General features: G+C 56.5%; 54 protein-coding genes (2 of these 54 only partly in view). 23 read left to right on the plus strand and 31 right to left on the minus strand.

The annotated features are described in order from the left end of the window. The 16 genes from mgsA to rpmH all read right to left on the minus strand — a co-directional run. Positions 1-38, minus strand: partial view of a methylglyoxal synthase gene (gene mgsA / locus WMO26_RS03215; protein WP_349218098.1) — the start only. Its footprint begins 370 nt before the window's first position; 38 of the gene's 408 nt are visible here — the first part of the coding sequence; the start codon lies at positions 36-38; its stop codon lies beyond the left edge, outside the window. 41 nt (positions 39-79) lie between these two features. After that, positions 80-874 carry a nucleotide-binding protein gene (locus WMO26_RS03220; protein ID WP_349218099.1) on the minus strand — a complete coding sequence of 265 codons (795 nt, stop codon included), beginning with the start codon at positions 872-874 and terminating at the stop codon, positions 80-82. Between the two features lie 199 nt (positions 875-1073). Continuing rightward, positions 1074-1391: a hypothetical protein gene (locus WMO26_RS03225; protein WP_349218100.1), complete on the minus strand. Its 318-nt coding sequence runs from the start codon at positions 1389-1391 to the stop codon at positions 1074-1076. 63 nt (positions 1392-1454) lie between these two features. After that, positions 1455-2726 carry a serine--tRNA ligase gene (gene serS / locus WMO26_RS03230; RefSeq protein ID WP_349218101.1) on the minus strand — a complete coding sequence of 424 codons (1272 nt, stop codon included), beginning with the start codon at positions 2724-2726 and terminating at the stop codon, positions 1455-1457. Positions 2727-2751: 25 nt separating this feature from the next. After that, positions 2752-3618: a ParB/RepB/Spo0J family partition protein gene (locus WMO26_RS03235; protein WP_349218102.1), complete on the minus strand. Its 867-nt coding sequence runs from the start codon at positions 3616-3618 to the stop codon at positions 2752-2754. A gap of 4 nt (positions 3619-3622) precedes the next feature. Continuing rightward, positions 3623-4393 carry a ParA family protein gene (locus WMO26_RS03240; protein WP_349218103.1) on the minus strand — a complete coding sequence of 257 codons (771 nt, stop codon included), beginning with the start codon at positions 4391-4393 and terminating at the stop codon, positions 3623-3625. Positions 4394-4771: 378 nt separating this feature from the next. Next, complete coding sequence (locus WMO26_RS03245) at positions 4772-5623, minus strand: ParB/RepB/Spo0J family partition protein (RefSeq protein WP_349218104.1); 852 nt, start codon at positions 5621-5623, stop codon at positions 4772-4774. 394 nt (positions 5624-6017) lie between these two features. Further along, complete coding sequence (rsmG, locus tag WMO26_RS03250) at positions 6018-6731, minus strand: 16S rRNA (guanine(527)-N(7))-methyltransferase RsmG (RefSeq protein WP_349218105.1); 714 nt, start codon at positions 6729-6731, stop codon at positions 6018-6020. After that, complete coding sequence (gene mnmG, locus WMO26_RS03255; RefSeq protein ID WP_349218106.1) at positions 6715-8607, minus strand: tRNA uridine-5-carboxymethylaminomethyl(34) synthesis enzyme MnmG; 1893 nt, start codon at positions 8605-8607, stop codon at positions 6715-6717. The genes rsmG and mnmG overlap by 17 nt, the downstream gene beginning before the upstream one ends. A gap of 400 nt (positions 8608-9007) precedes the next feature. Next, positions 9008-9565: a GNAT family N-acetyltransferase gene (locus WMO26_RS03260; RefSeq protein WP_349218107.1), complete on the minus strand. Its 558-nt coding sequence runs from the start codon at positions 9563-9565 to the stop codon at positions 9008-9010. 44 nt (positions 9566-9609) lie between these two features. Next, positions 9610-10983, minus strand: a complete 1374-nt coding sequence (mnmE, locus tag WMO26_RS03265) for a tRNA uridine-5-carboxymethylaminomethyl(34) synthesis GTPase MnmE (RefSeq protein WP_349218108.1) — start codon at positions 10981-10983, stop codon at positions 9610-9612. Between the two features lie 59 nt (positions 10984-11042). Then, positions 11043-11888: an RNA-binding cell elongation regulator Jag/EloR gene (gene jag, locus WMO26_RS03270; protein WP_349218109.1), complete on the minus strand. Its 846-nt coding sequence runs from the start codon at positions 11886-11888 to the stop codon at positions 11043-11045. Between the two features lie 18 nt (positions 11889-11906). Continuing rightward, the gene (locus WMO26_RS03275; RefSeq protein ID WP_349218110.1) at positions 11907-12806 is read right to left on the minus strand and encodes a YidC/Oxa1 family membrane protein insertase; all 900 of its coding nucleotides are present in this window, start codon (positions 12804-12806) and stop codon (positions 11907-11909) included. 26 nt (positions 12807-12832) lie between these two features. Beyond that, positions 12833-13051 carry a membrane protein insertion efficiency factor YidD gene (yidD, locus tag WMO26_RS03280; protein WP_349218111.1) on the minus strand — a complete coding sequence of 73 codons (219 nt, stop codon included), beginning with the start codon at positions 13049-13051 and terminating at the stop codon, positions 12833-12835. Next, positions 13048-13380, minus strand: a complete 333-nt coding sequence (gene rnpA, locus WMO26_RS03285) for a ribonuclease P protein component (protein ID WP_349218112.1) — start codon at positions 13378-13380, stop codon at positions 13048-13050. The genes yidD and rnpA overlap by 4 nt, the downstream gene beginning before the upstream one ends. Positions 13381-13645: 265 nt before the next feature. Then, the gene (gene rpmH / locus WMO26_RS03290; protein ID WP_349218113.1) at positions 13646-13780 is read right to left on the minus strand and encodes a 50S ribosomal protein L34; all 135 of its coding nucleotides are present in this window, start codon (positions 13778-13780) and stop codon (positions 13646-13648) included. Between the two features lie 304 nt (positions 13781-14084). Between rpmH and dnaA the strand changes: the two genes are divergently transcribed. The 10 genes from dnaA (at position 14085) to gyrA (ending at position 24960) form a co-directional block, all read left to right on the plus strand. After that, positions 14085-15434, plus strand: a complete 1350-nt coding sequence (gene dnaA / locus WMO26_RS03295; protein WP_349218114.1) for a chromosomal replication initiator protein DnaA — start codon at positions 14085-14087, stop codon at positions 15432-15434. A gap of 301 nt (positions 15435-15735) precedes the next feature. Beyond that, the gene (gene dnaN / locus WMO26_RS03300) at positions 15736-16848 is read left to right on the plus strand and encodes a DNA polymerase III subunit beta (protein ID WP_349218115.1); all 1113 of its coding nucleotides are present in this window, start codon (positions 15736-15738) and stop codon (positions 16846-16848) included. After that, positions 16838-17056, plus strand: coding sequence for an RNA-binding S4 domain-containing protein (locus WMO26_RS03305; RefSeq protein WP_349218116.1), 219 nt, complete (start codon positions 16838-16840; stop codon positions 17054-17056). Before dnaN ends, WMO26_RS03305 begins: the two co-directional genes overlap by 11 nt. Then, a complete protein-coding gene (gene recF / locus WMO26_RS03310; protein ID WP_349218117.1) occupies positions 17053-18168 on the plus strand; it encodes a DNA replication/repair protein RecF in 1116 nt (371 codons plus the stop codon). The genes WMO26_RS03305 and recF overlap by 4 nt, the downstream gene beginning before the upstream one ends. Before the next feature lie 18 nt (positions 18169-18186). Then, positions 18187-18456 (plus strand): extracellular matrix regulator RemB, encoded by a 270-nt coding sequence (remB, locus tag WMO26_RS03315; RefSeq protein ID WP_349218118.1) that lies wholly within the window; start codon positions 18187-18189, stop codon positions 18454-18456. A gap of 40 nt (positions 18457-18496) precedes the next feature. Beyond that, positions 18497-20437: a DNA topoisomerase (ATP-hydrolyzing) subunit B gene (gyrB, locus tag WMO26_RS03320; protein ID WP_349218119.1), complete on the plus strand. Its 1941-nt coding sequence runs from the start codon at positions 18497-18499 to the stop codon at positions 20435-20437. A gap of 25 nt (positions 20438-20462) precedes the next feature. Beyond that, positions 20463-21128 (plus strand): hypothetical protein, encoded by a 666-nt coding sequence (locus tag WMO26_RS03325; protein WP_349218120.1) that lies wholly within the window; start codon positions 20463-20465, stop codon positions 21126-21128. Positions 21129-21161: 33 nt separating this feature from the next. After that, positions 21162-21725: a hypothetical protein gene (locus WMO26_RS03330; protein ID WP_349218121.1), complete on the plus strand. Its 564-nt coding sequence runs from the start codon at positions 21162-21164 to the stop codon at positions 21723-21725. 38 nt (positions 21726-21763) lie between these two features. After that, positions 21764-22354, plus strand: coding sequence for a YcxB family protein (locus WMO26_RS03335; protein ID WP_349218122.1), 591 nt, complete (start codon positions 21764-21766; stop codon positions 22352-22354). Between the two features lie 53 nt (positions 22355-22407). Then, a complete protein-coding gene (gene gyrA, locus WMO26_RS03340; protein WP_349218123.1) occupies positions 22408-24960 on the plus strand; it encodes a DNA gyrase subunit A in 2553 nt (850 codons plus the stop codon). A gap of 272 nt (positions 24961-25232) precedes the next feature. On the opposite strand, the gene WMO26_RS03345 is transcribed toward gyrA, so the two are convergent. Next, a complete protein-coding gene (locus WMO26_RS03345; RefSeq protein WP_349218124.1) occupies positions 25233-27641 on the minus strand; it encodes a glycogen/starch/alpha-glucan phosphorylase in 2409 nt (802 codons plus the stop codon). A 340-nt stretch (positions 27642-27981) separates the two neighbouring features. Here WMO26_RS03345 and WMO26_RS03350 point away from each other — a divergent pair, with 340 nt between their 5' ends. The 9 genes from WMO26_RS03350 (at position 27982) to WMO26_RS03390 (ending at position 38132) form a co-directional block, all read left to right on the plus strand. After that, positions 27982-28338 (plus strand): cell division protein ZapA, encoded by a 357-nt coding sequence (locus WMO26_RS03350; protein WP_349218125.1) that lies wholly within the window; start codon positions 27982-27984, stop codon positions 28336-28338. Further along, positions 28335-30437, plus strand: coding sequence for a U32 family peptidase (locus tag WMO26_RS03355; protein WP_349218126.1), 2103 nt, complete (start codon positions 28335-28337; stop codon positions 30435-30437). The genes WMO26_RS03350 and WMO26_RS03355 overlap by 4 nt, the downstream gene beginning before the upstream one ends. A gap of 26 nt (positions 30438-30463) precedes the next feature. Beyond that, positions 30464-30904 (plus strand): dUTP diphosphatase, encoded by a 441-nt coding sequence (gene dut / locus WMO26_RS03360; protein ID WP_349218127.1) that lies wholly within the window; start codon positions 30464-30466, stop codon positions 30902-30904. Between the two features lie 124 nt (positions 30905-31028). Beyond that, a complete protein-coding gene (locus tag WMO26_RS03365; RefSeq protein ID WP_349218128.1) occupies positions 31029-32522 on the plus strand; it encodes a peptidylprolyl isomerase in 1494 nt (497 codons plus the stop codon). A 52-nt stretch (positions 32523-32574) separates the two neighbouring features. Next, entirely contained in the window at positions 32575-33129 is a 555-nt protein-coding gene (locus tag WMO26_RS03370) for a Maf family protein (protein ID WP_349218129.1), read from the plus strand. A 233-nt stretch (positions 33130-33362) separates the two neighbouring features. After that, positions 33363-34370 (plus strand): rod shape-determining protein, encoded by a 1008-nt coding sequence (locus tag WMO26_RS03375; RefSeq protein WP_349218130.1) that lies wholly within the window; start codon positions 33363-33365, stop codon positions 34368-34370. A gap of 222 nt (positions 34371-34592) precedes the next feature. After that, positions 34593-35477 (plus strand): rod shape-determining protein MreC, encoded by an 885-nt coding sequence (mreC, locus tag WMO26_RS03380; protein WP_349218131.1) that lies wholly within the window; start codon positions 34593-34595, stop codon positions 35475-35477. After that, on the plus strand, positions 35474-35995 hold the full coding sequence (mreD, locus tag WMO26_RS03385) for a rod shape-determining protein MreD (protein WP_349218132.1): 522 nt from the start codon (positions 35474-35476) through the stop codon (positions 35993-35995). The genes mreC and mreD overlap by 4 nt, the downstream gene beginning before the upstream one ends. Before the next feature lie 49 nt (positions 35996-36044). Continuing rightward, positions 36045-38132 carry a penicillin-binding transpeptidase domain-containing protein gene (locus tag WMO26_RS03390; RefSeq protein WP_349218133.1) on the plus strand — a complete coding sequence of 696 codons (2088 nt, stop codon included), beginning with the start codon at positions 36045-36047 and terminating at the stop codon, positions 38130-38132. Positions 38133-38277: 145 nt separating this feature from the next. Here the strand turns inward: WMO26_RS03390 and wzy are convergent, their stop codons facing one another. The 6 genes from wzy to WMO26_RS03420 form a co-directional block, all read right to left on the minus strand. Further along, entirely contained in the window at positions 38278-39759 is a 1482-nt protein-coding gene (gene wzy, locus WMO26_RS03395) for an O-antigen polysaccharide polymerase Wzy (RefSeq protein ID WP_349218134.1), read from the minus strand. Then, positions 39743-40915 carry a glycosyltransferase family 1 protein gene (locus WMO26_RS03400; RefSeq protein WP_349218135.1) on the minus strand — a complete coding sequence of 391 codons (1173 nt, stop codon included), beginning with the start codon at positions 40913-40915 and terminating at the stop codon, positions 39743-39745. Before WMO26_RS03400 ends, wzy begins: the two co-directional genes overlap by 17 nt. Next, positions 40908-42113 carry a glycosyltransferase family 4 protein gene (locus WMO26_RS03405; protein ID WP_349218136.1) on the minus strand — a complete coding sequence of 402 codons (1206 nt, stop codon included), beginning with the start codon at positions 42111-42113 and terminating at the stop codon, positions 40908-40910. The genes WMO26_RS03400 and WMO26_RS03405 overlap by 8 nt, the downstream gene beginning before the upstream one ends. Further along, positions 42110-43231, minus strand: a complete 1122-nt coding sequence (locus tag WMO26_RS03410; protein WP_349218137.1) for a glycosyltransferase family 4 protein — start codon at positions 43229-43231, stop codon at positions 42110-42112. The genes WMO26_RS03405 and WMO26_RS03410 overlap by 4 nt, the downstream gene beginning before the upstream one ends. A 30-nt stretch (positions 43232-43261) precedes the next feature. After that, positions 43262-44785 (minus strand): polysaccharide biosynthesis tyrosine autokinase, encoded by a 1524-nt coding sequence (locus WMO26_RS03415; protein ID WP_349218138.1) that lies wholly within the window; start codon positions 44783-44785, stop codon positions 43262-43264. A 408-nt stretch (positions 44786-45193) separates the two neighbouring features. Then, complete coding sequence (locus tag WMO26_RS03420) at positions 45194-45601, minus strand: hypothetical protein (protein WP_349218139.1); 408 nt, start codon at positions 45599-45601, stop codon at positions 45194-45196. 207 nt (positions 45602-45808) lie between these two features. Here WMO26_RS03420 and WMO26_RS03425 point away from each other — a divergent pair, with 207 nt between their 5' ends. Continuing rightward, on the plus strand, positions 45809-46981 hold the full coding sequence (locus WMO26_RS03425; RefSeq protein WP_349218140.1) for a cation diffusion facilitator family transporter: 1173 nt from the start codon (positions 45809-45811) through the stop codon (positions 46979-46981). 56 nt (positions 46982-47037) lie between these two features. On the opposite strand, the gene acpP is transcribed toward WMO26_RS03425, so the two are convergent. Then, positions 47038-47265 (minus strand): acyl carrier protein, encoded by a 228-nt coding sequence (gene acpP / locus WMO26_RS03430; protein ID WP_349218141.1) that lies wholly within the window; start codon positions 47263-47265, stop codon positions 47038-47040. A gap of 324 nt (positions 47266-47589) precedes the next feature. Here acpP and aroE point away from each other — a divergent pair, with 324 nt between their 5' ends. Further along, positions 47590-48435: a shikimate dehydrogenase gene (gene aroE / locus WMO26_RS03435; protein WP_349218142.1), complete on the plus strand. Its 846-nt coding sequence runs from the start codon at positions 47590-47592 to the stop codon at positions 48433-48435. 337 nt (positions 48436-48772) lie between these two features. On the opposite strand, the gene WMO26_RS03440 is transcribed toward aroE, so the two are convergent. From WMO26_RS03440 to aroF, 5 genes are read right to left on the minus strand one after another with little or no spacing between them, the layout of a single operon-like run. Beyond that, a complete protein-coding gene (locus tag WMO26_RS03440; protein ID WP_349218143.1) occupies positions 48773-49930 on the minus strand; it encodes a bifunctional chorismate mutase/prephenate dehydratase in 1158 nt (385 codons plus the stop codon). 12 nt (positions 49931-49942) lie between these two features. After that, positions 49943-51031, minus strand: a complete 1089-nt coding sequence (gene aroC, locus WMO26_RS03445; RefSeq protein WP_349218144.1) for a chorismate synthase — start codon at positions 51029-51031, stop codon at positions 49943-49945. Beyond that, positions 51012-52298, minus strand: a complete 1287-nt coding sequence (gene aroA, locus WMO26_RS03450; RefSeq protein ID WP_349218145.1) for a 3-phosphoshikimate 1-carboxyvinyltransferase — start codon at positions 52296-52298, stop codon at positions 51012-51014. The genes aroC and aroA overlap by 20 nt, the downstream gene beginning before the upstream one ends. A 26-nt stretch (positions 52299-52324) precedes the next feature. Continuing rightward, entirely contained in the window at positions 52325-53374 is a 1050-nt protein-coding gene (gene aroB, locus WMO26_RS03455) for a 3-dehydroquinate synthase (RefSeq protein WP_349218146.1), read from the minus strand. Then, positions 53371-54408 (minus strand): 3-deoxy-7-phosphoheptulonate synthase, encoded by a 1038-nt coding sequence (gene aroF / locus WMO26_RS03460; RefSeq protein WP_349218147.1) that lies wholly within the window; start codon positions 54406-54408, stop codon positions 53371-53373. Before aroF ends, aroB begins: the two co-directional genes overlap by 4 nt. A gap of 70 nt (positions 54409-54478) precedes the next feature. Between aroF and WMO26_RS03465 the strand changes: the two genes are divergently transcribed. After that, positions 54479-54790, plus strand: coding sequence for a hypothetical protein (locus WMO26_RS03465; RefSeq protein WP_349218148.1), 312 nt, complete (start codon positions 54479-54481; stop codon positions 54788-54790). 22 nt (positions 54791-54812) lie between these two features. Here the strand turns inward: WMO26_RS03465 and WMO26_RS03470 are convergent, their stop codons facing one another. Next, positions 54813-55655 (minus strand): alpha/beta hydrolase, encoded by an 843-nt coding sequence (locus WMO26_RS03470; protein ID WP_349218149.1) that lies wholly within the window; start codon positions 55653-55655, stop codon positions 54813-54815. Between the two features lie 157 nt (positions 55656-55812). Here WMO26_RS03470 and WMO26_RS03475 point away from each other — a divergent pair, with 157 nt between their 5' ends. After that, positions 55813-57084 (plus strand): O-acetylhomoserine aminocarboxypropyltransferase/cysteine synthase family protein, encoded by a 1272-nt coding sequence (locus WMO26_RS03475; RefSeq protein WP_349218150.1) that lies wholly within the window; start codon positions 55813-55815, stop codon positions 57082-57084. A gap of 183 nt (positions 57085-57267) precedes the next feature. On the opposite strand, the gene WMO26_RS03480 is transcribed toward WMO26_RS03475, so the two are convergent. Then, positions 57268-57407 carry the 3' portion of a helix-turn-helix domain-containing protein gene (locus WMO26_RS03480; protein WP_349218151.1) on the minus strand. It continues 118 nt past the right edge of the window, so the window shows 140 of its 258 coding nt (coding positions 119-258); its start codon lies off the right edge, out of view — the gene reads right to left on this strand; it ends in the stop codon at positions 57268-57270.

The following is a 57407-nucleotide window of genomic DNA, read 5'->3' on the forward strand; positions in this document are numbered from 1 at the left end:
TCTTTTTTGGAATCGTGTGCAATCAAAGCAATATTCATACTTCTTCTCCCTTCAGATAACTGCTCTTTCCTTCTGCTCCCTACTTTTCGACCACCAGCGGCACCTCTTGGCCCATCAGCCTCCTTGCCAGCCGCTCCATAGCCTTGGCCGCCGGAGATCCGCCTCCCAGCGGCTCCCCGTTCGCCGCATACCGCTGCACCTGCTCGTCCTCCGGGACGACGCCGATCAGCTGTAGCCCAACCGCATCAATCACCGCGTCCAAATCCTCCACCAGGCCCAGTTTCAATGTCCCGGGCCGGTAACGGTTGATGACCAGACGGCGGTCCGCGATCCCTTCTTGCTGCAAAAGGCGCGCCACCCGTTCCCCGCTGCGCATACAAACAGGATCGGGCGTAATCACCACAAGAGCGCGGCCAGCAGCCGCGGCGGCAATCTGAAATCCCTTTCCGATACCGGCCGGCGCGTCGATGAACAGGTAGTCATAATAGTTGGCAAGTCCCCTGCAAAGGCGGCGCATGTCGTCCGGCGCGGCCAGCGCCTGCAGCGATTGGGGCGCCGGCATCAGCGCAAGTCCTTCACAGCGTTCAATCTCCCGGATGGCGCGTACCGGTTCGCAGTTGCCCGCCAGCACGTCCCCCAGGTCGAAAACCGCATCGTTCACGGCGCCTAGCATCAGATCCAAGCTCCGAAGCCCTGCGTCTGCATCCAACAACAGGACTTTGTTCCCGGCTCTCGCCAACGCAGCCGCGCATCCGGCTGAAACTGAGGATTTCCCCGTTCCTCCTTTTCCGGAAGTCACTACAATGACCTCACCCATCCGCGCTCGTTCTCTCCTTTTCTCCTTCCGAAATGGGACGGAAGGATTCCCTCGCATTGGATAAGCTGTACGAAATCTTCTTATTTGAGAAAAAAAGAAAAAATCGTATGCTTTTCCAAATAGACGCCGTTAAAATATAGTATAAGTATACAAAATTCATTGTAACACAGAAGCGATGAGAAGTCAAAATTCAATCCATTTCCATATTACCTAAAATTTTTGACTATATTTGTATACTTTGTCCGAACATGGTGCCTTACGCCGCCGGCCCCTGCACAAGAAACATGATGATTACTACCACCAGCAGGGCCGCCATTACCGACAGAAAGGCCAGCAGCTTATAGATCTTTTGAAGCAACCCGTACAGCTTGGATAGATCGGCGTTTTCCAGGCCGGCCAGTTCCTTCTGCTTTTGCTCCACACGCTTACGGCGGATTTGCGCCTTCTTGATCTCCGAGGGCGTGGTCAGCTCCTCTTCCTTAGGCGCAAGCCCCTGCTTTTCCCGCACGATTTCCTCGTAGCATTCCATACAGACCTCGCCGTGAAGCTCTTCGATCCAGATGGGACCGGGCAATATACCAATCTCTTCTCCGCACCGCACGCATTTCTTTAAAATCAGAATCACCCGCCTTCGGCGTTACTTGATTACGTCCACTCCCATATAGGGACGCAGCACCTCCGGTACGGTCACCGACCCGTCCCCGTTCTGGAAGTTTTCCAGGATGGCAGCCACCGTACGCCCGATAGCCACGCCGGAACCGTTGAGAGTATGCACCAGCTGGGCCTTTTCCTTGGGGCTGTTCTTATACCGGATGGCTGCCCGGCGTGCCTGGAAATCCTCAAAGTTCGAACAGGAGGAAATCTCCACGTACCGGCCGTAGGAAGGCATCCAGACTTCGATGTCATAGGTTTTCGCGGAAGAAAAGCCTACGTCCCCAGTGGAGAGGACCACCACCCGGTAGGGAAGTCCCAGAAGCTGGAGCACCCGCTCGGCGTCGTTGGTCAGGCTTTCCAGCTCCTGATAGCTGTCTTCGGGCTTGACGAATTTCACCAGCTCCACCTTATTGAACTGGTGCTGGCGGATGAGGCCCCGGGTATCCCGACCGGCGGACCCGGCTTCCGCCCGGAAGCACGCGGAATAGGCGCAATACTTCATGGGTAGCTTCGCGCCGTCGAGAATGTCCCCCCGGTACATGTTGGTCACCGGGACTTCGGCAGTGGGAATCATAAAGTAGTCCACATTGGCCAGACGGAAGGCATCCTCTTCAAACTTGGGCAGCTGGCCGGTGCCGGTCATGGACGCCCGGTTGACCATAAAGGGTGGAAACACTTCCTGGTACCCATGGGCGGTGTGGGTGTTGAGAAAGAAATTAATGATAGACCGCTCCAGCCGGGCGCCTAATCCCTTATAGAAATGAAACCGGGCGCCGGTTACCTTTGCGGCGGTTTCCGGGTCGAGAATGTCCAGGTCCGCCCCAATGTCCCAATGGGGCTTTGGCTCATAATCAAACTTGGTGGGTTCGCCCCAGCGGCGCACCTCCACATTTTCGCTGTCGTCCTTGCCAACGGGGACGCTTTCGTGGGGCATGTTGGGAAAGCCCAGCAGCAGGTCGGTCTGTGCCTTTTCCAGCGCAGAAAGCTTCGCGTCGCATTCCTTGACCTGCTCGGACAGGGCCTTCATTTCCGCCATGATAGCGGAAACGTCGCCGCCCTCTTTTTTGATCTTCGGAATCTGCTTGGAGGCGGCGTTCTGCTGGGCCTTCATGCCGTCTGCCTTCGCCAGGATTTCCCGGCGCTCGGCGTCGATTTTCAGAACCTCATCCACCGCCGCGTCCATATCCTTGTTGCGGGTCTTCATAGCCTGCTTGACCCGGTCCGGGTCGCTGCGAATCAAACGAATATCAAACATGACGAATCACTCTCTCCTTATCGTTTTACAGCTCTTTTCCACCGGCGATCGCGTTGGCGAGAGTCTGCAGATCTTCCTTGGAATAAAACTCGATCTCTATTCTTCCCTTCTTGGGGCCCTCATAAACGGTGACCCTTCTGCCCAAATGCTCGGTCAGCGCCAGCTGCGCCTCGTCATACAAAGGGTCGCGGGACCGGGAAGAAGCGCCGCCCGGCGCCTTTTTTGCCTTGCCTGAGGCCTTTGCACGCCGTTCCAGCTCCCGCACCGAGATGCCTTTATGCACCGCCAGCTCCGCCGCCTCCTGTAGCGCTTCCTCATCCTGGAAAGAAAGCAGGGTCCGCGCATGGCCAGGAGACAAGAAGCCCTCCCGCACATACTGACGCACGTTATCAGGAAGCCCCAGCAGCCGCACGGCGTTGGCAATGGCGGGACGGGATTTTCCCACCCGCTTGGCCACTTCCTCCTGTGTCATCTGGTGCTGCTCCATCAGCGCCTTGTACCCCTCCGCCTCTTCCATAGCATTGAGGTCCTCCCGCTGCAGGTTTTCAATCAGCGCAAGCTCCATCATCTCAGCATCGGTCATCTCCCGGATGACCACCGGCACCTCGGTAAGCCCGGCGATTCGGGAAGCACGCCAGCGGCGTTCTCCCGCCACCAGCTGGTACCCGCCGCCCGCCATGGGCCGCACCAGAAGCGGCTGGATTACCCCGTGCTCGGCAATGGAGTCGGCCAGTTCCTGCAAGGCATCCTCGTCAAACTCCTTACGGGGCTGATCCCGGTTGGGTTCGATCTCACTTAAGGGAAGTTTCACCGTTTTCCCCTGCTCTTCGGTGGCGTTGTCCACAAAGAGCGCGTCCAGGCCTTTGCCAAGGCCTCCTTTTCGCGCCGCCATGTTCTCACCCTCTCTTTGCAAACATTTCAAATTCCTGAGCCAGCTCGGCGTAGGCAGTGGCTCCTTTGGAGCCCTTGTCAAAATACTGAATGGGCTGGCCGAAGCTGGGCGCTTCCGACAGCCGCACGTTACGTGGAATGACAGTCGAATAGACCTTGCGGGGGAAAAACCGCTTAACCTCCTCCACTACTTGCTGCGTCAGGTTGAGCCGCCCGTCGTACATGGTCAGCAGCACCCCTTCGATCTCGATATGAGGGTTATAGAGCCTTTTGACCTGCCGGACGGTGGCCATCAGTTGGCTTAACCCCTCCAGCGCATAAAATTCACACTGGATGGGAACCATCAGGCTGTCCGACGCGCATAGGGCGTTGAGGGTAATGATACCCAGCGAGGGAGGGCAGTCGATAAAAATATAGTCATACTCTTCCAGCACCGGGGCTAAGCCGGTTTTCAACCGGGATTCCCGGTGTTCCATGTCCACCAGCTCGATTTCCGCCCCGGCCAGTCCAATGTTGGATGGAAGCACCCAAACCTGGTCGAACTCGGTCTTCAGGATGGTTTCCCTGGCGGTTGCGGAACCGGTGAGCAGGTCGTAGCTGGAAGTTTTGACTCCCCTCTTATTGATCCCTAAGCCGCTGGTGGAGTTTCCCTGGGGATCAATGTCCACAAGCAGCGTCTTTTTGCCGCGAAGGCCCAGCGCTGCCGCCAGATTGACCGCCGTGGTGGTTTTCCCCACACCGCCTTTCTGGTTGACAATGGAAATGATTCGCGCCATTTGGTTTCCCCCTTTGTTGGTTGTGCCTCAAAACCGGTTGAAAAGCGCTGTTTGCTATGCAAACAGCGCGTGTCCATTGCGTTTTCAGCGAAAATTTCCGGCACAAAATCGGCCTGTCTTTCTCATTTTTGCGCCGAACTTATCCGTTTTCTTTGGGTTCGTTTTTATTTTACCACAACTCTCCCATAAAAAAAAGCCATTTTCGTGAATGGCAGGATTTTTCCCGCATTTTTCTTATAAAGTTTGCCGACTTCTATTTTGCTTTGTTTCACATGAAACAAGAAGGGACCACAAAGCTGTGGTCCCTTCTTGTTCTGTGGTGAAACTTTGTATATTAAAGGAACGCAGGGGGGAAGCGCCCTTTAATAACCGAAATGATTAAATGGCCTTTTTTGTTTCATGTGAAACACCAGAAAAACTCCGGGTCGTGGTCATTTTTGGAATCCGTACGGTTACCTCGATGTACTGATCCGTTTCCTGTTTCTTGGTCTGGGCGTTAATCCCGGAACTTCGCATGGTGTCCACCGCATGGGTGATGGTGTTGACGAAAAGACGAATGTCTTTGACAATCGGTGTAAAGGAACGCTTGTCCTCTGCTTTTGGCGAGAGAATCCCGTCAATCAGCCGCTCCGCATCCGCCACCTTGAGCCTTCGATGGATGATTTGGTCGAGCACCTCTTCCCTCTGCCCTACCTCCGGCAGCCGCAAAAGAGCCCGGGCATGACGTTCGGTCAGGCCGGCCTTCAGGATGCGTTCCCGCAGCATCGGCTGAAGCCGCAGCAGACGAAGCTTGTTAGCCAGGGCGGACTGGGATTTTCCCAGACGGGCGGCGGCGGCCTCCTGGGAGATTTCCCATTCTTCAATGAGTGCGGCAATGGCTTCCGCCTCTTCAAAAAAATTCAGGTCCTGGCGCTGCAAATTTTCCAAAAGCGACAGCACGGCTGCCCGCTCGTCGTCCGCATGTACCTCGATGCAGGGAACCTTGGAGAGACCCGCCAGCTTAGCAGCCCGCAGTCTTCGTTCCCCGGCGATCAGCTGATAGCCGCCGCTGCGGGAACGCCGTACGGTCAACGGCTGGATGATTCCGTTTGTACGAATGGATTCCGCCAAGCCCCGCAGTTCTTCTTCGTCAAAGCTGCGGCGGGGCTGCCAGGGGCATGGCTGGATTTTCGAAACCTCCAGCTGCCACACCTTTCCCTGTGCGCCCAATGGTTTGGTCGCGGTAAACATGTTTTTTCACCTCCGGCACAAAGGGTTTTGCTCTTCCTGCCGGAATGAAACAGGTCTGAAAATACGTCCCTCTCAACCGGCAGATTTATTCTACCACAGTTTGGGATTAATTTCCAGACCTTTTTGTAATATATTTTCCAAATTTTTGATTTTTGTTCGACGGGATTCTCTTTTCTTTGCGGTTTTTTCTTTTGCCTCTTTTCAAGCAATAATTTCGATTCTTATGCATATATCGAATTTCTCGGCAGGCAGTCGCGTCGTTTGTGCTATCTGAACCTTCTCACGTCTTGCCTCATAAGGGTGTGGACACCCGGCCATCGGCCACCAGTCAAAGCGATTTGTAAAAGGTGCATTTGCAGAGAGGCGCCAGGCAAACCGCATCCGTCTGTTCCTTTTATAAGGGGGCCTTTTGGATTTTCGCCGCCGTTCTGGGATATTTCTGCGGCGTTTCCCCCTTCTTTCCAATCAAAAGGATGGTCCGCTTGCTGCCGTCAGACAAGGTAAAGTCCCTCTTTCCTTCCAGCACGCCGTTGAGCTCGTGGATGGCCTTGGCTGCACCCACCGCCTCTTCCCCGGCTTCCGGCCCTTTCATTGCGGCAAACCTGCCTCCTGGCTTGCCATAAGGAAGGCACCACTCACACAGCACGTTCAGCGGCGCCACCGCCCGCGCGGTAACTAGATCGAATTGGTCCCGCAGCTGTGGCCTGCGGCCCCCGTCCTCAGCCCGCAGGTGAACCAAATCGGCGTCCAGCCCCAGCCCGGTTTTCAACGCATCCAGGAAAATAAGACGCTTGTTGAGACTGTCCAGCAAGGTCAGTTTCAAGTCCGGGCGGACAATTTTCAGCACCATTCCGGGAAATCCCGCTCCGGTGCCCACGTCGATCACAGAGGCGCTCCTAGGGAGATCCACTGCCGCCAGCAGGGTCAGGCTGTCTGCAAAGTGCCGCACCGCCACGCCTTCCGGCTCCTTTATGGCGGTCAGGTTCATACGGGTGTTCCAGTCCAGCAATATCGACGCGTATTCCTCCAGCTGATCGAGCATGGGAGCGGTCAATGTCAGCTTCCAGGCTGCCGCATCCCGTTCTACTATTTCACGAATGATTCCCATGATTCTCTCCTCCCTTCCCGGCCAGCCAAATCAGCAGCACCGACACATCCGCCGGGCTGACTCCCGAAATCCGGGAGGCCTGTCCCACCGAACGGGGCCTGATCTTGTTGAGTTTCTCCTGAGCCTCCAACCGCAAGCCGGTAATGGTGCGGTAATCCAAATCCGGCGGCAGTTTTTTTCCTTCCAGCCGGCGCATCTCTTCGATCTGCGCTTTTTGTCGTTTGATATACCCCTCGTATTTCACCTCGACCTCACAAATTTCAAAAATTTCGCCGGGCAGGTTCGGCCGCTCTCGATCCACCGGCTCCAACACCGTATAGTTCAACTGAGGGCGGCGAAGCAGATCGGACAGACGGGTGCCGGTAACCACCGGCGATGTTTCATGTGAAACAAGCAGGGCGTTGAGCTCTTCGCTGGGCGGAAGAATGGTGTTCGTTATTCGTTTGAGCTCCTGCGCCTTTTTCTCCTGTTTATCCAAGAATTTGGCCCATCGCCGGTCGGAAATCAGTCCGATTTCTCGCCCTAGCGGCGTTAATCGCTCATCCGCATTGTCCTGCCGCAGCACCAGACGGTATTCCGACCGGGAGGTCATCATCCGGTAGGGATCGGAGCAGCCCTTGGTGACCAAATCGTCAATGAGGGTGCCGATATAAGAGGAGGCCCGGTCCAGCAGAAACGGCGGTTTTCCCTGCACCCGCCGGGCGGCGTTGACGCCGGCGATCAGCCCTTGGGCCGCCGCTTCCTCATAGCCGGAAGATCCGTTGAACTGCCCGGCTCCAAAGAGGCCCGGCCATTTCTTGCATTCCAGGGTGGCGTCCAGCTGCTGGGGATCGCAGCAATCGTATTCAATGGCATAGGCGGTGCGCATGATCTGCACCTGTTCCAGCCCCGGAATGGTACGCAAAAATTGCAGCTGTACCTCCTCCGGCAGGGACGAGGACATCCCCTGCAAATAAAGCTCCTCTGTTTCCAGCCCGCAGGGCTCAATAAACAGCTGATGCCGCTCCTTGTCCGCAAACCGGACGATTTTATCCTCGATGGAGGGACAGTAGCGAGGCCCCACCCCCTCAATTTTCCCGGAATAGAGGGGAGAACGGTGCAGATTTTCCAGGATCACCTGCTTGGTCCTCTCATTGGTCCAGCTGATGTGGCAAACTGCCCGGTTGGGTCCCGGCCGTTGGGTCTCAAACGAGAAGGGGGTTACCGGGTCATCCCCTTCCTGAACTTCCAATTTATTCAAGTCCACACTGCCCCGGTGAACCCGGGCAGGCGTCCCGGTCTTGAACCGGCGCATGGAAAGGCCCAACCGGCGCATGGCGTCGCTCAGCCTGGTGGCGGCAAACATGCCGTCCGGTCCGCCCTCGTAGCTGACCTCGCCCACATAGATCCGGCCGCCCAGAAACGTGCCGGTGGCCAGAATCACCGTCTTGGCGGAATAGACCGCGCCTAAGCGGGTGACTACTTCCCAGCCTCCTTCTTTAGGGCGCAGGTCCACCAGCTCTGCCTGGCGCAAATCCAAATTTTCCTGCTGTTCCAGGGTCTTCTTCATCCGGCCCGCGTAAGCGCGCCGGTCAATCTGGGCACGCAGGCTGTGAACCGCCGGACCCTTTCCCCGGTTGAGCATCCGGCTTTGAATGAAGCACTCGTCCGCCGCCTTCCCCATCTCGCCGCCCAGCGCGTCGATTTCCCTTACCAGATGGCCCTTTGCCGTTCCCCCGATGGAGGGATTGCAGGGAAGGTTCCCCACCCAGTCCAGATTGATGGTGAAAACAGCAGTCTTCACGCCCAAGCGCGCAGCCGCCAGCCCCGCTTCAATTCCCGCATGGCCAGCGCCCACCACCACTACATCATAGCTCTCTGCACGATATTCCTGCATGGATTTTCTTCTCCGTTCCGCCGCAGGGCCCCCCGCGGCCGTCGTCCTGATCAAAAAGGAGGGAATTTGTCCCATCCCATTTCCTAACGTTATATTTTAGCACATCTGCCTGCCCGCCCGCAACTATGCCAAACGGTCTTCCTGCGTCCCTTTCTTTTCCCTAGGCAAAGAGTTCCTCCTGAAGGCAATAACGCGGCGATTCCCAGGCGGGGCCGTTGCCGGATCCTCGTATTTCCTTCCGACCGAAATGGCCCGGTTTCCCTTATAAGCGCAGAGACAGAGATGCTGCTCAATTATCGGCGGCGCCTGTTTTCCACCGTTTCGGTCGTTGCGGTGGAAAACTCTTCCGAAAACAAAACAGGAGCAGGGCTCACTGTCCCGCTCCTGTTTTGCTCCTGAATCATTCCTTCACGCAGAAAAACCGCCGGCGCAGCGGGGCCTTCTCGGGAACGCTGTAGGCCTCCCATACAACCTTTTGTATATTCTCAGGCGGTTGCTCCCCGCAGTACATCAAGTGCATCGGCTGGCCCACCAGCCAATACTTTACCGGCAGGCGTTGATATCCCGCCCGTTCATAAAAGCGGATACGCCGCTCCCGGATTTCCCGGTCCTCCTCGGTTTTGGCCGCCGCCGGATCCTCTACCTCTATAATCAGGCCCTTGGTATCCCCGTAGCGTTCCTTGAGCTGTTGCAGCATCTGCGTCCCGGTCCCTTTTCCTCGGCCGGCGGCGTCCACCGCTAAATACAACAGAAAGGAATATGCACTTGGCAGGTTTACCGAAAGGACCGCGTATGCCATCAGCGTTTTCTCTTCAAAGAGGCCCACACATTCCCATTTTCCCGCGTAAAGCCGCCTGCGGAAGGTCCCCCGGCCGGGGCGCTCGTTACGGGGAAAGTCCTTGGTGATCCGCTCAAAAATGGGGTTAAAGTCCGCTGTGTCAATGATCCGTAATTCCATATAATCGCTCCTTTTCCACGAAGATCGTTCTTGTTGTGGAAAACTTATTTTCCCACGCAAAACCGGGCGAATACCTGATCGAGAACCGCGTCGGTCACCCGTTCGCCCGTCAGCTCCAGCAAAGCGGCGGCCGCGTCGTCTAAGGCAACCGACACCGCGTCCAGCGTCATGCCCATCTCCAAGGCTTCCCGCGCTTCCAAAACCGCGTCTTTCGCCCGCAGGGCGCACTGCTTTTGCCGTTCGGTGGCGAGCATTCCCGCCGCTGGGTCGATTTGGGCGGTGCCAAGCGCCGCTTCCACCGCCTCTGCAAGAGCCTCATACCCTTGCCCCGAAGCAGCGGAGAGTTCCACCACCTGGGGGATGGCCGCCTGGATTTCGTTTCTTTCAACGCGGACGGGCAGGTCGGTTTTGTTGATAACCGCCACTGCCCGGCTTTTCTTTAATTCCTTGAGAAGGCTGCGGTCCTCCTCGTTAAGAGACTCGGACGCGTCGAATACCGCCAGCACCAGCCCGGCTGTTTTCAGCCGCTCCCGGGTGCGGGCCACGCCTGCTGCCTCCACCGGGTTCTCCGTATCCCGCAGCCCGGCCGTATCCGCCAGCCGGAGCACTACGTCTCTCAGCCGCACGGTTTCCTCCACCACGTCCCGGGTGGTTCCCGGAATGTCGGTGACGATGGAGCGTTCACAGCCGGAAAGCAGGTTCATCAGGGTGGACTTGCCCACATTGGGCCTCCCTGCCAGCACCGTTTCCACCCCTTCCCGGATGACCTTTCCCCGGTCGAACCCGGAAAGAAGCCCTTCCAGTTCCTGCTGGGCGTCCGCCAAGTCCTGCTGGAATGCTTTTGGCTCCAGAGCGGGAATGTCATCCTCCGGGTAATCCACCCAGGCGGCCAAGTGCGCCGAAAGGGCCAGGATGGTTTCCTTCACGCCGTTGATCCGCTTTCCCAGCGCCCCGTCCTTGGCGGCCAGCGCCGCAGCGGCCGCCTGCTTTCCCTGGGCGCCGATCAAGTCCATCACCGCTTCTGCCCCTGTCAGCGACAGCTTTCCATTGAGAAACGCCCGCCGGGTAAATTCTCCAGGCCCGGCCGGACGGGCCCCGGCCGCAAGCACGGCGGCCAGCAGACGCCTTACAAGAAACAGCCCCCCATGACAGGAAAGTTCCACCACATCCTCGCCGGTATAGCTTTTTGGCGCGGCGAATACCAGCGCCACCGCTTCGTCGAATTCCCCGTCCTGGTCCGCCACCCGGCCGAACAGGGCAGTATATCCTTTTGCCGCCAGTACCGACTTCCCGGACGACGCATGAAAGACCCGCTGCGCCACCTGACGCGCGTTCTCCCCGGAAATGCGCACGATGCCGATGCCCCCCGCCGCCTGGGGGGTGGAAATCGCCGCAATGGTTTTTTCGCTGCCCGCCATGTCCTGCACTCCTTTTGAAAAAGGCGGCAAAGGATCGCTCCTCTGCCGCCTCGTATTCCTTATTTTTTCGGCTCGATCTTCCCGTAGAGAGGAACCTCCGGCTTTTCGTTCTGAGGCGCCACAATCTCCTTGTCTATCGGCGCACCGGTAGGCTTTTGAGTTCCTTCCGTCTTCGCGGGAGGACGTTTTCCCCGGGGCTTGCCGCCGCCCCGGTATCCATCCCGGCGGGGAGGCCGCCCCTGACCGGTCCCTTCCCGCTTGGGAGCGGGCGATCCGCCCTTTTCCGGGCCAATGATCACATGCCGGGCCGCCTCGTCTCCCTCGCTCCAGGAGGTTGCGCCCCGGATTCCCTGCACCGCCGTGTGGATAATCCGGCGCTCATAGGGATTCATAGGCTCCAAAGAAACATTACGGCCGGTCTTCACCGCCTGAATCGCCATACGCCTGGCCAGCGCCGTCAGCGTCTGTTCCCGCTTTTCCCGGTAATTGCCGGAATTGATGGTGATGCGATAGTAGCTGTCGGTGTTGCGGTTGGCCACCAGACCCGCCAGATACTGCAGCGCGTCCAGCGTTTCCCCCCGGCGGCCGATTAAAAAGCCGATGTCGTCCCCGGAAATGGTGAACACCGCGCCGTTTTCGTTTTCCTCTACCTTCAGGTCCGGCTCGAGAACGCCCATCTGCTCAAAGATGCTGGTCAAATAGTTCTGCGCGATGGTCAGCGGCGTTTCTTCCACATAAATGCGCACCCGCGCCGGCGCGCCGCCAAAGAGACCCAAAGTCTTTTTCACCGGTAGATTGAGAATTTCCGTTTTCACATCGTCCCGGCTCATACCGAGCTGCCGGCACCCGTCCTCAATTGCCGCATCGACGGAAGGGCCCGAACCAATTGCTTCCTTAATCAACATATACACCTCCCGGGCGCGTTATTCGTGAACTCGCCCGTCTTTGATTTGCTTTTCTTTGTTGAGCCGCCCCTTCGCCAGCCGGAATTCATTTCGCGCGTTGATCCGGCCGGGGCTGTAGATGGTGGAGGTCACACAGGTCTGCAAAATCGCCACCAAGCTGCCGCATGCCCAGTAGAAGCCGACGCCGCCGGGCACCGAGAAGGCAAAGAAGAAGAAGATTAACGGCATCACAATAATCATTAAAAAGCTCTTCGTCACCGGCATACCGTTGCGCTTGTTAAAGAAGTTCATGACGAAAACCTGAAGAATCTGGAAGACCACCGACGCAATCGGGATCAGCCACAGCCAGCTGGGATTATTAAAGCTGGGAGTCTCGCCCAGATTGATGATGCCGAACAAATTCATGTCCATGTTCTGCACGCCGTAATTTGCAAGTTCCGGAACCTGTTTGACGATGGCATCGTACTGGCCGACCACGTCGATCTGGGCGTACATGCTGTTGGCCGGAACGTTGCTCAAGGCGGCAACCGCCCGGTCGATGATTTCCTGCGGGACATGCAGAATGTAGGTCAGCGGCTTATAGATGACAAAGAACAGACCGTACATAATAGGAAGCTGGATGAGAAGAGGGAGACATCCGCTCAGCGGATTCATCTTTTCCTCTGCATAAAGCTTTTGCAGCTCTTCCGTCTGCCTCTGCTTGTCCGACGCGTATTTCTGCTGGATTTCTTTTACCTTGCCCTGCATGGCCGAGGATTTGACCATAGACCGCTGCTGCTTGATGTTGAGAGGAAAGAGAAGCAGGCGGGTAAGAATCGTAAAAATAAACAGGGCAAGGGGGAAGCTCCGCACAATCATGTAGCAGAACTCCATCACGTAGCCGAGCGGCGTGGAGATAATTGTTTCCAAGAAATTCAATGGCGTTTCCTCCAAAATCTAAGGCGTCATTTTCGCGGCGGAACCGGATCGTATCCGCCCTCATGGAACGGGTGGCATTTACAAATGCGTTTGACGGCAAGCCATCCGCCCTTGAAGAATCCAAACCGCTCGATTGCCGTCAGCGCGTATTGCGAACAGGTGGGGTAAAACCGGCATGCCGGCGGCAAATGGGGAGAAATAAATTTTCGGTAAAATTTGATCGGATAAATCAGCAAATACTTCATTGGATCACACCCAAGGCTTTGAGCTGTCTTTTCATTACCGGCAGAATATCCGTCGTTTTCACATAAGGGGTCTTTCCCCGGGCGACAAAAATCACGTCCACGTTCTTTTCCACCGGCGCGCCCAGCAGCCGATAAGCTTCCCTTATGACGCGGCGCGCCCGGTTTCGCCGGACCGCCTTGCCCACCTTCTTGCTTACCGTGATGCCGACGCGGGGCCTGCCCGCCCGGTTTTTGCACACATAGGTCACCAAGATCGGCCCTGCCTGGACCTTCCCTCTGGCATAGATGCGCCGAAAATCGTTGTTTCGGTTGAGGACTTCGTACTGCACTGGTATTCATGCCTTTCCGACGGGGAAACCGGTATGAAAAAGAAAGGCCACTCGCCGTGGCCTTTTCCGCTTCTTTCGCGAGCTGCCAAAAGCGAACTCCCCGTTGTCTTTTGTTTTTCACTCCGGTGTTCCCAAGTGCCAGCCGGCAGCTGCGCGCCGGTTTCTTTCCTTTTGAAAGAAACCCCTTCGGCCCGCGCCGCAGTCGGCGCTTCCGGCCCCGTGCTTTTTTGAAAAACACGCACCGCACAAAAGCGATTCGCCCCGTTTAGTGGGTCAAACGCTTTCTTCCCTTTGCTCTGCGGCGGGCCAGGACTTTACGGCCATTGCGGTCGGCCATTCTCTTACGGAAACCATGCTCTTTTTTGCGATGGAGTTTCTTCGGCTGATAGGTTCGAAGCATATGAAAAACCTCCTTTCAAGGTATAACTTGCAGTTTCTCATTATATCTTAGAAACGCGCGCCATGTCAACACCTTTTTGCCTTTGAGCCGCTGAAAACACTGGTTTTTTCCCCTTTTTCCCTTCCGTTTTTCTCGGCCGCGGGACGGCCTGAAACATTCCCCTGTTTTTCTCTGAAATTTTCTCTCTTTTTCCTATACATTATTATAGGGTTTTCTTGGGCGAATTGATTGCTATAAAGCGCCGGTTGTGCTATAATAAACGGTAACTAAAAATCCAAATTGGTAGCGTATCGGAGGCACATGCATGGAATCATTTAACGACGCTTGGAGCAGTGTTTCAGACTACTGCCGACGCAATATGCACGAGGTTGCGTTCAACGTCTGGATCAAAAAAATCAAACCCGTGGGGTTTCAGGACGGCAACGTGGTGGTTTCCGTGCGCACCCCCTTTCAAAAGGAAATCATTGAGAAGAATTACCTCAACCTTCTCAACACCGCCTTTGAAGATACCCTGGGCTTCTGCCCCCCCATCGTCATCGTCACCGAGCAGGAAAGCGACCAGCCCGAACAGGTAGCCCCTTCAGTGGTTAATCAGGTTTCGGCGGACAAGCCTCTCAAAAACTTCGAATATTCCTTTGACGATTTTATCGTGGGTTCCTCCAACAAGTTTGCTTTTGCCGCCTGCCAGGCAGTGGCGTCCAACCCGGCCGGAAGCGAAGGGTCGTCAGGTACCATTTATAACCCCTTGTTCATCTACGGCCCGTCGGGGCTGGGAAAAACCCATCTGCTTTACGCCATCTGCAATGAAATCCGCAAATCCCGCCCGGGGCTGAGCATGATTTACATCAAGGGCGACGATTTTACCAACCAGCTGGTCAATGCCATCAAGGAGCGCAGCACTGCGGCGTTTCAAAACAAATACCGCAATGTGGACGTGCTACTGATGGACGACATTCAGTTTATCGGAGGAAAAACCCAGACCCAGGAGGAGTTTTTCCACACCTTCGATACCCTCTACCGAAACGGAAAGCAAATCGTTCTGGCAAGCGACCGGCCTCCAAAGGAAATCCATCCTCTGGAGGAACGGCTGCGCACCCGGTTTGAATGGGGCCTTTTGGCGGACATTCAGCCCCCGGACCTGGAAACCCGCATCGCCATCGTGAAAACCAAAGCGGATCTGCTGGAATTCCAGATCCCGGATGAGGTATCCATGTACATCGCCAACCGCCTGAAAACCAACATCCGCCAGCTGGAAGGGGTCGTCAAAAAAATGAAGGCCTATCACCAGCTGACCGGGGAAGGTCCCTCCATGATGATGGCCCAAAGCGCCATCCGGGACGTACTCAACGACGACCAACCCTTGCCGGTGACCATCAGCCGCATCATTGAGGAGGTTTCCCGCTCCTTCATGGTGACGCCGGAGGAAATTAAGTCTAACAAGCGGTCGGCCCAAATTTCCAACGCCCGGCAGACAGCCATCTACATCGTGCGCAAAATTACCCAGATGTCCCAGTCCCAAATCGGCGAGGAATTCGGCGGGCGGGACCACTCCACCATCAACTACGCCATCAAAACGGTGGAGGAGAACATACAACGGGATCCTTCCTATCGCAACACCATCGAGGACATCATGAAAAACGTCAAGGAACGGTGACGACAACCTTCCACATTTTCCCCCAAGTTTTCCACTTTCCACAGACGGTTCTCCACCGTTTACACAATGGAAATTTCTGTAATACTCTTTTCCACTCTTTCTCACCGATCCCGATTCGCAAAACTTTCTGTGATTTTCCCGCTTGTTTCCTTCTCTTTTGCAAACTTTCCACACTTTTCGCACCCCCTACTACTACTACTATCTAATAAATCCCTTCTTCCCTTCTAAACCACAAAACCAAGGGGCCCGCCCCCTTTTCCCTTCCTATCCTCATAAGAAATCCAAAATTGGAGTTGATCCCATGAAATTCACCTGTTCCCGCCAAGATCTACTGGACGCCGCCACCAACGTACAGCGTGCGGTCTCCACAAAGTCCAACATTCCCGCTTTGGAAGGCATTTTAATCAAAGCCCAAGGGGAAACCCTTTCCCTTTCCGGTTACGACCTGGAAATCGGCATCATCACCTCTATTCCCGCCGTTATTGAGGAAGAGGACGAGCTGATCGTCTCCGCCCGCCTATTTGGAGACATTATCCGCAAACTCAATTCGGACACAGTTTGCTTATCGGGAGACGCCACCAACGTCATCACCATTCAAGGCGGCAACGCGGAGTTTTCCATTCCGGTATCCCCTGCCTCCGAATTTCCGGAAATTCCGGCGGTCACCGACGGCAAGTCGCTGACTCTGCCCCGGGATCTCCTTTCTTCCATGATCCGGCAAACCTTATTTGCAGTCGCGCAAAACGAAAATAAGCCCATCCACACCGGAAGCCTGTTTGAAACCGGGGAAGGAATGCTTCGCATCGTCTCTCTGGACGGATACCGGCTGGCACTGCGCCAGGAACCCATCCAGGCGGAAGAGAATTTTCATTTCGTGGTCCCCGGTAAAACGCTGGGCGAGGTGCTCAAGCTCTTATCCGCAAACGACGAAGAGGAAGAAGTCTCCTTGTCGGTGGGGAACCGGCACATTATCTTCACCATCGGCACCTATTCGGTGATTTCCCGGCTGTTAGACGGGGAATTTCTCAATTACCGCCAGTCTATCCCCAAGGGGAATACCACCCTTGTCAATGTAAAGGTCCGGGAGTTTATCGACAGTTTAGACCGGGCTTCTCTGCTCATCAACGACCGGCTAAAAAGCCCGGTGCGCTGTGTGTTTGAAAATGACGAGATCAAAATCAGCTGCGCCACCACCATCGGCCGCATCCGCGACGAAATTGGGGCACAATTGGCCGGCGACAGCGTGGAAATGGGCTTTAACAACAAATATCTGATGGACGCGCTGCGGGCGGCGGAAAGCGACGAAGTGCGTATTGAACTCAATGGCCCCGTGTCGCCTATGAAAATTTATCCGCCCCAGGGAGAGGATTTCCTGTTTCTGGTGCTTCCGGTGAGGCTGAAAAATGAAATCTGAGAAAATTGCAATTGAAAGCGAGTATATCAAGCTGGATAATCTGTTAAAGCTGGCGGGCGCCGCGCCCACCGGCGGGCAGATTAAGCTGCTGATACAAAACGGCGAGGTACGGGTCAATGGGGAAATCTGCACCCAGCGGGGCAAAAAGATGCGTCCCGGCGACCGGGCATCCTACCAAGATCTCGTGGCGGAAGTTGTTGCAAAATGAAGGTAGATTCTCTTTCCTTTCACCATTTCCGCAACCTCTGCGACGGGGAGCTGCAAGCCAGCGACGGAGTCAACGTCATCTGGGGAGACAACGCGCAGGGAAAGACCAATCTTTTAGAGGCCATCTGGCTGTTTACCGGTTCACGCAGCTTTCGCGGCGCCAAGGATGCGGAGCTTTTGTCCTTTTCGAAAAAGGACGCGGCCTTAACCCTTTCCTTTACCGCTCAAAATCGGGAGCAAATAGCAAAGATTACTATATCGCCAAATAAACAAGTTTCATTAAATGGGGTGTCCATGGGGACGGTGTCGGCCATGGCGGGTGTTTTCTGCGCGGTGGTATTCGCCCCGTGTCACCTTTCTTTGATTCAGGACGGGCCGGCCGAACGACGGCGGTTCCTGGATGCGGCCATCTGTCAGGTAAAGCCTTCCTACCATGGGCTTTTAACCGAATATAACCGTACCCTTTTGCAGAGAAATACCCTGCTCAAGGACATGGCGTATCACTCGGAGCTTAGCTCTACCATGGAAATCTGGGAAGAGCATCTTTCCCGCATCGGCGGGCGGATTCAGGAAATTCGTCGCCGGTACCTGTACCGGCTGAGCCCGGCGGTGAAAGAGGTGTACGAGGGTTTGGCAGGCGGCAATGAGCAGCTGACCCTTTCCTACCTGCCGGGAGGGCATAACGAACCCGTGTCTCTGGAGGGAAAAGAAGCGCCTGTATTTAAGGATCTGCTGCTTCAGAATCTGCGGCTGCGACGGCGGGAAGACATGCTGGCGGGAAGCACCAGCGTGGGACCCCACCGGGACGACCTTCTTTTTTCTATCAACGGTTTTTCCGCCAGAACCTATGGGTCCCAGGGACAGCAGCGGTCGGTGGTGCTGGCGTGCAAGCTGTCGGAAGCGTCTTTGCTGCGGGAGGTCACTGGGGAACAGCCGGTGGCGTTGCTGGACGACGTGCTCAGCGAGCTGGACCCGAGACGGCAGGATTTCGTGTTGAACCACATTAAGGGCTGGCAGGTGTTCATCACCTGCTGCGATCCCAAGCAGACCGAGCGCCTGGCGGCGGGCCGGTCTTTCGAAATGAAGAACGGCGTGCTGCGGCCGGCCGAATAACGATACAGGAGATGGGCTATGTATTTGCATTTGGGGCAGGACACGGTGGTGCGCACCGATGAAATCGTGGGAATTTTCGATCTGGATACCTCAACGGTGTCCAAACGCACCCGGGAATTTCTGACCAAGGCCGAAAAGGCGGGCCGGGTGGTCAACGTGTCCATGGAGCTTCCGAAATCCTTCGTGCTTTGCGCAAAGAAAGGAAAAGGTGAATTGTACATTTCCCAGATTTCTTCCGCTACTCTGCTCAAACGCACCGGATTTATGGAAGAAATCTCTTTGAAATAGAGAAAGCCATATGAGTCTTACTGATACTGGAGGTATTGTCTTGGACATCAATCCCGAAAAGAACCCGACGGTGGTTACAGAGGAATATGACGCGGATGAAATTCAGGTTCTGGAAGGCCTGGAAGCCGTCCGTAAGCGCCCGGGCATGTACATCGGCTCTACCGGCGAACGGGGCCTTCATCATTTGGTCTACGAAATTGTCGACAATTCCATCGACGAGGCGTTGGCTGGCCACTGCGACAAAATCAAGGTGGACATCCTGCCCGGAGACGTGATCCGTGTGGCGGACGACGGCCGCGGCATCCCGGTGGGCATTCAGTCAAAGATGGGGATTCCTGCGGTTACGGTGGTATTCACCGTGCTGCACGCGGGCGGTAAGTTCGGAGGCAGCGGATACAAGGTGTCCGGCGGCCTGCACGGCGTAGGCGCCTCGGTGGTAAACGCCCTGAGCGAATGGCTGGAAGTGGAGGTCCGGGACGGGGAGCATATCTACAAGCAGCGGTTTGAGCGGGGCAACGCTATGAATGAGCTGACGGTATGCGGAGATACTAGCGAAACCGGTACTACCGTCATTTTTAAACCAGACGGGGAAATTTTCCGGGATACCCTTGTATTTCAGTACAATATCCTGCTGCGCCGCCTGCGGGAACAAGCTTTCTTGAATGCCGGGGTGCACATTGTTCTGACCGATCAGCGGGATCCGGAGAACGTGGTGACCGATACCCTTTGCTACGAGGGAGGCATCCGTTCTTTTGTAGAGTACATCCATTCCCGTACCACCGCCAATCCCATCCATCCGGATGTGGTGTACCTGTCCGCGGTGGATGGGGATTCCATGGCGGAAATTGCCTTCCAGTATAACGACAGCTTTGAGGAAACCATTCTTTCCTTTGCCAACAACATTCACACCACCGACGGCGGTACTCATGAAACCGGCTTTAAGACGGCGCTGACCAGGGTGTTCAACGAATACGGGCACCGGTTTAAGCTGATTAAGGAAGACGAAAAGCTTTCCGCCGAGGACGTGCGGGAAGGGTTGACCGCTATCATCAGCGTCAAGCTTAAGGATGCCCAGTTCGAAGGGCAGACCAAGGCGAAATTAGGCAATACGGAAATCCAGTCTATGGTCAGCCGGCTTGTGTACGACAAGCTGATGACCTACTTCGAGGAAAACCCCACGGTGGCGGGAGCCATCTTCGAAAAAGCGGTGGCTGCGTCAGTGGCGAGAGAGGCGGCACGGCGGGCAAGAGAGCTTGCCAGGCGAAAAACCGCCATGTCCTCCGGCGGCCTGCCTGGAAAGCTGGCCGACTGCCAGTCCAGAAACCCCGAAGAAACGGAAATCTACATCGTAGAGGGCGATTCAGCAGGCGGATCGGCCAAGTCGGGGCGGGATCGGCGGTTCCAGGCTATCCTTCCCTTGTGGGGAAAGATGCTCAACGTGGAACGGGCGCGGCTTGACAAGGTCTATAACAACGACAAGCTCATGCCGGTGGTGCTGGCGCTGGGCTGCGGCATTGGGGACGAATTCGATATCAACAAACTGCGGTACGGCAAGGTCATCATCATGGCGGATGCCGACGTGGACGGGTCCCACATCCGCACGCTGCTTTTGACCTTCTTTTTCCGCTTCATGCGCCCTCTGATTGAAAACGGCAACATCTGCATCGCCCAGCCACCTCTTTTCGAGGTGAAAAAGGGCAAGAAGGTGCGCTACGCTTATTCCGATCCCCAGCGGGACGAATACATCGAGGAGCTTGGCGGAAATGCCAGCGTCCAGCGGTATAAGGGCCTTGGTGAGATGGACCCGGAGCAGCTTTGGGAGACCACCATGAACCCGGAAAACCGCATCATTTTACAGGTGACCATGGAGGATGCGGTGGCGGCCAACGAGGCCTTTACCATCCTCATGGGCGATAAGGTAGAACCCAGACGGCAGTTTATTGAAGAAAACGCCAAGTATGTCAACAACCTGGACGTGTAATCTATTTTGCAAAAGGAGAAACGGTATGGACAAAGAAGAGCGGATGGGTCTGGCGGCGCAGGAGCCGGATGAGGACACTAAGACGGCCGAACCCATGGACGAGGAAACGAGAAGAGCAATGGGCATTCTGGAGGAGCCGGTTCCTATGGAGGACGAAGAGGAAGAGATCTTTCCTCAGGAGCCGGCGTTGATGGAAGTCAGCTATGTGCTCACGGAAGAAGAACTGGCCCAGGCTTTCCGGGCGGTGGGGATGTATAAGATCAAGGGAAAGCGCCAGTGGATTTATTCGGCACTGATGGTGATTGTCATCGCCATCACTATTTATAACATCATACTGGACCCCAGCTACATGGCCATGGGCTGTGTTCTCATCGCAGTGTGCGTGGCCCTGCTGGCGATGGTATGGCTGGTTCCCAATTTGGGGCTCAAAAAGCAGGCAAAGCGCGCCTTTGACCCGGACCCGAAGGTGGTGCGGTTTTACAAAGGGCGCATTGAATCCGGCAAGGAAGGCAACCGTCATTTCGGCAACATTAAGCTTGGCGGAAAAAACAAGGTGGATTTGTACGACGGGCTCTATGTCATCCAGATGGAAAACCACCGTCTGATCGCCATTCCGGAACGGGCGATTCCGTCTGAGGAAAGAGAAAAGGCAAAGGCGTTGCTGTTCGGCTGGGAATACAACGAGCAATAAGATTGCGTTTTGTTAGGAAGGAGGAGACTCTTTATGGATTATCAGCCGGAGGGGCAGATCCCGGTGGCGCAGGCGTCTTATACGCTCACCAAAGAAGAGTACCAAAAAGGAAGGCTTCTGGTGGAAAAGCGGCACGCAAGCCTATTGAGCGCCCCGGTTTTTATCCTGCTGGGCCTTGCCCTGTTCGCTTTGGGCGTCACTTCCTTCTTTTATGAGCAACTGTCGGTTTCCTCCATTCTGCTGGCCGCAGTTTTGATGGTTCTGGGTATTTTTACGTCAGCGTATTTCGCATCCGCCAAGCCGGCCAACATCATGGGAGAAGCCGACCGGCAGTATAACGGCAGCATCCTTCTCAAAAGCCCTAAAAAGGTTACCATCTGCCGGGACGTGTTTTCCATCCAGGACGAGTTTGAACAAGTGCGACCCTTTTATTCCGAGCAGAGGGCCTGCATGGAAACGGATGATTTCTTTTTGATCGTGGCGGACCGGTCTGGCAAGGCTTATCTGATACCGAAACGGGTGTTTGGAGAACAAGCTGAGAAGGTATCCGGCGTGCTCTCGGCCGCTTTTGGGAACCGGTACCGCAGGACCAAATAAGTACGTCAATCGGATAGACAAAGAAACGGAGGGGGATTATGGACGAGCAGAAGAACGGGGCACTGTTCTCGGCGAGCTTCCTGCCGACCCCGGAGGATTACATAGAAGCAAGGCTTCTGCGCGCGCAGCTTCGTTACAGTGGGACCATGTCCCGCATGACAAAGCTGGCAGGGGCGGTACTGCTGGTGGGCGGGGTTGCCGTGCTGCTGTTTTTGGCGAAAACCTCCACGGTGGCTTTTCTCCTGGCGGACTTTTTGATTTTACTGGGAATGGCCCTTTTCTTCCTTACCGACGCGGTCCTTCCCATGCTGGAACGCAGGCGGGCGAAGAAAAGCTACGAGTCCTCCAATGTCCTAAAAGACAGCAGGCTCATTGAAATATTCCCCTCCTGCTTCACGGTAAAAACCGCCACCCTGGAAGGGACTTATCCTTTCACAGGGCTTCAGGAGATCATCGAAGGAGAGCATACCTTTGTCCTGGGTATGGATGAAAACTGCATCTGGTACCTTCCCAAGCGCTTTTTGGAGGAAACGCAGATAGAAATGCTGCGCCGGCTCCTTGTTGAGGCACGGGGAGACTGTTATACGCGGGTTTATTTGTCCGCGCAGGAAAAGAAGACGAAGAACTAACAAGGCAAATCCACAGCAAGGTTATAAGCAATGCGAAATGAGGTTTTTAAGGAATGGAACTGGAAGGGAAGAGAATCATACAAGTGGATATCGAGAAGGAAATGAAAAAATCCTATCTCGATTATTCCATGTCGGTCATTGTGGGGCGCGCCCTGCCCGACGTGCGCGACGGGTTAAAGCCGGTGCACCGGCGTATTTTATATACCATGCATGAAAACGGGCTTACGCCGGAAAAGGCGTACCGCAAATGCGCCGATACCGTCGGTTCGGTGCTGGGCCGGTACCATCCCCACGGCGACGCGTCGGTCTACGATGCGCTGGTGCGCATGGCGCAGGACTTTTCGTTGCGCTATATGCTGGTGGACGGGCACGGAAACTTTGGTTCCGTGGACGGCGATCCCCCTGCCGCCTACCGTTACACCGAGGCGCGGATGGGAAAGCTGGCCATCCCCATGCTTACCGACATTGAGAAGGAAACCGTCAATTTTCTTCCCAACTACGACGACCGCTTAAAGGAACCGGAGGTTCTCCCCTCCCGGTTCCCGAATTTATTGGCAAATGGTTCCACCGGCATTGCGGTGGGTATGGCGACCAACATTCCGCCTCACAATCTGGGCGAAGTGATCGACGCCATGTGCCTGCTCATTGATAACCCGGAGGCGAACCTCAACGATTTGATGGACTGCATCCAGGGGCCTGATTTTCCCACCGGCGGCGTGATTATGGGCCGGTCGGGCATCCGGGCGGCCTACGGCACCGGCCGGGGGCGGATTCTAGTGCGGGCAAAGGCGGAAATTGCCCAGACCCATACAGGCCGGTATCAGATTATTGTCACCGAGCTTCCCTATCAGGTCAACAAAGCGCGTCTAATTGAAAACATTGCGGATTTGGTCAAGGAAAAGCGCATTGAAGGCATCTCCAACATCGACGACCATTCCGACCGGGAAGGCATGCGCATCGTCATCGACCTGAAACGGGAAGCCAATCCCCAGGTGGTGCTAAACCAGCTCTACCGCTTTACCCAGATGCAGGCCACCTTTGGAGCCATTATGCTGGCGCTGGCGGACGGGCAGCCGAAGGTCATGACCCTCAAGGAGATGCTGGAGCACTACATCAAGTTCCAGGTAGAGGTCATCACCCGGCGCACTCAGTTCGACTTAAGGAAGGCTCAGGAACGGGCCCATATCTTAGAAGCGCTCTGCAAGGCGCTGGACTTTATTGACGAAGTGGTGGACATTCTCAAAACCTCGCCCAACATCGCCGAAGGCAAGCAGAGGCTGATGGATCGGTTTGCGTTTGACGATGTGCAGGCTTCCGCCATCGTGCAGATGACGCTGGGACGGCTGACCGGCCTGGAGCGGCAGAAGCTGGAGGATGAGCTGGCCGAGCTTCACGCGAAGATCGACGAGTTTCACGCGATCCTTTCTTCCGAGGAGCGCAGACGCTCCATCGTCAAGGAAGAGGCGATGGAGCTCAAAGAGAAGTTTGCCGATCCCCGCCGCACGGAAATCTGCGCGGTGAGCGGCGAGGTGGACATTGAGGACCTGATCGAGGAAGAGGAATGCGTGCTGACCATCACCCGCTTCGGCTATATCAAGCGCCTTCCGGTGGACACCTACAAGGCCCAGAAGCGGGGAGGCCGGGGCATTTCCGGCATGACCCGCCGGGAGGAAGACTATGCCGAGGAAATGTTCACCTGCTCGACCCACGATTATGTGCTGTTTTTGACCAATACCGGCCGCCTCTATCGTCTCAAAGGCTACGAGGTTCCCGAAGGAACCCGGACTTCCAAGGGGGTCAACATGGCAAACGTCCTGCCGTTAACGCCGGAGGAACGGGTCAACGCCATGATTCAGGTGGGCAAGGATACCAGGGACGGGTATCTGGTGATGGTGACCCGCAAGGGCCTCATTAAACGCTGCGCGCTCAAGCTGTTTGAGAACGTGCGCAAGTCCGGCGTGCGCGCCATTGAGTTAAACGAAGGGGACGATCTGGCCTGGGTGCGCCTGACCAGCGGCGGCGACAAGCTGATTATCGCCACCCGCAAGGGTATGGCTATCCGCATTGACGAAAACGACGTGCGGCCCATGGGCCGGGGCGCCCGCGGCGTAAAAGCCATCCAATTGGCCGCTGGGGACGAGGTGGCCGGCATGGCAAGAACCCGTCCGGGCGGAACGCTGCTGACGGTGACCGAAACCGGGTACGGCCGGCGCAGTGAGATCGGCGATTACCGGCTTCAGTCAAGAGGCGGAAAGGGCCTTATCAATTACCGCACCGCCCTCTATGGCGACGTGGCCGCCATCAAGGTGGTGGACGACGACGACGATGTGATGATGATTTCCTCGGATGGGGTGGTCATCCGGGTGGCGGTGAAGGACCTGCGGGTTCTGGCCCGTCCGGCCAAGGGCGTGCGGGTCATGCGCATCGACCCGGACAGCGAAACCAAGCTGGTATCCATCGCCCGCACCCCCCATGAGGACGATGAGGAGCATGAGGCCGTCATCGTGGAAGGAGACGCGGAGGAAGGCGCCGGGGTGACCGAGGGCGAAGAACCTGAGGAACAGACGGGGCCGGAAGAGGATGAAGTTTTAAACGCCGAGGAATGATTTCTGCACAAATGCAATGTGGAAAACCGGAGAAAACCGGTTTGTGCCAAAAAAGAAACCAGCATATGTGCTTTATTTGGTAGAACCGGTCGAATCAGTCTACAGGATGCGGTAGATAGGCGAAGAAAAAGGAAAAAGCGGCGGTGGAAAAGTTATCAACAGGGTTTTCCACAGGCTGTTGATAAATGTTGAGGAAAATCCGTCGAGTATAAGAAAGAGGCCCGGAATGCAAATTCCGGGCCTCTTTTGTAAGGAAAAGAACCAGTGTATTCTTATTTCAATGGACTTACATGCCAAATATCCCGTGCGTAATCGGCAATAGCCCGGTCGGCGGAGAAGATTCCCGCACCCGCCACGTTGCGAAGGGACATGCGGTTGAATTTGGCCGGGTCGGCATACACCGCGTCGATAGCCGACTGGGCCCGGCAATAATCCTCAAAGTCCGCCATGACCATGTACTGGTCGGCTCCCAGCAGAGCGTGGACCACCTCGTCGAAGGTAGCGCCGGCAAAGCCCTGGCGCACCGCGTCCACCGCCCGGCGAAGGCGGTGATTGTTGTTGTAGTACACCTGTGGATTGTACCCGCTGCGCTGCAAGTTCTCCACCTCCGGCGTGCGCATCCCGAAGAGGAACATGTTTTCCTCCCCGACCGCGTCGCAGATTTCCACGTTTGCCCCGTCCAGAGTACCCAAAGTTACCGCACCGTTGATCATCATCTTCATGTTGCCGGTGCCGGAAGCCTCGGTGCCCGCCAGGGAAATCTGTTCGCTGATTTCGGATGCCGGCATCAGAAGCTCGGCTAAGGTCACCCGGTAGTCCTCCAGGTAGACGATGCGAAGCTTATCCCGCACAGCCGGGTCGTTCTCAAGCACCTCCGACAGCTTACAGATCATGCGGATGATCTGCTTGGCAAGGAAGTACCCAGGCGCGGCCTTGGCGCCAAAAATAAAGGTCCTGGGCTGAATGTCCAGATTGGGATTGTCCTTCAGGTCCTGGTAAAGGGAGAGTATGTGCAGGGCGTTTAAATGCTGGCGCTTGTATTCATGCAGGCGCTTGACCTGCACGTCAAAGATGGAATCTGGGTTTAAAATCACCCCGTTCTGCTTTTTCACATATGCGGCAAGGCGCTCCTTGTTCTCCCGCTTGACCTGCTGGAGACGCTTTAACACGGTAGAATCCTTCTCGAACGCCTTGAGCTTTGCAAGCTGGGAGGCGTCTTTGACAAATCCGTCCCCGATCAGCTCCGTGAGCAGGTTGGTAAGCCCGGGATTGCTCTGGCACAGCCAGCGCCGGTGGGCGATGCCGTTGGTTACGTTTTTGAACTTCTCCGGCGTTACCACATAAAAGTTGTGAAACACCGTGTCCTTCACAATCTGGCTGTGAAGCTTGGATACGCCGTTGACCGAGCTGCTTCCCAGCACGGACAGGTTCGCCATCTTCACCATCTGGTAACTGATGACCGCCATATCACTGACCATTTGGGTATTTCCCCCGGTGGCCGTCATCATCTGGGCGCCCTCCCGGTTGTTGATCTCCTGCACGATCTGATGGATGCGGGGCAGAAGCTGAGCGAACAGATCCTCCGGCCACACCTCCAGCGCTTCCTTCATAACCGTGTGGTTGGTATAGTTGATGGTCTTGGTCACGATGTCCCAGGCCTCGTCCCAGCCGAAGCCGCACTCGTCGAGCATGATGCGCATTAGCTCCGGAATCGCCAGGGCCGGATGAGTGTCGTTTAGCTGGATGGCCGCTTTTTCCGGCAGGTTATGCAAAGAGGAATATTCCGACAGATGGCGGTAAATAATATCCTGAATGGAGGCGGACACCAGGAAATACTGCTGCCGCAGCCGCAGACTCTTTCCTTCCCGGTGGTTGTCGGAGGGATAGAGCACCTTGGTGATGGCCTCCGCCATGGAGTTTTGCTCCATAGCACGCAGGTAATCTCCCTGGTTAAACAGGTTCATGTCAAGCCCCGGGGCTCTTGCTTCCCACAGCCGCAGTACCGATACCCCTTCCCCGTCCTTGCCGGGAACGTACATGTCGTAGGGAACCGCCTCCACCGAGGTGTAGTTGATGTGCTCCACCTGATGATAGCTGCCGTCCCACCAGTCCTTGACCTGACCTTCGAATTTGATGATGCGGGTCTGCTCCGGACGGGGAATCAGCCACACGTCGCCGCCCGGCAGCCAGTTGTCCGGAAGCTCCGTCTGCCAGCCGTCCACGATCTTCTGGCGGAAAATGCCGAACTCGTACCGCAACGAATACCCCATCGCCGGATACCCGCCGGTGGCCAGCGCGTCGAGAAAACAAGCCGCCAGGCGGCCGAGCCCGCCGTTTCCAAGACCCGCGTCCGGCTCCATCTCGTAAAGGGTCTCGGTTTTCACCTCAAAGCTTTTGAGGGCTTCGTCCACCACGTGGCACAGCCCAAGGTTATAAATATTGTTCTTCAGAGAGCGCCCCATAAGGAATTCCATGCATAGATAATACACCTGCTTGCCCTGCTTTTTGCGTACATCCTCCTCAAAGTCCCGGCGCAGATTCTGCACCAGGTCGCGCACCACCAGAGCCAGGGCCAGATAAATATGTTCATTGGTCGCTTCCTGCGGCGTAACGCCGAAATTGTGCGACAGCTTCGCCGTAATGATTTCGGTCATCTGCGCGGCAGAAATTGGGTTTTTCATAAGTAAACCTCCAAACGAAAGAGTAATCCAAAGAATTTTTGCCAAGTCGTCTGCTTATTATACACCAATGCAGGAATAATTACAACGTATTTGGTAAAAGACAGCAAAACAAATCGTTACTGTATAGAAATTCTATTATTTTAATACAAATATTGGGGGATCTGCTGTGTGTAATGAATTTTGTGAATATTTCGCAAATTCCACTCTCCTTTTTGCAAAAAAGGCTTTAAAGCCGCACGTGGTTATATTATAATAAGAATAATTTGAAAGAATGCTTATGCCCTGTCGGAAGACAGTACGATAGAAGGATATTTTTTGTAAAAAATCGGAGGAATTGCCCATGAACGCCAAACGCAAGGTGCGGCTTCGCATTGCGGGAGCCGATTATTTGATAGCCACGGAAGAAAGCGAAAGCTATGTGATTGCCTTGGGCCAGGAGCTGGACAACCGGGTGGAGGAGCTGATGCGTGAAAACCCCCATGTGTCCACGACCGGGGCACTGGTGCTGATCGCGCTGGATTTGTGCGACGAGGCCAAGCGGTCGGTGGAAACCAGCGACCATCTGCGTACGCAGCTGCAGGAATACCTGGCGGACGCGGCCAAGGCCCGCAACGAGGCGGATGAGCTCAAGCGGGAGCGGGATCGTTTGCAGCGGGAAGTCCAGTTTTTGCGCGCAAAGTTTCCGCCGGAGAAATGACGAAAAACGAAAAACAAAACCGCCTGGAAATTTTGGCTCCTGCCGGATCCATGGAATCGGTGTTCGCGGCGGTGCGCACCGGGGCGGATGCGGTGTACCTGGGGGCCGGGCAGTTTAACGCCAGGCAGAACGCGAAAAATTTTGACAAGGACGCTCTCTCTGAGGCGGTTGCTTACTGCCATGGGCGGGACGCAAAGGTATATCTGACCCTCAACACCTTGGTGGGGGACCAGGAGCTGGCCGCAGCGCTGCGGACGGCTTTTTTGGCCTGTGACTTATCCATAGACGGCGTCATTGTGCAGGACCTGGGGCTTGCCTCCCTGCTTCACAAGAAGGCCCCTTCCCTGCCGTTGCACGGCTCCACGCAAATGTCGGTGTCCTCCCTGGACGGGCTAAGGACGCTCAAAGAGCTGGGCTTTTGCCGGGCGGTGCTGCCAAGAGAGCTTACCCGGGAAGAACTTTCCTATTTGGCGAAGCATTCTCCCATCGAACTGGAAGTGTTCGTCCACGGGGCGCTTTGCATGTCGGTGTCCGGCCAGTGCTACCTGAGCGCTATGCTGGGCTCCCGCAGCGGAAACCGGGGTTTGTGCGCCCAGCCCTGCCGCCTGCCGTTTCGGGCCGAGGACGGGACAAACCATGTGCTGTCTCTTAAGGATTTGTCCATAATCGACGCTTTGCCGGAACTGGAAGGAATGGGGATTGCGTCGGCCAAGATCGAAGGCCGGATGAAACGGCCGGAGTATGTGGCGGCGGCGGTGCGGGCCTGCCGGGCCTCCCTTTCCCAGGGAGAGGTACCGTCCGGATGGAAACAGGAACTACAATCAGTATTTTCTCGCAGTGGGTTTACTGATGGTTATTATAAGAACCGACGGGGACGGGAGATGTTGGGGGTGCGGGGCAAGGAGGACGTAACCGCGGCCAAAGAAGTCCTCTCGTCCCTGGAAGCCCTTTCTGCCAAGGAGGCGCCCAGGGTACCGGTTACCCTCGCTTTGTCCGTGAAGGGCGGACAGCCGGTTTCCCTTACGGTAAAGGACACAAAAGGAAACCAGATTATAGAATATGCCCCGCCGCCCCAGCCGGTGCAAACGAAGCCGTTGTCCAGAGAGAGGTGTGAGGAGCAGCTGCGCAAAACCGGAGGAACGCCCTTTTTGGTGGAGGAGGTCACTCTTTTGCTGGAGGAAGGGATGACCCTGCCGGTGTCGGCCGTGAACGGGCTGCGCCGGGAAGGGCTCCGAAAGCTGCTGGAGGCCCGCTCTCAAAAGGATCCCATTCCCTATGTGAAAGGCGAAATTTCCGAAGCGGTTATGGAAGAAAAGCCGGAGCACCCGGATTTGGTGGCTTCCTTCTCTTCTCTGGAGCAGCTGCCGGATCTGGAAACGGTATCCCGGCTGCAAGGGGTGTTTGTTCCCCTGGAACTGCCCAAGGAGCAGCTTATTGCTGCCGCAGAGCGGCTCAAAGCTGCGGGGGTGCCGCTGGGCGTGCGGATTCCGCGGCCTTTCGGCTTTTACCCGAAGGAAAAAAAGGAGCGGCTGCTGGCGGCTGCGAAAGAGGCGGGGATTCCTTTCGCCTTGGCGGAGAACCTGGGGGACGTAAAAACTTGCCGGGACGCGGGCTTTTCGGCTGCAGGCGGGCCTTTTCTCAACCTGTTTAATTCAAAGGCGGCAGAAAAAGCCCGGGAGCTTGGCTGCCGGTTCGCGGTTCTTTCGCCGGAGCTGACTCTGTCTCAGGCAAAGGCGGTCACGGCGGGGATACCCACGGGAATCTTCGCTTACGGCAGGCTGCCTTTGATGCTCATGCGAAACTGCCCGGCTTCCGGCGGGTGCGGGACATGCAAAAAGAACACGTCCTTAGTGGACCGCAAAGGGGTCCGCTTCCCCGTGCGCTGCGGGGGCGGCGGATTCGGGGAGCTCTATAACAGCGTGCCCACCTTCCTGGCCGACCGGCTTTCGGAATGTGCAGGGGTTTTCTTTCTATATCTGTCTTTTTTCGAGGAAAGCAAGGAAGAGGTCCGTGCGCTCATAAACAGGTACCAGACCGGGAGCGGGACGCCGCAGAAGGGAACTTTCACCAGAGGGTTTGCCTACCGGGGCGTAGAATAACGAAAGTAAAAAAGGAGAATGACCATATGCAGCCATTACAGATTAAGAAAATGCGGGAACATGCGGCGGTGCCGGTGCGCTCCACCGCCGGGTCGGCAGGATTGGACCTGGCCGCCTGTTTAGAGAAACCGGTCACCATAGCGCCCGGGGAACGGGCCTTGATTCCCTCCGGTATTGCCGTGGGGCTTTTGGAAGACACGGTGGGGCTGGTATTTGCCCGCAGCGGCCTGTCGGTCAAGAAAGGCATTGCGCTGGCAAACGGCGTGGGCGTTATCGACAGCGATTACACGGGGGAAATCCTGGTGGGCCTTCTCAATACCTCCAAGGAAGCCTATACCGTGATGCCGGGAGAGCGCATCGCCCAGCTGGTGGTCATGCCGGTATTGCCCTTGCCGGTGGAAGAGGTGGAGGAACTAAAAGATACCCAGCGCGGCGCCGGCGGATTTGGTTCCACCGGCCGGATCTAAGGGAAAATTCATAGGGAATTCACGGTTTATTCTGTGAATTGTGCTAAAATGAATGGAAATGTGTGGCCTTTTGCAAAGCGGCCGCGGCAGGGTATCAAAAGAAGTTTTGAGAGGATGGATTGGGTTGGCTCAAACGGCGCAAAATAGAGATCAGGTGACGGTGGAGCAGGAGAACAAAACGCCGAAAAAACCTTGGAACAAAACGAAAATTGCCATTACGGCGGTGGTATGTCTGTTGGTGGCGCTGGGCGGTTTTGCGGTTTATTTCTTTTCCTCAGACCTGCCGGCGCAGACCTTTACAGCAGTCACGGTAGGAGGTCATAAGCTGACCGCCGCCCAGTACAGCTACTATTTCTCCGTAGCCTACAACGATTTTCTTTTGGAAAATGAGGACAAGCTCAGCGCTTATGGCCTGGATACCTCCAAGACGCTGGCCGAGCAGAAGATTTCCGACGAGATGACCTGGGAGGAATATTTCAAAAACAAGGCCATGACCAACATCGTCAGCACCTACGCTACCTACGATGAAGCGGTCAAAAACGGCGTTACCCTTTCGGAGGAGGACCAAAAGAGCATTGACTCGTATCTCGCTTCCATCGAGCAGAATGCCAAGGAAAACAACGCCCGCTTAAACTCCTATCTGTACGCCCAGTTCGGCAAGGGAGTGACCCTGGACGTGGTCCGCAGCGAGGTGGAGCGTCAGCGGCTTTCCCGCAAGTACCAGCAGCAGCTTACCGAGTCCTATACCTTCACCGAGACCCAGATGCTCGACGAATATAACAAAAACAAGGATTCCCTGGACATGATCACCTATTATTCCTTCTTCGTCCCTATCGACAATGCGGGGGACCCCACCCAGAGTGCCGAGGAGGAGCGGCAGAAGGCAGAAGAGATGTGCGCCGCCGTGACGGACGCGCAGAGTTTTGCCGCCTTGGCTCGGGAATATGCACCGGATGGTGAAAAGGAAGCCTATGCCGATGACGACGCCACCCGGAAGGTGGAATATTTGGACAAGCTGACGGTATCGGCGGCGAAAACCTGGCTGCAGGATTCCTCCCGCCTGCCTGGGGACAAAACGGTGCTCGATGGGCTTGACGGATATTACGTGATGTATTACGAGAACCGGGAACGCCCGGAAACCAAAACCGTCAACGTCCGCCAGATTCTCATCACGCCCGAGGGCGGCGTCTCGGAAGAGACCGGTATGACCCAGGACCAGAAGGATGCGGTTATGAAAAAGGCCGAGGAAATTCTCAAGGAATACCAGAGCGGTGAGCAGACGGAGTCTGCCTTTGGAGCTCTGGCCGCGAAATACAGCGCCGACACCAGTACCGCTTCGACCGGCGGCCTTTACGAAAACATCTACCAGTACCAGCAGTCGAAGGATCTCAACGACTGGTGCTTTGACGCGGCCCGCAAGCCGGGGGATACCGGCATCGTCCTTTCCGACAGGGGCGCCCACCTGCTTTACTTTGTTAGGGACGGGGAACCCATGTGGCGCATTCAAGTACGCACCAGCTTGACGGCGGTAAAAATCGCCGCCTATCAGGAGGAACTGTATGCCAAGTATCCCTATGAGGAAAACTCCTTCGGCATGCAGTACTTTGTGTCCATCTGACCACACGCAGGGAACTGAATATTCGATTCGTCAATTGAGGAAGGGATTACCGTTGGCATTGATCTTAGCGTCCGCCTCCCCCAGGCGGAGAGAGCTTCTCGAACGGGCGGGGCTTTCCTTTGCCTGCATCCCGGCGAGAGGCGAGGAAATCATTCAAAAAGGGACGCGGCCCGAACAGGCGGCACTGACCCTGGCCCAGCAAAAAGCGCTGGAGGTGGCCAAGGCCCGGCCGCTGGACACCGTCATCGGGGCGGACACCATTGTGGTGCTCGACGGGATGATTATGGGAAAACCCAGGGACGAAGCGGATGCGGTGCGTATGCTCACCCTTCTTTCCGGGCGGGAGCACCTGGTGCTCACCGGCGTCTGCGTGGTGAACAAGGGCCACGCTCACTCCTTTGTCCAGCAGACGAAGGTGAAGTTCTACCCTCTGGCCCCGGCCAAAATCCGCGCCTATGTGAGGACGGGAGAACCCATGGATAAGGCGGGAGCCTACGGCATCCAGGAAAAAGGAATGGCGCTGGTGGAAGGGATCGAAGGCGATTTCTTTAATGTGATGGGCCTGCCCATCGCGCGGCTGCTGCGCTTGCTGGAAGAGCTGGAATAAGCGCTTTTGGCAAGGAAAATAGCCGCAAAAGCAGAGAAAAAAGCAAGCGGAAGAAAAAACATGCAATTTGGTTGAAAAAGCGGCGGGAATGTCCTGCAAATTTGTTGACATAATTCTGAAAAAAGTGTTGTGTAATCAAAATCCCGCCGTTATAATATTAGATGTATCGCCTACATGCGGAAAACCGGGGAATGCCGGGGCTCCCGGGCAAGTGAAAGGATGAGAAAGCAATCATGTTCAACCACGACATTGGGATCGATCTGGGTACGGCAAACACGCTGGTATTCATGAAGGGCAAGGGTATCGTCATGCGCGAGCCGTCCGTCGTTGCGATAGATGTGCGAACCGATGCGGTCAAGGCCGTCGGCGCGGAAGCGAAGCAAATGATCGGCAGAACGCCGGGTTCCATCCATGCGGTGCGTCCTCTGAAGGACGGCGTCATCGCAGACTTTGAAATTACCGAGGCCATGCTGCGCCATTTTATCCACAAGGCGGCGAAAAACAGCCCCTTCTCCCGCCCGCGGGTGGTCATCTGCATTCCCTCCGGCGTTACTGAGGTGGAGCGCCGGGCGGTGGAGGACGCCTCCTATAACGCAGGCGCTAAGGAAGTGGAGCTGATCGAGGAACCCATGGCGGCAGCGATGGGCGCGGGCCTGCCGGTAGAGGAAGCCACCGGCTCTATGGTCGTGGACATCGGCGGCGGCACGTCGGAGGTGGCGGTCATCTCTTTGGGGGACATTGTGACCTCCTGCTCGGTGCGGGTGGCCGGCGATAAGCTGGACGAAGCGATCATTTCCTATGTGAAGAAGAAGTACAACCTCCTCATCGGCGAGCGCACGGCGGAGGATATCAAGATTCGCATCGGCTCGGCTTTCCCCTACGAGGAAGAGAGCACCATGGACATCAAGGGCCGCAACCTGATGGACGGCCTGCCCAAGAACATTCAGATTTCTTCTGCGGAAATCCGCGAGGCGCTGGCAGACCCGTTAGCCTCCATCGTGGACGCCATCCGTTCTACTTTGGAGAACACGCCGCCTGAGCTTTCGGCGGACATCATTGACCACGGAATCATGCTCACCGGCGGCGGCGCGCTGCTGCGCGGCCTTGACCAGCTGATTTCCAAGGAAACCGGTATGCCGGTGCACATTGCGGAAAGTCCTCTTGACTGTGTGGCTGACGGAACGGGCAAGCGTCTGGAAGGGCCGCCCCCGTCGAGCAAAAACAATTACCGCCGCCGGTAAGAGACAGACGGAAAAAGAATACGCAAAGACTGCCGCAAACGAATTTTTCGGCAGCCTTTGCGTATTGGTGTTCTTACCAGGCTTGGTGGAAAGGAAAAAAGGGCGCGGGGGACCTGCCCGCTTTTTTCATAAGGGGCAGCTTAAGAAGGGTGTTTTTTATGAAAAGAGCGGACCGGATGCGAAGAGAATCGCCGGTTCCAATGAGAAGGAGGCCCAAACGCCTTGAAAAGCTTTTTTAAAACCAAACGATTCAAAGCCCTGCTGGCCATTGTGCTGGTTTTGTCGGGGTTTATGGTATATTCGATTACCACACATGGAATGGGGACCATCCCCTCTTCCCTGGTCAGCGCTGTCACAAAACCGTTTGAGCAGCTGGCTTCCTGGGTTTCCGGGCTGGCCGACGATGTGTTCGGCGGATTTGTGCTCACCTCCCAGCTCAAGGAACAGGTGGCGAGCATGGAAGAAGAGATCCGCACTCTGCGCGAGCAACAGGTGGATTATGCGCAAATCAAAAGCGAGAACGAGGAGCTGCGCCAGTATCTGGACCTGAAAAAGGAAAACCCGGATTTTGTCTTGCAGGACGCTCAGGTCATCAAACGGGACGCAAGCGACCCCTTCGCTTCCTTTACCATCAGCGTGGGGTCTCTCCACGGGGTGGAACGGGGGGATCCGGTTATCACTCCCGACGGGCTGGTGGGCTGTGTAGACGTGGTGGAAGAGACCCAGTCCATCGTGCGCACGGTGCTCGATAACTCCATCGGCATCGGCGCCATGGACAGCCACACCCAGACAAGCGGCCAGATCAGCGCCAATACCCTTACCCTTGCGAGGGACGACAAATGCCGCATGAACAACATCAAGAGAGAAAACGCCATCAGCCGTGGGGACATTATCATTACCTCGGGCGTTGGCAAGGGATATCCCAGGGGACTGATTATTGGCACGGTGGAGGAAGTCCTCCAGGAAAGCGACGGCATCTCCAATTACGCCATTGTGAAGCCGGCCGCAGATGTGCGCAACGTGCGCAACGTCATGGTCATCAAAGATTTCACCGCCACCCCCATTCCCGATGAATCGGTGACCGGCGACGGGGGTGGAGCCCAATGAAGCCCGAACAGAAAAAGCAGATCGGGAAATGGGTCTGTTACGCGCTTTACCTGCTTTTGCTGTTCCTGCTGCAGGTAACGCCCGGGGTATTTCCCGCCATTTTCGGCGTCAAGCCGGTCTTTTTGCTGCCGGCAGTCATCTGTGCGGCCATGTTTGAAGGGGAATTCCGTGGAAGCATTCTGGCGGTGGTAGCCGGCCTTTTGTGGGACACGAGCCGCCTTCGCCCATTTGGGTATTCGGCGATCTTATTGCTGATTTTTGCTTGCCTGTGCGGGCTTTTGATCGTTTATTTTATGCGCAACAACGTCCTGACCGCGCTCCTTTACTGCTTTGGCGGTTTTTTGGTCTACGAGCTGATCGACTGGCTTATTTACTTTGTTCCCTATTCCAACGGAGACGCTATCCAGGCCCTTTACCAGGTGGTGCTGCCCCGGATCGTTTATTCCATGCTGTTCGTTCCATTGTTTTACTGGCTCTCCTCCAAGCTTGCCAAAAGGCTGGCGGTAGAGCCTCAATAACCGTACCGCAGGTACAGAAAGGCAGGCGGAAATGGAAGAAAAGAGACACATGGCGCGAAGAATCATCATGCTTTTGTGCGTGTTGACCGTTGCGGTGGTTTATGTGGTGCGTCTGGCGGAATATCAGCTGGTCAAGGGCGAGCAGTTCGTGCAGCAGACCACCTCCCAGACCCAGACCACCATTCCTGCCAACGCCGCTCGGGGAGAGATTTACGATGCCAACGGCCGGCCGCTGGTGGTTAACCACATCGGCTACTCGGTTTTGTTTTTGCGCCAATACATGACCAAGGACACCCAGAACCAGACCATCCTGACCTTGACCAGCCATCTGCGGGAGAACGGGGAAACCTGGAACGATTCTCTTCCTTTGGTTTGGGCGGACCAGTCCCAAACGGAGATCGCGGCCAATTCCCAGCCGCAGATTGAATTTGCCGAAGAACGGGACAGCGACATTGAAAAGCTCAAAAGCGCCAACGATCTGCAGGCCTACGCCACGGCGCAGAACTGCTACGACGCGCTGGTGAAGAAATATGAAATCGACAAGATGGAGGGCCTGACCCCCTCACAGGTGCGCGACATTATGGGGGTACGGTACGAAATGGAACTCAAACAGTTCTCCTATCGCAATCCTTTTACCTTCGCCACCGATATTTCCGAAGAAACCATGACCTATATTACTGAGAACACGCTGGAGATTCCCGGCGTGTCTATCCAGAGCGAGGCAGTGCGCTCTTACGAGAGCGGGGAAATCGCCCCTCACGTCATCGGCACCATGGGTAAGCTGAGTGCGGACGATTATAAAAAGCTGAAAAACGAGGGCTATACGTATGACGACGTCATCGGTAAGGACGGTATTGAGAAAGCCATGGAGTCCCAGCTGCGGGGCCAGCGGGGCGAAAAGACTCTGACCCTCAACGAGCTGGGAAAAGTGGTGGACAATGAGGTCACCAAAGCGCCCCAGGCGGGGAATACCGTGTTTTTAACCATTGACTCGCGCATTCAGCTGGCTGCCCAGGACGCCCTGGCCAACATCATCGACGAACTGCGGCAGACGGCGGCGCCCGGAAAGGGCGGCGACGTTAAGTCCGGGGCCGCCATCGTGGTGGACGTGAAAACCGGCGGAATCGTAGCCATGGCCAATTATCCCAACTATGATATTAACGATTACCTGAACGATTTTGCTACCCTGAACGCCCGGGAGGATAAGCCGCTTATTAACCGCTCCACTCAGGGCCGGTTCCAGCCCGGTTCGACTATGAAGCCGGCGGTTGCCCTGGCAGCACTGGAGGAAGGGGTTATTACCCCCGATACCAGTATTTATTGCTCAAAGATTTACACTTTTTATGCATCCCCTGATCCGGCCTCCAATTATACACCTTCCTGTCTGGGTTACCACGGGCCTCAGACAGTCACCGATGCGCTGAAGAATTCCTGCAACTATTTCTTCTTTGATGTAGGCCGTATCTTAACAATTGACCGGATGAACGAATACCAAAAGAGACTGGGCTTGGGAGAATTAACCGGCATTGAAATTGGAGAAAAGCAAGGCATTCTCGCCAGTCCTGCATATGCGGAATCTCTGGGGCGTGTTTGGAATCCCGGCGATACCCTGCAATCGGCCATCGGCCAGCTCTATAATTCCTTTACCCCGATAGAGCTTGCCATGTACGCCGCTACCATCGCCAACAACGGAAACCGCAACCAAGCGCACCTGGTCAAAGAAGTCAAGTCGTATGACCTGTCTCAGACGGTGCAGCCCGAGCAGGTGAATCTGCTCAATACCATCGGGGTGGACCAGCAGAATATCGACACGGTGAAACTGGGCATGTACCGGGCCGCGTCGGAGCAGGGAGGGAACACCTGGTCTTACTTTAAGGATTTTCCCATTAAAATCGCTTGTAAGACGGGTACCGCGCAGACCGGCGGAAATGAAGCCACCGTTTCCCCTCATACCCTGTTTATTTCGTTTGGCCCTTATGAGGACCCCCAGTACGCGGTGACGGTCATTCTGGAAAACGGCGCTAACGCCCCAACCTACAATTCCAACATCCGGGTTGCCCGGGCAATTTATGACGCGCTGTTCCTGTATGAGGATTCCCAGCAGCAGATTACTCCGGAAAATGAACTGCTCCCGTAAGAAATGAGAACGTGCAGAAACCAGAAGGTTTCTGCACGTTCTTTCAATCATAGAAGCGTTCCGGGACCAACTGGGACGATAAAAGTCCTCTCGAATGGAGTATAGATAACAAGAAGGAAAACCCCGCCTGTCAGGCGGGGTTTTGTCAGTGATAGATTTCCTTATTGCGCTGATAAATCAGCACCGCGCGGACTAGGAGCATCAGCAGATAACTGACCAAAGCGATATAAAGGAAGGAACGGAAGATATCGACAAAGGAAGAACGTGTGCCGGAAACCAGAACAATTACCAACGAAATCAGCTCGATGCAAAGCAGCTCCGGCTTTTCTCTCCAGTTGCTGCGGTGGACAAGGGTGAATACCCATCCCAAAAGCATACCGTATACCAGCATAGCAAAAACCCCGCCCCAGCCGAAGTTGATATAGCCTTCCGCAACCATGGAATAGCCGGGACCATAGTTGAGATTCATCACGTCCATCAGCCATTGCGCCAGATGCGCGTTTTCCACGGCCGGATGGACGGCCCAGAAGCCTAGGTTGGGGATAATGGTGGTCAGAGAATACAGATAGGACATCCCATAGCGGAAAGGATACGTGGCGGGGACCAGCCGCATGGTATCAATCAACACCCGCATGGTTCCGCCCAGTTCCCCGACGAGGCGGAAAATCGGGTTATCCATACTAAAAAGATTGACAAAAAAGTCAGAAAGAGACCGTCCGGTCTGGCCGCGGATTTGGGCGATGCTGGCAAAAAGACCGGCGACGAAGTAGCCGCCCGCCGCCAGCGGAATTGCCCGCCGGGCATTGAAAGGATGGACGGTATAGTGCCACACACAGATCAGACACAAAAGCAGCATCGCCGTGTCGCCGCGGCCGCCCAAATAGAGTTCCGCTGCGGATTTGAGCAGCACGGCAATCAGCAGCAGGCCTCTCTGCCATCGCTTTTTCGAAACCACAAACAGACACAGCAGGGCAGGGATCAAAAATTCACCAAAGGATCGAAAAATCTTTTCCGATTTGGAGAGCGTGAGAAGATATTCCGAGTAGAGCCCTTTGTATCCATATTGGGCGGCAGTCTGTACAGCGGCAACCAGGTCCATAATATAAGGAACGATGCTGATTGCCAGAAGAATGAGCGCCGCAATCCGGATCACCCGCTCATGAGAAGGATACCCTGGCCGCGAAGAAGGGGCAGCGGAAGGAAGGCTGGGTTTTACCCGCTTGGAAGTGAGCAGCCCGCCGATATGGAACAAGTTTAAAGAGATTAGGGTAAACACCTGACCCTGGACCAATTCGGTGGCGAGGAAGGTGCGGCTGATGTCATACCCCTCCGGGGTGATGCCGAAGGCCCATAGAAAACACTGTCCATAACAGAACAGATAAAAGACACAAAGAAAAATAATATAAGGACAAAGAATTTCCCGCCGCACCAGCCACCAGGAAAAGACCGCCCAAAGCACACTCACCCATCCAAGCCAGCTGAATACGGACAAAGGCGTATTCGGATCCAGATACATCCCGTCTTGAATTACTGTGTAGCCATAAATCGAGATGCCGATGGTATACAGGACGGAAAGCAGCAGCGCTACCGGTTTTTTTGACAGGGTCTGGCTATTGATCGCAGCCACCTCCTCCGTTTTGCGGGGAAAGCTGATAGAGTGTGTAGAGACGCACCACGTTTTCTTTTACTTCAAAGCCCCGGCGTGCAAAAGCGGCGCGGACCTGCTCCAGAGAAGGCCTGGGTCGTCTTTTGCAGTCGGATAAAGCTTTGAGCCAGTCCTTTTTATGAAGGTTGTCCGCCGGCAGAAACTGCACCAGGGAAAGGCCCAGATCGGCTTCTTTGGAAACGCCGTCGGAAACCACGCAGGGAAGCCCGGCCGCTTGCGCTTCCACCAGCGCCACCGGGAGCCCTTCCATCAGAGAGGGCATGGCAAAGCCGTCGAGCGCCTGCAAGAGAACATCCACGTCCTCACGAAGGCCGGTAAAGATCACCCTGTCCCCAAGCCCGTACAGTGCTACCTTCTGCGCGAGGGATGCGCGCAAAGGCCCGTCCCCGATGAGAAGAAACCGGCAGTCCGCCCCCTTCTCTTTCAATAGGCGGGCCAGCTCCAGCAGAAATACGTGGTTCTTTTCCGGGATCATTCGGCCCACCTGGCCGATGACAAGGGTTTCCTCCCCCGCGCCGAACTGCGCGCGCAGTTCAGCCGCCGTTTGGGGGCGAAAAGCAAAGGCTTCCACGTCCACGGCGTTTGCAAAAAGTTCCACCCGCCCGCACCGGACCGCTTTTTCGCCATAGAGATAAATCCCCGCCTGTCTGGAACAGGCCAACAGGCAGGTGGCGTTTTTCATCAGAAGGCGGCGCATGAAGGCCGCGTACCCTTTTCCCTTAAGCGAATGGTATTTGAGAAGGCTGGAAGCGTGGGAATGGCTGATGCGGATGGAAATTCCCGCGCGTTTGGCGGCCAGAAGGACAAAGCCGTTAAAAAACAGAAGATGGGCGTGGACCGCTGCAAAAGGCCCCTCTTCCTCCATGACCTTGCGCATTTCTTCCAAAATCCGCTTGGGGCCCGCCTGTTTGGGCAGAGAGGTGTGAAAAATGCGTCCGCCCAAAGCGAGGATTTCCCCGTCGAAGTCCGCTTCTCCCGGTTTTGTACACAAAAAGTCAAATTGAAGGCGGTCCCGGTCGATGCAGCGGTACAGGTTCATCAGCATGGTTTCCATCCCGCCCCGGTCCATCTTCCCCACCGCCATCAGAACGCGCGCGGGCCGAATGCTTTTATTCAAGAATGCCACCTCCCGCATACCGGGCGAAGGCCTGGTAAAATTCCAGGCGTGCGCCGTCGAGTGTTTCACGTGAAAAGGATTGGGCCTTCTGAAAATTATGCTCGGCAGCCCTCCTCATACGAGTTTCGTCAGAAAGCAGGCGTTCTAAACACCGGGCGAGACCTTTTGCATCCCGCCGCCGGTGCAGATACCGTTCCTCCAGCAACTCCGGCACGCCCCCCACCGCGCTGCCCACCGCCGGGCAGCCTCGGCTCATGGCTTCGATTAAGGCTCTGGGAAGCGCTTCCTGATCGCTTGGCAGCAGAAATACGTCCAACGAATCCAACCAGGCGGCCACCGCGTCTCCCGCCGGCAGCGTCCCGCAGAATTCCACCTGGGACGCGATTCCCAGGCGTTCAGCGACGCTTTGAAAATGAGCGGGGTTTCCCGGCCCTAACAGCTTCAGACGAAAGCCGGGCAGCTGCTCTTTGAGAAGGCTCAAAGCCTTCATGGCGGTTTTCTGTCCCTTATACCGCACGTTGAGAGAACCGATGAGGCCGAAGGTCAGAGGCGTATGGTTGGCAAAATGCTCCCCGATCCGGGCCAAGCGCTTTTTAAGCACCTGAGGCGCCGGGGTATCCAGACACACGTCGGAAATAGCCGCCGTGTGCCCCCGGGAGGGATAGAGGCGCTGCAGATAACCATCGGTGACGTAAAGGACATAGTCCGCCGCAGAGGTGTATTTTTTTGCCTGGCGCCAGAAAAAAGGAGCCAGCGCCTTTCCGCCCGGTTTTCCCACATACCATAGTGAGCCGAAGCCGCTTGCCACCAGCTCCACTGCGTAGGGCTTTTTCAGTCGAAGGGCCTCCTGACAAGCAAAAAAGCCGAGCATGCTCGGCAAACGGATGACCGCACAATCGGCGTCCTCCAAGATATCCCGGACCTGGGCCCGGATGGCCCCCCGGTGAAACAGCGCGTCCGCCATCGAACGATAAGCGGTAACCGGGCGCATCACCACCCGTTCCCCGCTGGACTTGACAAATCCTCCCCGCTTGTCCTCCGGAACAGAGGACATGGGCTTCACCCGGGTGGACACGCTGATTTCCTCAAAGCAGGGCAAGTACCGCTCTTTCCATAAGGAATAGGGAAAGATAATGGAATATTGTTCTCCCTGTTCGCCGCTGAGCATTACATTGTCGTGAAAAAATGCCATTCTCATAGAGATCCCTCTTGCTTTAAACCAAGAATCGAAAGCATGTCCCCGTTGACGATGGAAACGTCAAACCGCTCCCGGCAGTATCGAAGGCTTTCCCGGCCCATTTGTTCGCGCAGCCCGGCGTCCTCACATAACCGGCCAAACGCGTTCGTCAGATCCTCCACGTTCCTCGGACGTACCAGAATCCCGTTGGATCCTTCCCGCACTGTCTCCCGGCAACCGGGGCAGTCGGTGGTGATGATGGGACGGCCCACCGCCATGGCCTCCAGGATGGAATGGGGAATCCCTTCCCGGTAGTAGGAAGGCAACACATAGGTGGTGCATCCGGCCAGGTAAGGGACCACGTTCTCCAACTTCCCTAAGTATTCCACATCGCCGCTGTCTAAGTAAGGGCGCAGGTCGGATATGGTAAGCTCTCCCGGATGCTCGTCAAAGAAGCCGCCGATCTGGAACCGCGCCTGGGGGTATTGCTTGTGGGCGCGGCGGGCGGCTTCACAGAATTCCATGACGCCTTTTTCCCGCAGAATGCGGGTGATGATGAGAAAGACCGGGCTTTTGGGCAAGGGAGCCGGCGCGAACTTTTCTAAGCTGACACCCGACCCGCTGACCAGACGGCACTTGTCTTCTGGCAGCAGGCCCCGTTCCACCATCTCCTTCAAGTCGTCCCTGTTTTGAAAGATGACCTGCCTGCACGCGGAGAATCCCTTTTTCAGAAGGGCATTGGTAACCGTGCGCAGCAGCCGGCTTTTTACAGAGGAACCGCCGTACACCTTTCCAAGCCCGGAAATCATGGCGTAAATCCGCGGCACCTTGGCCATGTTAGCGGCAATCGACCCGTAAGCCACGGGCTTGAGCGCATAGGAAAACACCAGGTCCGGCGCTTCTTCCTCAATCACCTGTTTGAGGTTCTGGATGACAAAAAAATCGGCAAAGGGGTTTTTGGAGGTGCGGCTGAAGGAGACGCACCGGTACCTCGCTCCATAGGAAGAGAGATCCACTCCTCCTTCCGGTTCCGGTCCGACGGCCACCACCGTGTGGCCCAGATTGGTTATAGCTTTGAGAAGCTCCCCACGCAGGTGGTAGATGGAGTATACCGTTGGATTAACGATAAGAATCTTCATTTTTGGCATCCCTTTTGTGCCCAGCACGTGTTATTTCCGGCGGCTTCTGGAATGGTCCGCGGATTTGTCCGAAGGCTGCTCATATTTATAGCCGTAGCCGTTGGCGCTGCCGTAGCGGGAATATCCATAGCGCTTATAGCCGTATCCATACCGGCTGTAACCGAGAACGCCGTGGCTCTTCTGGGTTTTGTTGAAAACGCAGCCCACCACCGGTTTGTTCTGGGACTGGATGTCCTCAATGGTACGGTTGATGATCTCCATGTTGCAGAAATCCTGCTTGATGACCAGAATGGCAGCATCCACGTATTTGCAAAGAGCGGCCGCGTCGGAAACTACATGGGCCGGCGGCGTGTCGAACAGGATATAGTCAAACCGTTCTTCCATGGCGGCCACAAAGGCATGCATCGCATCCGAGTCCAGCAGCTCTGCCGCATCGTCCACGCACGGGCCGCTGGTCACCAGGGAAACGCCGAACTTCTCGCTGCGGCGGATGACGTCGTTCACCTGGCATTCTCCACGTAAAAGGTTGGACAGGCCGGTTACATCCTTGCCCGGCAGGGAGAAAAGGGCTTGGAGGGTGGGTTTTCTCATGTCGCAGTCCACAATCAGGACGCTCTTTTCCTTCTGCGCCAGAACAATGGCCAGGTTGGAAATGACGGTGGACTTGCCTTCGTCCGCCACGGCGCTGGTAATCAGGAATTTCTTATAGCCGCGGGAGGAGGTGAGATTCTCTACCTTTACCCGCAGGGATTTGTACGCTTCCATATAGGCAAAGTCGGAAGCCGGGGTAATCAGCATCGTACTGTCCCCCTTCTTACGGTGGCGCCGCTTTCGCTCCTCGTAGGGAATGGAGGCGAAAAGCTTGGCCGAAACGCCGGTGTAAATGTCCGTCTCACTCTGCACCGTGCGGGAAAAGAGCATGGACAGCCAGATGATCAAAGCTCCAAGCCCCAGGCCCAGCAGCATCCCCAGCAGCGGGTACAGAAGCTTGTTGTCCGAGGGGTTGCGCAGGGTGGGATATTCCGGCCGGTCGATGACGTTGACCTGGATGTTGGGAAAATTCTGTTTCATTTCGGGCTGTCCCACCACGTCCGCCAGCGCGTCCGCGATACGGAAGGAATGGTTGGGGTTTTCCGTGGTGACGATCAGCTCAATCATGTTGGTGGACCCCTTCTGCCGAAGGGAAATGGAATCCTTGATATCCTGCCGTTCCAAAACCAGGTTTTCCTCCTGCAGGGAGTCGCGTACCTTGTCGGCGATGGTATTGCTGGTGATAAACACCCGGTAGCATTCCCCGTACCACTGCACCAGCGCCGTGTCGCTGTTGGTAGAGATGCCGTTCTGGGAGATGGTCAGGTTGATGGAGAGAAGCATCTTGGACGTATAGGTAGGGCTGTCAGTAATGGTAGCCAGAAGGAAGCCCACAATCCCCATTAAAAAGGTCAAGGCAACCGGAATCCACCAGAACTTTTTCGTCTGGCGGAAAAACTTAATCAGCCCTGTTGCGCTGTTTTGCGAGGCTGAGGCGGTGGAACTATGTGTCTGTTCGTACATGAAAGAACCTCCAAAGATGCGCAAAGTCGCGCCCGAAAATCAAGATATGGATAGGTTTTCCTCATTTTCCCCAATTATAAGCAGCAAAAAAATCTGCATATTTTTTCTGGTTTTGCGGGCAAGCAGGCCGCCGGCAAAAGCATGCGCCGGACAGGGAAAAATTGTATACAAATAATAATATAACTACCCAATATGATAGTATCGATCGTATAGTTTGTCAATCATCTTTCTCATGCCCGGGATCGTTTTCCCCTTAGCACCGCCTCATGAACGCACACGAGCCATGGCCAGGAGGGCCATGGCTCGTGAAAAAGAAAACGCAGACAAAAATCAACCGGACGATTGCACATCGCTGCCTGGCTGGAGTATAATAAAAAACAACGCGCCCAAAAAAGGCCGTGAAAACGCTCAATCCTCCGACAAGCCGTACATAGCCACGGTAAAATCCCGCAAAGCTGTGTTGTGGCGGTAATAGATGCTGCGCCGTTCATAACCCAGCTCATCCATCAAATCGTCCAGGTAATGGTCGGTGCGGTGGATGTAGAACCGGTCGAGAATGGTGCGCTGCTCGGGCGTCAGTACGGCGAGGCCCCGGTCAATGCGTTCCTTTCCGGAGCGGCGGTAGGCCAGGATGGACTCCAGGTGCGCCCGCTGGGCGCAAAGGGAGATGCGCTCCTCCAGGTGCTCCTTCTGGGAAAGCTCCTGGGAGGCCAGGCGGCGGTCGATGTCCCCGATGCTCTGGGTCAGGTTTTCGATAGCGGCGCTCAGAACCCGGTACCCGCTCAGGCTCTCCTTTGCCAGCAATTTATAATCCAAAAAGAATCCCTCCACTCTTTTTTCACAGGAATTTCATTGAAGAACAAAGAAATTTAAGTGAATAATAATCACATTTCCAAACAGAGTTTACCATATCTTTCTGAGAAAATCAAACATTTGTTCTAATATTTTTCCCGGGATAGAATGCAAGTACCTTTTTTTGGACTGGCGTTTTGTTTTGCGGGCGAAAGAGGAGGCGGAAAATCCGTGACAGCATGGCTCATTCGGCTCTTTGTCAAGGATGCGGACCAGGTAAAAGACCCGGCGGTACGCCGCAGGTACGGGATACTGGGAGGCGCGGTGGGCATTGCGTGCAACCTGCTGTTGTTTTTGATGAAGTTCTTCACCGGCATGATTACCGGCTCGGTGGCGATTTCGGCGGATGCGTTTAACAATCTGTCCGATGCAGGGTCCTCCGTGGTGACGGTGGCGGGCTTTCAGCTCAGCGGCAAAAAACCGGACAAAAAGCATCCCTTCGGCTATGGCCGCATCGAATATGTGGCGGGCTTGTGCATCTCTATGGTGATTGTGCTGGTGGGCTTTGAGTTTTTGCGCACCTCGATAGACAAGGTGGCGCATCCTGAGACAGCCGCCTTTTCCTGGGTATCGGTCTTGGTGCTGGGTGCCTCTATTTTGGTAAAGCTGTGGATGGGCCTCTTTAACGGAAAAATCGGCAAGGCCATCGGCTCGGCTACGGTAGGGGCAGCCGCTATGGACAGCCTCAGCGACGTGGCGGCCACCTCGGTGGTACTGGTTTCGGTCTTTCTTTCCCAGATTACCGACTTTCCTGTGGACGGGGTAGCTGGAATCGTGGTGGCTCTCTTTATCCTCTGGGCAGGGATCACCACCGCGAGGGATACCCTTTCCCCGCTTCTGGGCCAGCCGCCCGATCCTAAGCTTGTCAAAGACATTGAAGAAAGCTTGCTTTCCTATGAGGGCATCGGCGGGGTGCACGACCTGATCGTTCACAGCTACGGTCCCGGCCGCATCATCGCTTCGGTGCACGCGGAGGTTCCTGCCGACGCGAATATCTTGAAAATGCACGAGACCATCGACCTGGCGGAGAAGGAGATTTCCGCAAAGCTCGGGATAATGCTCATCGTTCATTTTGATCCCATCCTCACCGACGATGCGCGCGTCAACCATCTGCATCAGACCGCTTTGGACATAGTTCATCAGATCGACCCGGCCTTGTCTTTGCACGATTTTCGGGTGGTGGACGGAGAAAACCGCATCAACCTGATTTTCGACGTGGTGGTGCCCTATGACTATCCGGTTTCCGATGAGAAGCTGGAAGAGAGGATGGACGCCGCGCTCAAAGCGGTGGATCCGCGTTTTTTCGCCGTGGTGAGCTTTGACCGGAGCTTTCTGGGAGAGTGACCGGGTAAAAAAATACGCCTGCCCCAATCGGGGCAGGCGTAGGACGGAAACTTCGCTTAGCTGTTGCCTTCGATGAACTTCACCAGATTGCCGACGGTACGAATGTTGTCGACTTCGCTGTCCGGGATTTCCACATCGAATTCATCCTCAAGCGTCATGAGCAGGTCCACGACGTCTAAGGAATCCGCGCCCAGATCCTCGGCAATGTTCGTCTCCAGAGTGATTTTATCCTCCTCTACGTCGAACTGCTCCGCGAGGATTGCCTTAATCTTCTCAAAGACCATGTTGGACACCTCCTATTCTATCCGGTTGTACTGAAAACAGAGTGGACAGGTTTTGCCTTACCACTTATTATACTTCCGGTTGATCGGCGTTATGACACGCGTGTTGCAGGAAAACGGCTGCTGTGAAGAAACACAGCAGACATTAGGTAAAATATTATTCATATCCAGTTGGTTTGTCAATAGACAATTTGGATAGCTTTCGAAGAAAATATTCAGCACCCTGGCCAAACGGAAAGATTGTCGGTCAAGGCCGCTTGTTTTTTGGTGGTTTTGGCAGAATCTTCGGATATTTCCAGGATCGATTTTAGATGGGAGCGTTCGCCTATGAACCGAAAATTTGTTGTGATCGGGTCCCCGCTGGGCCATTCCATGTCCCCTTTTATTCATGAAAAGCTGTTTGCGAAAAAAGGAATTTCGGCAACATACGGGATGAGGGAGATCCCGCCCGGGCAGCTCATGGAGCACAAAGAGGCCCTCGCCGCGTTGGACGGGTTTAACATCACCATTCCCCATAAGGAAGCCGTTATTCCCCTGCTCGACGGGCTTGACAACAGGGCCGCCCTCTATGGGGCGGTCAACACGGTGCGCTGCGAAAACGGACGGATGACCGGGTATAACACCGACTGCGCTGGATTTTTGCGCGCGTTGGCGGGAGCCTCCATTTCCCTGAAAGGCCGAGTGGCGGTGCTGGGAGCCGGAGGCGCCGCGCGGATGATGGTGTTCGAAGCGGCGGAAGCCGGCGCAAAGGTGACCATCGCGGCCCGTCCTTCCGGCCTTGCCCGGGCGCAGGCGGTCAAGCGGGAGGCAGAAGAAAAGCTTTGCGGCGCCTGCGTGGAGGTGACTACTTTGCAGCAGCTCCAGGGAGACTTTGATCTGCTCTGCAACGGCACGCCGGTAGGTATGTCCCCCCATCCGGAGGGCTGCCCGGTGGACCCGGCGGTTCTCGACCGGGTGGGCGCCGTGTTCGACGCGGTCTATAACCCGGCGGACACCGTGCTGCTAAGGGAAGCGGCAAAGAGGGGAATTCCCGCAGTGGGCGGGATGCCGATGCTGGTATGGCAGGCGGCAGCAGCCCAGGAAATGTGGTTCCCAGTGTCCTTCACCCAGGAGGAAGCGGCGGATGTGATCGAGGAAGCGGGCGAAGAGCTTCGCCGCAAAAGTGGAAAATAGATCAGACCAATCCCCAAACAGGGAGGCGGGCGCTCATTCAAATGGGTGCCCGCCTTCCTGTTTACAGTCCCGATAATGGGACAGAATAAAAATTTTCGGTGAAAAATAGTTACTAAAGGGATGTAATTTGCGAACATATGTGCTATACTCCAATTAGAACATACATTCGCAATCAGGAGGGATTTCCATGTTGTTTGCATCCATCTTTTTTGATATCGCGGCCGTCATTCTGCTGATCCTGGGGTTCGTGTTTGAGGACCGGCTGGCAAAAGCGGAGCGCAGGCTTTTTCGCCGTATCCGGCGTGCCTTTACGGTAGGCGGGCGCCGGACGAAGGAGTCAAATGTCCGCCGTCTCGCCGCTCTCCCGCCTCGCCGCGTAGTTGCCCAGGAAGGTGAATTCCGGCAGGTCGCCGGAAAGCGCGCATAGGAGGGACAGGGTGTCCTTCGCCCGGGCCGAACCGGTGAAGTCCAGATAAAACAGGTATTCAAACCGGCTGTTCTCCATGGGGCGGGATTCGATCTTCGTTAAGTTGAGCCCGCAGGCGGCAAACCGGGACAGAATCCGATGCAGCGAACCGGTTACATGGGGCAGGGAAAAGGAGAGGCTGATTTTGTCCGCTTCCGGCTCAATAATAAGGGTGCGGGAGATGACGATGAAGCGGGTGGTATTGCCCCCGATGTCCTGCGCCGGCTTTTTGAGGATTACAAGGCCGTTTTTCTGGGCGGCCTGGGCCGAGCAGATGGCGGCATTGGCAGGGTCCCTCTCCTTTGCCACTAAGTCAGCAGCGATGGCGGTGTTGTCGCAGGCGACCGCCTCGGCAGAGCACGCGTCAATGATCCCCCTGCACTGGTTTAGCCCCTGGGGATGGGAGTAAATGCGCCGGATGGAGGAGAGGGTTGCCCCGGGCACGCCGCACAGGCAGTGGTCAATGGGGAGCATTTCTTCCCCGGCAATGAAAAACCGGTGCTTTAGCAGCAGGTCGTACACTTCTTCCACCGACCCGGCGGTGGAGTTTTCCACCGGGACCACCCCGAAGGTGGCCTCGCCCTTTTTTACCGCGTCGAACACGTCGTAAAACCGGGGATAGAACGCGAGGGTGCTGTCTGGAAAGAGATTCTTCGCCGCCAGGGAGGAAAAGCTTCCCTTGGTTCCCGGGCAGGCGATGACCGCGTCCACCCGTTCGCGCAGGGGCGCCGCGTCGGCGTGCTCGATCTGTTCACGCAGCTCCTTCCCGCCGCCCAGCAGATTATGCTGCAAAGCGCGGGATACGTCCATCATGGTTTGAAACAGAATCTTGGCCGGCGCTGCATAGGCGCCGGCTTTTTTGGTGACTTCATCTAAGATTTCCTGCTCGCGCCGCTGGTTATAGATAGGCTGCCCGGTTTGCGCCTTGATGCGGGCTACCTGAGCCGCCGCGTCCATCCGGCGCAAAAACAGATTAAGCATCTGTTCGTCAATCTGATCAATCTCCTTGCGGACTTCTTCTAGCTTCATGGATGTCTCTCCTTACTGGCAGTCGGTCGTCAGGTCAAGCAGGACGATGGCGGCTGCGGCCTCCACCACCGGCAGCGCCCTGGGCACGATACACGGGTCATGCCGGCCCACCACAGTCAAAGGAACCTGGGGCACCTCCGGGTTTTGCAGATCCACCGTGGCCTGCTCCTTGGAAATGGAGGGAGTGGGCTTAAAAGCCACCCGGAACAAAAGGGGCATACCCGAGGTGATGCCTCCAAGTACCCCGCCGTGGCGGTTGGTGACCGTGCGTACTTGTCCATTTTCCCGGACAAAGGCGTCGTTGTGTTCACTCCCCCGCAGGGAAGCGGCGGCAAAGCCCGCGCCGAATTCCACCCCGCGCACCGCCGGGATGCCGAACAAAATAGAGGCGAGCCGGTTTTCCACCCCGTCGAACATGGGGGAGCCGATTCCCGCCGGAAGGCCCACGGCCGCGCATTCTACGATACCGCCCACACTGTCACAGGAAAGCCTGGCCCTTTCGATTTCCACCCGCATCTTGTCCTCCGCCTTGGGATTGATCACCGGGAACGAACGCTTGGACAGGTCGCAAAGCTGCTCCTTGGACACGGTGACCGGATCGAAGGGCGCGTCCGCCACCCCAGCGATCGCATAGGCGTGGGAACCGATGACGATCCCTTTGCGGGCGAGAATCTGCCGGCAGACCGCTCCGGCAAAGACCAGCGGCGCCGTCAGCCGGCCGGAAAAGTGGCCGCCGCCCCTGGGGTCGTTGGCCCCGTGGTAGCGTACATTGCCGGTAAAGTCCGCATGGCCCGGCCGGGGCTTTGCAAGCAGGTTCGCGTAATCCCCGGACCGGGTGTTATGGTTCTCAATGACGGCGGCCAGAGGGGCGCCGGTGGTGTGCCCCTCGAGCATGCCGGACAGGATACGGGGCACGTCCCCTTCCCTGCGGGGCGTGGAAGACCGGTCCTGCCCCGGGGCCCGGCGCTTCATTTGCAGCAGGACCTCCTCCAAGTCGATGGCCTCCCCTGCCGGAAGCCCGTCGAGCACCGCGCCGATGGCGGGCCCGTGGCTTTCCCCGAAAATCGAAAGCTTGATGTGATTACCCCAGGTGGATGCCATGTACATGCCCTCCCAACCGATTGTATTCGTAGAAAAAGGATGGATACGATTTGTTAATTGCCTGCGCGTCCCGGATGGTGACTTCCCCTTGGGCTGCCAGCGCGGCCATCGCCGCCGCCATGACGATGCGGTGGTCGTTGGCCCCGTCCACCGTCCCGCCCGTGAAGCACTTTACTCCGTGAACGAGCAGGCCGTCCTGTGTTTCTTCGCAGTGCCCTCCCAGCGCCTGGATGAGGGCGGCGGTGGTTTTGAGCCGGTCGCTTTCCTTGATGCGAAGGCGCTGGGCGTTATAGATGCGGCTGTCCCCGTCGGCTAGAGCGGCGGTCACCGCCAGGATGGGAACCAGGTCCGGAATCTGGGCCGCGTCGATATCCTGCGCCCGGATTCGGCCGGAGGGAGGCGTGCAGCGAAGCGAGCCGTCCACCCGTTTCTCCACCCTTACCCCGAACCCTTCAAATAAGGGAAGCGCCGCCTTGTCCCCCTGCACCGAGTCAAAACGCAGCCCGGTCAGAGTCAAGTCGCTTCCAAAGGCGGCCCCGGCCAGGAAGAAGGCGGCTTGGGACCAGTCGGACTCTACCGTGCAGGTTTTCGCCCGGTACCGCTGCCCGCCCTTTACCCGCCAGCCGCCGGGAATGGGCTCCACCGCCACGCCGAACTCGCTTAGGATTTGCAGCGTCAGGTCGATATACCCGGCCGACTGCAAGGGCGTGGTCAGGCGGATTTCGCTGTCCCCGCAGAGGAGGGGAAGAGCGAAAAGAAGCCCGGTGATAAACTGGGAGCTGACGTCCCCAGGCAAGGAAAACACCCCGGACGCAAGCTGCCCGTCGATGGCCAGGGGAAGCCCGCCCTTTGTCCGGCAGGCCACCCCTGCTTCTGGCAGGCAGTCCAGATACACCCCGATGGGACGGGCGGGAAGCTTTCCTTCCCCGGTAAACACCGCGTTTTGCCCCAGCGCCGCCGCCACCGGGATGAAAAACCGCAGGGTAGACCCCGATTCCCCGCAGGGCAGGGCCAACGTGCCCCCTTCCCTATGGTCGGGGTGGATGCCGGACACGGTCAGCACCTCCCCGCAAAGGCGGATGGAGGCGCCCAGCGCCTCGGCAACCCCAATGGTGGCCTTGATGTCGTCGGACAGGGCCACGGGAGACAATACGCTCTCCCCTCCGGCCAGCGCCGCGCACAGGATGGCCCGGTGAGCCGCCGATTTAGATGGGGGCGGCTTAATGTCTCCCGAAAGCCGGCCCGGCGAAAGGACTGCGGTGGACATGGGCGTTCCTCCTCAATTCCAATTTGTTATATTTCAATGAAAGATTCCAGTTCGTTTAATAGGGTCGGACGAATAAAAGAATCCCCAATGGCGTGGAGCAACACGAAGTTCACTCCGTTTGCACTGCGCTTTTTGTCGGTAAAGGCGGCCTTTGCCAGTTCCTCACAGGAGAAATCGGTCTCGGTAGGCAGGGAGAACTTTTCCGCGACCTTTTGGATACGGGCGGCGGTGCCCGGTTGGGTCAGGCCCGCCTTTTCCCCGGCCAGGGCCGCCCTTACCATGCCGATGGCAACCGCCTCGCCGTGGGCAATTCCTTCATAATGATAGAGCCGCTCGATGGCGTGGCCCAGGGTGTGGCCAAAGTTTAAAAGCATCCGCTCGCCCTGTTCCTTTTCGTCGTTCTCCACCACCTGGCGCTTGATGTCGATGCAGCGGGCGATCATGTCCTCCAGAAAATCGTGAACGTCTTCGGTCTCCATGCGGGCAAACAAATCCTTGTCCTTGATGCATCCGGCCTTGATGGCCTCCGCCATGCCGTCGGAGAAGTACCGCCCCGGCAGGGTGGAGAGCACCCCCGTGTCGCACAGCACCAGGGAGGGCTGCCAGAAGGCGCCCACCAGGTTCTTGCCCACCTCCAGGTCCACCCCGGTTTTGCCGCCCACGGAGCTATCCACCTGGGCGAGCAGAGAGGTGGGAATCTGCACAAAGGGAATCCCCCGCAGGTAGGTGGCGCTGGCAAAGCCGCACATGTCCCCGGTGACCCCGCCGCCCAGGGCAACCGCCAGGTCCCCCCGTGTAAGCCCCGCGGCCGCGAACACTTCGTACATTTCCGAAATGGTGGAAAGGCGCTTTTGCGCCTCTCCCGCCGGGAAGGTAAAGACGGCCGCCTGAATGCCCCTGGTCTGCAGGGAGCGCTTGACCGCAGCCGCGTACAAGGGGCCAACGTTGGAATCGGTGACGATCACCGCCTTTGCCGGATGCAGCCGCTTTTGGACCTCGTCTCCCGCCCGGTCCAAAAGCCCCTTGCCGATAAGCACGTCGTATTCCTTGGACGTGTGTACCGTCAACGTTTTCATATGGCGGTCACCCCCGTATCCAGTCCTTCGGCGGAAAGAACCGCCTTGGCCTTTCTGAGCCGCTTAGCGATGATGTCGAACTGGTCGGGCGTGATGGACTGGGCTCCGTCGGACAAGGCGCGGGCCGGGTCGTTGTGCACCTCGATGATCAAACCGTCCGCGCCTGCGGCAATGGCCGCCATGCTCAACGGCTCCACCAGCCACGTGATGCCCGCCGCGTGGCTCGGATCCACCACCACCGGAAGATGGGAGCGGTTTTTGAGGATCGGGATGGCCGAAATGTCCAGAGTGTTACGGGTGAAGTTCTCGAAGGTGCGGATGCCCCGCTCGCAGAGGATGACCTTTTCGTTGCCGCCGCTCATGATGTACTCGGCACTCATGAGGAACTCGCTTAACGTGTTGGCAAGGCCCCGCTTCAAGAGGATGGGCTTATCCAGCTTGCCCAGCTCCTTTAAGAGCTCGAAGTTTTGCATGTTCCGGGCGCCCACCTGGATGATGTCCACATCCTCGAACAGGTCTAAGTGGGAGGCGGACATGATTTCCGTGACGATGGGAAGCCCCGTTTTTTTCCGGGCCTCCTGCAAAAGCTCCAGCCCTTCCGCCCGCAGGCCCTGGAAGGCGTAGGGAGAGGTGCGGGGCTTAAAGGCGCCGCCGCGCAGGAAATTGGCCCCCGCCGCTTTGACCCGCTGGGCTACGCCGCAGATCTGGTCTTCGCTTTCCACCGAGCAGGGCCCCGCAATCAAGGTCAGCGACCCGTCGCCGATGACCTGCCCGCCCGGCAGGGTGATTACCGTGTTGTCCGGGTGGAACTTGCGGTTGGCCTTCTTGTAAGGCTCCTGCACCCGCTTGACGGAAGCCACAATCGGCTGGGCTTTGACAAAGTCAATGTCGATGGAGGCGGTGTCCCCTAAAAGGCCCAGGACAGTTTCCTGTGTGCCGTGCCAGGCGTTGACCGAGACGCCCATTTTATTGAAAATCCGGCTGAGCTCCTCAATTTTTTCCGGACTGGCGCCTTGCTTCAATACGATAATCATACAGATACTCCCTTTCTTTCGTCAAGTGGACGGATGCTTCGGAAAAACAAAAAGCGGAGCCCATGTCACCATGAGCTCCGCGCAGGATCAAACGGATACCATTCCCGTTCTCTCAATCCAGGGCTTCTCGCTTCACAGCAGACAGATGGGCACGGCAAAACAGACGGCCGTCATAAAAACGGACGCCATAAAAGCCGGTAAATCGTCTGCTAAGCTGCGACATGAAGCGAACCCTCCGATCCTTTTTCGTTGCATTCATCATAACGCCCCGGGTTTTGATTGTCAAGCCGAAGATTTAAAAACGGAAGGTTTGGAAATTGTGCATATTGTTGCTTTAAAGAACAAAAGCGTTAAATCACCAAAGAAACAGATTGATTTTTGAGCGGGATGCACAAAATAATAACTTATTTTTTGGCAGCCAGCTCTGCAAATCGGTCCTGGAGCCAGTTCTGGCACAGGCCCAGCCACTGGGCCACCCGAGGCTTTACATACCGGGCTTCCCCGCCGCTGGTCTCCTCGGTGGCCAGGGAAATGCCATGCTGCCCTTCGGGGAAAATGTGCAGCTCATAGGGGATATTCTGCTCGCGCAGGGCCCAGGCCATCAAAAGGGTATTCTGCATGGGGACCGCTTCGTCCTCAAAGGTAGTCCACAGGAAGGTGGGCGGGAAGTCGGCCGGTACGTGCTTTTCCAGAGAGAGCAGGTCCAAAGCGGCGGGGTCCTCCCGCTTGTCTCCCAGAGTGCGGTCGAAAGAGCCCCGGTGGGCAAACTCCCCGGAGGTGATGACCGGGTAGCTGAGCACCATCAGGTCGGGCCGGGTGGTGCCGGGGTTGATACCGGGAGCCGCGGCAAGGTCCGTGCTGTGGTATTCGCCCAGGGCGGCCGCCAGATGCGAGCCTGCCGAGAAGCCCAAGGCCGCCACCCGGTTCGGGTCAATAAACCAGTCCGCCGCCTTTTCCCGGATCAGCGAGAAGGCGCGGGCCGCGTCCTTTAAGGGAGCGGGATGCAGGTGGGGCTCGCAGGAGTACCACAGCACAAAGGCGTGATAACCCGCGGCGTTAAACTGGAGCGCCACCGCTTCCGCCTCTCTGGGGGAGCATTCCAGATAGCCGCTGCCGGGAAAGACCACCACCGCCGGACGGGGCGCCCCGCTTTTGAGCAGGTATGCGTCCAGGGTGGGCCGAAAGCCGTCTCCCGTGTCCCCGGGGTAGGGGAATTCACCCCATAAGTCAAGGGTTTTCGCAATCATGTTATGAAGTCTCCTTCCATATGTGGTTCGTTTGCCAGGTTTTCTTTATTTTACACCACCTGGTGCGGCCTTTCAATGAATTTTCGGTTGTACAATTTGAAAAAACGTGCTACTATTCTTGCCATAGAAAACGCAATATGCAAAGGAGTGGATACCCTTGAGCGAATTCGGATTTGACACCAAATGCGTGCAGGAGGGCTGGAAGCCGAAAAACGGCGAGCCCCGGGTCCTGCCCATTTACCAGAGCACCACCTATAAGTACGAGTCCTCCGAGCAGATGGGACGGCTCTTCGATTTGGAAGAGGACGGTTTCTTCTATACCCGCCTGGCAAATCCCACCTTGGCGGCGGTGGAGAATAAAATTGCGGCGCTGGAAGGCGGCGTGGGCGCCATGCTCACCTCCTCCGGCCAGGCGGCCAGCTTTCTCTCCTTGTTCAACATCGTCAGCACCGGGGAACACATTGTTTCCTCCTCGGCCATCTACGGCGGCACCTTTAATCTCCTGAACGTCACCATGCGCCGCATGGGGATCGATGTGACCTTTGTGGACCCTGACGACGATGTGGAGACCATCCGGGGGGCGTTTCGGGAGAATACCCGGGCGGTTTTCGTCGAGTCCATCGCGAACCCGGCCCTGATCGTGACCGACATCCCGAAGTTTGCAGATCTGGCCCATGCTCACGGCGTGCCCCTGATTGTGGACAATACCTTCCCCACCCCTGCAAATTTCCGGCCCCTTGAGCACGGGGCGGATATTGTCACCCATTCCACCACCAAGTACATGGACGGCCACGCCACCTCGGTGGGCGGTGTGATTGTGGACGGGGGCAAGTTTGACTGGACCAATGGGAAATTCCCCTCCCTGTGTGAGCCGGACGAATCCTATCACGGGGTTACCTACACCGAGCGCTTTGGCCCTGCTGCCTATCTTGTCAAGGCACGGGCCCAGCTTATGCGGGATTTGGGCTGCATTCCCGGCCCGCAGAACGCGTTCCTTCTCAACCTGGGGCTGGAAACCCTTCCCCTGCGCATGAAGAAGCACTGCGAAAATGCCCAGAAGGTGGCCGAATACTTAGAGAAAAACGAGAAGGTTTCCTGGGTCAATTACCCCGGCCTTGCGTCCAACGCCTATTATGATCTGGCCAAGCGTGTCATGCCAAACGGCACCTGCGGGGTTGTTTCCTTCGGCGTCAAGGGCGGCCGGGAGGCGGCCACGAAGTTTATGGACCATCTGAAGCTGGCGGCCATCGTCACTCACGTGGCCGACGCGCGCACCTGTGTGCTCCACCCGGCTTCCACCACCCACCGCCAGTTAAGCGACGAGCAGCTCAAGGAATGCGGCGTGTCCCCGGACCTGATTCGTCTTTCGGTCGGCATCGAGGATGTAAACGACATCATTGCGGACATTGAGCAAGCCCTCAACGCGTAAAAAAACAAAAAAAGCCCCGGCCGGGCCCTAATCCCAGCCGGGGCTTTTTGCTGATTTTTAGAGAAGAGCCGCGCGCAGGTTGGCTGTAAGGAGCGAACGAACCAGGCGGTTACTCAAGGGGAAGGCCGCCCGGCCCTAGCGAGACCGGCAAGCCGAAGGGAAAAACCGTTCCTTCTGGCACCTCTATTCCCCCGGGGTCTGCGGGTCCCGGTCCTCCGGAAGGAACAGGCAATAGAGCGGGACATGCAGGCCCTCCGCCAGCGCGATAAGCATGTCCAGGGAACAAAACCGGTCATAGTTCTTCGCTTCGATCTGGCTGAGGT

Source organism: Solibaculum intestinale, assembly GCF_040096205.1.
GTDB classification, from domain to species: domain Bacteria; phylum Bacillota; class Clostridia; order Oscillospirales; family Acutalibacteraceae; genus Solibaculum_A; species Solibaculum_A intestinale.

What these genes read in the sequence shown, in the direction of transcription:
- WMO26_RS03220 (WP_349218099.1), bottom strand. Translation starts at nt 874, where the DNA reads ATGCGAGGGAATCCTTCCGTCCCATTTCGGAAGGAGAAAAGGAGAGAA.
- serS (WP_349218101.1), bottom strand. Translation starts at nt 2,726, where the DNA reads ATGTTTGATATTCGTTTGATTCGCAGCGACCCGGACCGGGTCAAGCAG.
- WMO26_RS03235 (WP_349218102.1), bottom strand. Translation starts at nt 3,618, where the DNA reads ATGGCGGCGCGAAAAGGAGGCCTTGGCAAAGGCCTGGACGCGCTCTTT.
- WMO26_RS03240 (WP_349218103.1), bottom strand. Translation starts at nt 4,393, where the DNA reads ATGGCGCGAATCATTTCCATTGTCAACCAGAAAGGCGGTGTGGGGAAA.
- WMO26_RS03245 (WP_349218104.1), bottom strand. Translation starts at nt 5,623, where the DNA reads ATGTTTACCGCGACCAAACCATTGGGCGCACAGGGAAAGGTGTGGCAG.
- rsmG (WP_349218105.1), bottom strand. Translation starts at nt 6,731, where the DNA reads ATGGGAATCATTCGTGAAATAGTAGAACGGGATGCGGCAGCCTGGAAG.
- mnmG (WP_349218106.1), bottom strand. Translation starts at nt 8,607, where the DNA reads ATGCAGGAATATCGTGCAGAGAGCTATGATGTAGTGGTGGTGGGCGCT.
- WMO26_RS03260 (WP_349218107.1), bottom strand. Translation starts at nt 9,565, where the DNA reads ATGGAATTACGGATCATTGACACAGCGGACTTTAACCCCATTTTTGAG.
- mnmE (WP_349218108.1), bottom strand. Translation starts at nt 10,983, where the DNA reads ATGGCGGGCAGCGAAAAAACCATTGCGGCGATTTCCACCCCCCAGGCG.
- jag (WP_349218109.1), bottom strand. Translation starts at nt 11,888, where the DNA reads ATGTTGATTAAGGAAGCAATTGGTTCGGGCCCTTCCGTCGATGCGGCA.
- yidD (WP_349218111.1), bottom strand. Translation starts at nt 13,051, where the DNA reads ATGAAGTATTTGCTGATTTATCCGATCAAATTTTACCGAAAATTTATT.
- rpmH (WP_349218113.1), bottom strand. Translation starts at nt 13,780, where the DNA reads ATGCTTCGAACCTATCAGCCGAAGAAACTCCATCGCAAAAAAGAGCAT.
- dnaA (WP_349218114.1), top strand. Translation starts at nt 14,085, where the DNA reads ATGGAATCATTTAACGACGCTTGGAGCAGTGTTTCAGACTACTGCCGA.
- dnaN (WP_349218115.1), top strand. Translation starts at nt 15,736, where the DNA reads ATGAAATTCACCTGTTCCCGCCAAGATCTACTGGACGCCGCCACCAAC.
- WMO26_RS03305 (WP_349218116.1), top strand. Translation starts at nt 16,838, where the DNA reads ATGAAATCTGAGAAAATTGCAATTGAAAGCGAGTATATCAAGCTGGAT.
- recF (WP_349218117.1), top strand. Translation starts at nt 17,053, where the DNA reads ATGAAGGTAGATTCTCTTTCCTTTCACCATTTCCGCAACCTCTGCGAC.
- remB (WP_349218118.1), top strand. Translation starts at nt 18,187, where the DNA reads ATGTATTTGCATTTGGGGCAGGACACGGTGGTGCGCACCGATGAAATC.
- WMO26_RS03325 (WP_349218120.1), top strand. Translation starts at nt 20,463, where the DNA reads ATGGACAAAGAAGAGCGGATGGGTCTGGCGGCGCAGGAGCCGGATGAG.
- WMO26_RS03330 (WP_349218121.1), top strand. Translation starts at nt 21,162, where the DNA reads ATGGATTATCAGCCGGAGGGGCAGATCCCGGTGGCGCAGGCGTCTTAT.
- WMO26_RS03335 (WP_349218122.1), top strand. Translation starts at nt 21,764, where the DNA reads ATGGACGAGCAGAAGAACGGGGCACTGTTCTCGGCGAGCTTCCTGCCG.
- gyrA (WP_349218123.1), top strand. Translation starts at nt 22,408, where the DNA reads ATGGAACTGGAAGGGAAGAGAATCATACAAGTGGATATCGAGAAGGAA.
- WMO26_RS03345 (WP_349218124.1), bottom strand. Translation starts at nt 27,641, where the DNA reads ATGAAAAACCCAATTTCTGCCGCGCAGATGACCGAAATCATTACGGCG.
- WMO26_RS03350 (WP_349218125.1), top strand. Translation starts at nt 27,982, where the DNA reads ATGAACGCCAAACGCAAGGTGCGGCTTCGCATTGCGGGAGCCGATTAT.
- WMO26_RS03355 (WP_349218126.1), top strand. Translation starts at nt 28,335, where the DNA reads ATGACGAAAAACGAAAAACAAAACCGCCTGGAAATTTTGGCTCCTGCC.
- dut (WP_349218127.1), top strand. Translation starts at nt 30,464, where the DNA reads ATGCAGCCATTACAGATTAAGAAAATGCGGGAACATGCGGCGGTGCCG.
- WMO26_RS03375 (WP_349218130.1), top strand. Translation starts at nt 33,363, where the DNA reads ATGTTCAACCACGACATTGGGATCGATCTGGGTACGGCAAACACGCTG.
- mreD (WP_349218132.1), top strand. Translation starts at nt 35,474, where the DNA reads ATGAAGCCCGAACAGAAAAAGCAGATCGGGAAATGGGTCTGTTACGCG.
- WMO26_RS03390 (WP_349218133.1), top strand. Translation starts at nt 36,045, where the DNA reads ATGGCGCGAAGAATCATCATGCTTTTGTGCGTGTTGACCGTTGCGGTG.
- WMO26_RS03405 (WP_349218136.1), bottom strand. Translation starts at nt 42,113, where the DNA reads ATGAGAATGGCATTTTTTCACGACAATGTAATGCTCAGCGGCGAACAG.
- WMO26_RS03410 (WP_349218137.1), bottom strand. Translation starts at nt 43,231, where the DNA reads ATGAAGATTCTTATCGTTAATCCAACGGTATACTCCATCTACCACCTG.
- WMO26_RS03415 (WP_349218138.1), bottom strand. Translation starts at nt 44,785, where the DNA reads ATGTACGAACAGACACATAGTTCCACCGCCTCAGCCTCGCAAAACAGC.
- acpP (WP_349218141.1), bottom strand. Translation starts at nt 47,265, where the DNA reads ATGGTCTTTGAGAAGATTAAGGCAATCCTCGCGGAGCAGTTCGACGTA.
- aroE (WP_349218142.1), top strand. Translation starts at nt 47,590, where the DNA reads ATGAACCGAAAATTTGTTGTGATCGGGTCCCCGCTGGGCCATTCCATG.
- WMO26_RS03440 (WP_349218143.1), bottom strand. Translation starts at nt 49,930, where the DNA reads ATGAAGCTAGAAGAAGTCCGCAAGGAGATTGATCAGATTGACGAACAG.
- aroC (WP_349218144.1), bottom strand. Translation starts at nt 51,031, where the DNA reads ATGGCATCCACCTGGGGTAATCACATCAAGCTTTCGATTTTCGGGGAA.
- aroA (WP_349218145.1), bottom strand. Translation starts at nt 52,298, where the DNA reads ATGTCCACCGCAGTCCTTTCGCCGGGCCGGCTTTCGGGAGACATTAAG.
- aroB (WP_349218146.1), bottom strand. Translation starts at nt 53,374, where the DNA reads ATGAAAACGTTGACGGTACACACGTCCAAGGAATACGACGTGCTTATC.
- aroF (WP_349218147.1), bottom strand. Translation starts at nt 54,408, where the DNA reads ATGATTATCGTATTGAAGCAAGGCGCCAGTCCGGAAAAAATTGAGGAG.
- WMO26_RS03465 (WP_349218148.1), top strand. Translation starts at nt 54,479, where the DNA reads ATGAGCTCCGCGCAGGATCAAACGGATACCATTCCCGTTCTCTCAATC.
- WMO26_RS03470 (WP_349218149.1), bottom strand. Translation starts at nt 55,655, where the DNA reads ATGATTGCGAAAACCCTTGACTTATGGGGTGAATTCCCCTACCCCGGG.